The following is a 57,671-nucleotide window of genomic DNA, read 5'->3' on the forward strand; positions in this document are numbered from 1 at the left end:
ATGGCTTCATGGCCCTGCCAAGAATCGGCAACGAAGTCATCGTCAGCTTCCTGGACGGCGACCCGGACCAGCCGATCATTACTGGAAGAACCTACCACGCCACCAACACCCCGCCGTACGCGCTGCCGGAGCACAAGACACGTACCACACTAAAAACCCAGACCCACAAGGGTGAGGGCAGCAACGAACTGAGATTCGAGGACGAAGCGGATAAGCAACAGATCTACGTTCACGCCCAGAAAGACCTGGACTTGCTGACCGAGAACAACCGCACGGAAGTCATCAAAAACGACAGCCACCTCACCGTCGATAACCACCGCAAGGCCCACATCAAGGGCAATGACCACGCCACCGTGGATGGTGAGAAACGGGAGTCCATCGGCGGTGATTCCAGTCTCACCGTCAACGGCAGCCATCACAGCAAACAGGGCAAAAACCAGCTCATCGAAGCCGGCAGCGAAATCCACCACAAGGCCGGCATGAAAATCGTGATCGAAGCGGGTGCGGAAGTGACCCTGAAGGCTGGCGGTAGCTTTGTGAAGGTGGACCCCAGCGGTGTGACGGTTTCAGGGCCCATGGTGAAAATGAATTCCGGGGGTGGGCCTGGCGTGGGCACCCCTGTAGCAGCTCAAGCGCCGGGTGTGCCGAAGAGTTTAAGTGCAGAAGGATTCAACAAGGGGGAAGGGACCCTGGCGGAAACTGGACAGCGCAACAATGCTTCACCCCAACCGAGCCCGGTGTCGAAGCTCAAGGCGGTTGCTCGGGATGATATCGCTCTGAGTAGGCAATGTGGGCGACAGGAAGATGGCATCTGCACCTCCGAGCCCTGTGCATGTGCCGGGGAGGTTTGACGTGACATTTCCCGATTGTGGAGCAACTCATAGCGGTGACCTATTCCTGATTCTGGATGGGGCGCGGATCGATGCCCCCCGGTTCATTTATGAGCGTGATGACCGACCTGAAATGGATCTTTTGTACCGAAGTACGCCTCACGAGCCGGTTAAAGAAGTCAGTCCTTGTATTGTCCGCCCTTCTGAAAATAGTCGGTTGCGGGGAGACGTGAATAATTGGAGATCGGATGGCATCGCTATCGAATCAAGAGCAGATATCCATACGCTCGGAAATCATTTGCGTAGTCTGATCAGTGTACGGTTGCCGGACGGGGCTCTCGCCTATCTCCGTTTCTATTCCCCAAGCCAGATTGACCCCCTTCTGTCATCACTTTCAGATCACGAGCTGACGATATTCAGCGGGCCGGTTACGAGGTGGCACTATTTTGCACCGGTAGACGGGTGGAAAACCGTTGAGGTTCCGGGCACAAGTGAGAGCCAGGAAGCGTCGAATGAGGGATGGTTCCAGCTTAGCGAGGAACATCTCAGGGCGATTGAGGCCGGCAACGAAGCTGTGTTCCGGAAAAAGCTGGTTCATCAGGCGGGGTGGCCAATTACTCCAGAATCAATGTCTAGAATCGACCAGATCGTGTTAAGGGCCAGCTCGTTTGGCTTCCAGGCCCAAGGCGACATTGCCACCTATGCCGAGCTTGCCTGCTATTACGGTGATCGATTGGAAGAGCCGGATGCTCTGGCAGTACTACAGTCGGAAGACAAACCAGCTGGGCAGCGGCTGGAGATAATCGACAGCATGATGTCATATGGAGATGCATAATGCCTGCAAGCTATGAAGTTGTTTCTGGGGACACCCTGTCCGCTATAGCCAGACAGCACAACGCAACGGTTACTCGCTTGCTTCGTCTGAATCCTTCAATAGAAAACCCCAATCGGATAAATCCGGGCCAGAAACTCGCAGTTCCTGCCGCCGACGAGGTCATCACAGCGCGCTCGGAGCCGGGCAAAGTCGTTGAGCAGTCACCCTGTCAGGACAAGGTCGTGGAGATCTACCACGCGACCGGGTCTGATGAGCTCATCCTGCTGACAGAGGAAGAAGAGAAAGAGTTGGATGCGGAAGAGAAGGCTATTTGTCAGTTGATCGAAGCTTTCTATTCCGAGCTTGAGAGCCTTTCTGAGGGCACAGAGGACGCCGATAGCACACCTTCGGAAGGCGAGGGTCAGGTATTGACACCAGTCCAGCAACGCAAGCAGGAAATCATTGAACATCTAGCAGATTTGGGAGCGATTCCGGAAGGGGTGCAAACAACACCGAAGCTTACCGAAATCAAGCGTTTGTCTGGCAAAAAACACCGAACTTATGTGCGCTCCGACAAGATGAAAACCCACCCGCGTCGTTACAGTATCGCTGCCCGGGACAAGGCCCGCAGTGAGGGTTGGCTAACAGAGGACGGTATTGATGGCGGAAAACTTGCGGATTCACTGCAAAGCAAGCTCAAGGTGAAAGTGAATTTAGAACTAGGGAGCCTTGACCCCGATGGCGCCATCATGCAGGCGCTCAATCAGTTCTACGATGAAGCAAGCTGGTCAATCTGGGGAAAGAATCGGGCAAAACAGGTGGCTGAAACGGGCTTTGATGCCTCCGCCGCGGCACAGTTCATGCGTTTTGCCGCCGGGGCAAGCGGGCATGCGGAAGTTAACCCCGCTAACGGGAAAGTGCATCTCCAGGCCAAGGCGGAAGCTCAGTATGCGCTTGCGGAAGGGAAAGTCACCGTTGAGCAGGCATTCCCGGCGAGCAACCGAAGTGAAATTCGTGTTTATTACCGGGAAGGTGGCTGGAATGGCCCGCTAAAGTATGAATCACTGGGTCATTTCCAGGCTGCCCTCGCGATTACAGCCTCAGGTTTTGCCGGTGCGTCCGCCATTTTGGCGGGCAATATACATGTCGATAGCTCAGAGGGCATCCCGAAAATCAAAGGCATCGCAGCCCGAAAGAAAGGGCAGGGCGTAGGGATGGAAGGCAACCTTTTTGCCGGAATTCGTGGTGGATGTGAACTTGCCGGTGAGCTGCGCTGGCAGGACGTGCTCTCCGCTGACAGCAGTTGGGATACGCTCTGTAAGATTGGCCAGAAGGTCGAGGCTGCGTTGGGGGCGGCGGGTGAGTTTGAGGCGCGGCTGATGTTCAGTGATGAGACGGGTAAGTTCTACTTTAACCTTCACGCAGGATTGGTTCTGGGAGTAGGTGCTGCGGGCAGTTTTTTGCTTGAAGTCGGCGTAAACCAGATCTTTAAATTGATTCACTTTATTTACAATGCGTTGCTCGAGGTCGATTTTAGATATCTGGAATTGTTTGACTCGGATACTGACGCCTTTTTTTGGTATAAACGTTTAGCGCTTTTCTCCTTAAGTAAAGGCCTTTCTGGTGTTCAAGCTGCCTCTGAGCTTGCGAGGGGTGGAGTGCTCTATGTGTCTGGATATGTTGACGATTTTTTCTCTGGACGTGATATGGAAGAGAAAAGTTATAAACTTGCAGAAAACCTTCTGAGCGATTTGGAGCGGGGAGAGGACGCTGTCTTTATGCACTCTCCCCCTGAAGTGAAAGGCGTCATGTTAGATGCAATTCTTTACGACTGGTGGCTCACCCCAGGCTTCTTCGAGGACAAGGAAACAAAGGTCGAAGCAGTGAAAAGTGCACTTGAGAGCTTCCAGAGTTGGCGTGATTTTGAGGAAACCCTAAAACGCATGAATAGTGACGGACAGGCGAAAAGGGGAGAACTTGATCAAAACCTCGAGCGTTTATTCGAGTTTGTGGGCAGGAGCAAACCGGAAAGGAACCTGTTTATTCGCCAGCTCAAAAATCGGAAAGCTATTGCGGGCCGTCCCGTTCGGCGCGATCCGTTCGACGCTTGTCGTATCTGTGGCCTTGCTTAGGGAAACTACCATGAGTCGGAAATCCTTCTGTTGCACCGCCTCTATGCTATCGATTGCGGTGGGGATTAGTGGTTGCGAAATCTTTATCAGTGGCCCTGAGCCTGAGGCGATTGATCTGGTTGCCCGGCAGGCTGTCAACAACCAGGTGTACCTAGAGGGGGGCACATTCAAGCTAGGAGATATCGGAGACGAATCGGGGAGGCCTTACGTTACTCTGACATCGCATGCCAAGCCTGCTGTCAATGTAACTTTGGATAGTTATTCGATCTCCCGTTATGAAACTACCTGGGGAGAGTTTCGTGTCTACCTTGAGGATGTCGGGCATCTTGACCAGTACACGGAAAAAGTATCGACCAGTAAATACATACAGTCTTCGGATGACCCTCTGTCACCACATTACCATCGAAAGCCGGCTAGATCGCCAAACTATGTTGAAGCGGAAGGGTTTTGTCAGTGGTTAGCGGGCAAGACCGGATTGCCATTCGCGCTTCCGACAGAAGCTCAATGGGAATTCGCTGCTAGAAATAGAGGGCAGGACGTGCCCTATGCTACCGATTCGGGAAAAGTTAGGAAGGACCCTTACCTGCGGCGACCGGCAGAATATGTCGATCCATCTATCCCACCTTCTGGCAATACGCTAATGCACTCTTCCGCTAAATTTGAACGGCGCTCTGTGGGTAGTTATCCGCCTAACCCGCTGGGCTTATACGATATGACTGGTAACGTATCGGAATGGACGCAGGACTGGTTTCAGGCAGATTACTATGAGCATGCCCCTCATCTTAATCCAGCCGGCCCAGCAAGCCCAGTGGATCCAGATGACCCTCGGAAAACGGTCAGGGATTGGGCTGGCAGGGGAGGCCACTTCGGCGGCGGCGGCACAGTATTCGCCAGATCGGGGCGACCTTTGGATGCACCTGGCAATGGCTTCCGCTGCGTGGTCAATTCCCCCAAGCCAATCAACTAAATCGCTGTCCAGGTACGAAAGGAAGCTTCTAAGTGAAAAGAAAGTATGGAACCGACTGGTCGCTGCTTTGGACGGCCGTAAAAGACAACGCCAGTGCCTTCTTCATTCTGCTTGGAATCGGGTTGGCTTTTGGCCTAGTGGGTGGGGGCATCTTTGCTAATGGCTTTGGCGAAGTGGGAGCCATGGCTTTCGGTGGCCTGTTCGCTCTGATTGGATCGGCGACGTTTGTCACAGCTTTCGTCACTGCTCACTCCAGCGTAAGTTACTACTACGACCAAGCCTTGTTGCGAAAATATGGGGTTGAAGTTGATGGGGTCTTGACCAGCAAATCTGCTGAATGCCAGTTCCATCAAGAGTACGACCATAATAACAATCCCAGGGGTGAGGGCTATCACCTGTGCATTTTGCTCGTAGAGTATGATTTCCAGTTCAACGGAAGAAACTACAGTGGTGCTTATTATCTCAGCAAGGCCGGGCTGTTTGGTAAGTTACGAGAGGGTGATCCCCTGCCGCTGAAGGTGCTCCGCCTGGACCCCTCGGTTTATAAAGTGCTGGAGCGTCGGCTTGCCAATATGCTCAAAGGCCGGGAACCAGACGGCCCCTCCCAGATTCCGGATGGAGCCGAAATCAGCCAACTGCTCTAGCGGTTTCTGCTTTGTTTGAAATCTGTGTGCATCGTTTCACGATGAAGCCCTTGGGTCCGGACAGGACGAAGGCGCTTACCTTGTTCGAAATTACTCGACACAGTGTATTGCCCGATAAACAGTCGTGGCTTTTTTACATTGGTATTCGATGGCCCAACTGCTAGCCAGTCAAGGACACTGACAGGAACTCGCTTTTCAATGCCTTACATTTCAGCCTTTTTCCTTATCCCCTCAACAATCATTCTTCTCAGCAACCTGTTGATCATTATTTATGAGGGCTTCAGCAAGCCCTCCTTCTATTTCGAAAACTCAATTCTGGATACCGGGTTCCTGACTATCTTTTTTCTGAGCCACCTGGTCGGCTGGTTGGGCATTTTTTTCGGCGTCCCGTTCCGTGACCAGGGGGCAATAACTCTGATTGGAAAAGGTGTGATCGCTGGCCTGATAACCTTGCCATTTGCGTTTACACACTTTCTTCTCGATGGGAGGACTACGTCTGCGGTGGTTTTGTTATGTGGATGGGTTGGATTGTCGATTCAGGTGTTACCAGATTTGCGCCATTCTTGGCGGCACAGGGTGCCAAAAATGGGGTTGATCGTTGCTGCGCTGTTACTTCCAGTTCTTATTAATCCGTTGACCTGGAATAGCTCCAGATTGTTGCCGGTGCCGGAAGCTGCTTGGGGAATTTACTATCCAGACTATGATCGGGAGCAAGGCAAGGAATTTATAGAACATTACCAGCGCCATGAAGAGCAGTTTAACAAGGCTCCCAAGCTGATCATCTCAAAGGCGGGAATGTTCATGATTAATGTGCTGGGTCGGCCGCTGTCCAATACGTTCGCCCACTGCGGCCCCGACGGCTCACTCAATGTTTTTTCCAGTAATTCTGAGCAAGATTGCGGAAAAACCAGCAGCGACAACTCCTGGAGTCTACTAAAACTTGAATTCTACGAACCCGGCAGCTTGCGGTGCGTAAACTGTCGTAATTTCGGAAAGCCGAAACACTGGATACGCATCGATCAACTGCCTGAAAGTTATTGATTGCCTTTCGTGAATCTTTAAGGCCCCAGCGCTATTGGATTGCTGGGGCCTTCCTGTCTAAAAGTGGCTTCCTGAGTGAGGAGAAGGAGAGGCATTACTGCCCTTCTTCCCCCCCCCCTTCAGGGAGCTTCACGATCCCCGCAACTCCCGAGCCGCAGCCACCATCCCCCTGAGCGCCGGAATCACCTCCTCCCAGGACCGGGTTTTCAACCCACAGTCCGGGTTGATCCAGAGCCTTTCGGGGGGGATTCTTTCCGCGGCCTTGTTCATCAGCGACACGATCTGCTCGGTCCCCGGCACGTTGGGCGAGTGAATATCGTAGACACCCGGACCAATATCATTCGGATACTGAAATCCCTTGAAAGCATCCAGCAGCTCCATGTCAGACCGGGAGGTTTCGATGGTGATGACATCGGCGTCCATACGGGCGATGGCTTCGATGATGTCGTTGAATTCCGAATAACACATATGGGTGTGTATCTGGGTTTCGTCTTTCACGCCATTTGCGGTAATCCGGAACGCTTCGATGGCCCACTCCAGGTAGGTCTGCCAGTCGCTCTGGCGCAAAGGCAGGCCTTCCCGAAGGGCAGCTTCGTCGATCTGGATGATGTTCACGCCGGCCTGTTCCAGGTCCAGTACTTCCTCGCGGATGGCCAGTGCCAGTTGGTGGCAGGTGTCTTTCCGGGGTTGGTCATCGCGCACGAAGGACCAGTTCAGGATGGTGACCGGGCCGGTGAGCATCCCTTTCAGGGGCTTGTCTGTCAGCGACTGGGCGTAACGGATCCATTCCACGGTCATGGCTTTGGGCCGGGAGATATCGCCGAACAGGATGGGCGGTTTCACGCAGCGGGAACCGTAGGACTGTACCCAGCCGAAGCGGCTGAACACGTAGCCTTCCAGTTGCTCGCCGAAGTACTCCACCATGTCGTTACGTTCCGCCTCGCCGTGGACCAGCACATCCAGCCCCAACTGTTCCTGTTCCTGAACGCAGTGGCGGATTTCCGCGCGGATTCGCTCCTGGTATTCCTCGGGTGCCAGTTCGCCCTTGCGAAACATGAGCCGTGTTTGGCGGATATCCTTGGTCTGGGGGAACGAGCCGATAGTAGTTGTGGGGTAGCGCGGTAGCTTCAGGTGGCTGGCCTGGATGGCTGAGCGCTGCTGGTAGCTGCTTTTGCGCTGACCCAGTTCAGGCGTGATGGCTGCAACCGACTTGCGAACCTGAGGGTCCGTCACTCGGGTTGAGTTCCTACGGCTGAGTATGGCGTCTGCATTGTTCTTCAGTTCCTGGGCTACCGAATCCTTGCCATCGGTAAGCGCCGTTGCCAGTAAATGCAGTTCTCCCAACTTTTGCCGCGCAAAGGCCAGCCAGGAGCGTATTTCCGGGTCCATGGTGGTTTCGTTGCCCAGATCTACCGGCACATGGAGAAGTGAGCAGGACGGCGCAATCCAGAGTCGTTCACGCAGCTTCTGATAAACCGGTTCCAGCCAGTCGAGGGTAGCTTCCAGGTCGGTTTTCCAGATATTGCGACCGTCGATCACGCCCAGTGAGAGAACCTTGTGTCCCGGCAGCCAGTCAGTCACGCGAGACACTTCGTCGCAGGCGTTTGTCGCATCCAGATGCAGGCCGGCAACCGGCAGCTCACAGGCCAGTTGCAGGTTTTCTCGCAGTTGGCCGAAATAGGTGGTCAGCAGCAGCTTTACCGGGTTGGTCTTGAGGTTGTGGTAAGCCAGGTTCAGGGCATGCCGCCAGTCGCCTCCCAATTCTGTGACCAGGATTGGCTCGTCAATCTGCACCCACTCTGCGCCATTGTCGGCAAGAAGCTGTAACAGCTCCCCATAGACCGGCAGTAAGTCATCCAGCAGGCTGAGCCGGTCTGTATCGTCCTTGGATTTGCCAAGCCAGAGGTAGGTGACAGGGCCGATGATAACTGGCTTGGCATTGACGCCTACAGCCCTGGCTTCGGCCAGTTGTTCCAGTAAACGCGCTGGATTCAGACTGAACCGTGTGTCCGCGTCGAATTCCGGAACAATGTAGTGGTAGTTGGTATCGAACCACTTGGTCATTTCGCCGGCATGGACGCCACAGCAATCGTCGTCCGATGGAGAACGACCACGGGCAATGCGAAAGTAGCGATCCAGTTCGTTGTCATCAGCCTTGCCTGCGCGCTTGGGCAGGTTGCCGAGTGTGGCACTCATGTCCAGAACCTGGTCATAGATCGAGAAGTCTCCGGCCGGGGCCAGAGTGAGCGGGCGCTGGTGCCGCCAGTTGCTGGCGCGGAGCCCGGCGGCAGTTTGTTGCAGATTGTCTTCGCTGAGCTCGCCTTTCCAGTAGCCTTCAAGGGCAAACTTGAGTTCGCGATGTTCGCCAATCCTGGGGAAGCCCAGGTTATGAGTGGTTACCATGATGAATCTCCTGTCGTCATTCAGGTCATCAAGGCTAGTGCTGATCTGCCATGAAAAATAATGGTAAAATCTCATGAATTCATGAATTGTTTTCAAGTAAGGCCGGCCAATGATTGAGCGCAACCATCTGGAGATCGTCCGGGAAGTGGATCGGAGCGGCTCCCTGACAGCGGCGGCGGACGCCCTGTGTCTCACCCAGTCTGCCCTCAGTCATGCCATGAAAAAGCTGGAGCAACAGATGGAAACGCCCGTGTGGGTGCGTGAAGGCCGTAAACTGCGGCCCACTCAGTCCGGGCTGTATCTGTTGTCACTCGCGAATCGTTTGTTGCCGCAGTTCGAGCATGCCGAGGAATTGGTGGGTCAGATTGCCCGCGGACAGCGGGGCAGCCTTCGAATTGGTATGGAATGTCATCCCTGTTACCAGTGGCTGCTCAAGGTGGTTAGGCCGTATCTTGAGCAATGGCCAGGCGTGGATGTGGATGTGAAGCAACGTTTCCAGTTTGGTGGTATCGGTGCTCTGTTCGGCTACGACATCGATGTGTTGGTGACGCCGGACCCATTGCACCGCAAGGGGCTTGTGTACGAGCCGGTCTTTGATTACGAGCAGGTCCTGGTCGTGCCGAGCAGTCATGCTCTTGCCTCCAAGCCTTGGGCGGAGCCTTCTGACCTTGAAAGTGAGACCCTGATTACCTATCCGGTGGATGCCGAACGGCTGGATATCTATACCCGGTTCCTGGTGCCAGCCCACAGTAGCCCGGCCCGGCATAAGACCATCGAAACCACGGATATCATGCTGCAGATGGTGGCGGCGGGGCGTGGTGTGTCGGCCTTACCCCGCTGGCTGGTGGAGGAGTACGCACACCAGATGCCGATCAGCCCGGTACGGCTGGGGAAAGAGGGTATTGATAAGCAGATTTTCCTGGGCCTCCGTGAGCGGGATGTGGACGTGGCCTATCTTCAGTCGTTCATGGAGATGGCGCGGGGAACAACCTGGGGACTGGCCTGAAGCCGGAATCGGTCGCAACTTTGGTTGAGATGTTCGCGGGGGCGCTGTTCTTCGGTTAAAATGCGCGAAATTATTCATCGGGGAATCTGACCATGAGCGAAACACCCACGGATCTGAAATACATTGAGACTCACCAGTGGGTGCGTGTGGCCGATGACGGCACCGCAACCATTGGTATTACGGACTTTGCCCAGGATCAGCTGGGGGATATCGTTTTTATCGGTGTTCCGGATGTGGGTTCGACGGTAACTGGTGCTGAAGAGGCGGGTGTTGCCGAGTCAGTGAAGTCGGCGTCTGATGTGTTCAGTCCGGTGACCGGTGAGGTGATTGAGGTCAATGAGAGCTTGGAGGATGAGCCTGAGAAGGTGAATGAGGATCCTTATGGTGATGGCTGGTTGTTCCGGGTGCAGTTGGCGGATGCCGGTGAGCTGGATGGCCTGATGGATGCTGCGGCTTATGCGGAGCATGTTGCTGCCGAGGAGTGACCTGATTCTCGGGCGCATGGAATAAGCCGGGCGGGCCTTCAAGAAAACGCCTCGAGACGTCCCTGTGCGGCTTGGGCTCCGCCATCCATGGCTCCGCACATTTCTGGAAGGCCCGCCCGGCTTATCCCCCCAGACACCGTGCTGGCTTCGTTTATCAAAGCCTTTACTTCATCATTTCTTCAGGCGGTTGTTTATGAATTTTCCGGTTTTATACCTTCGAAAAGGCGCCGAGCGCAGGCTCAGGGCTGGTCATCTTTGGGTCTACAGCAATGAGGTGGATACCCGTCGCTCCCCGCTGACGGAGTTCGAGGCCGGTGCTCAAGCCGAGCTGCGTGCTGCCAATGACAAGCCGATGGGAACGGTGTTTGTAAACCCGCATGCGCTAATCTGTGGCCGGCTGATCAGCCGGAACGCGGCCCATGGGATGACCCCTCAGCGGCTCACCGATCGGGTGGAGACGGCGCTGGCGCTGCGGGAGCGGTTGTTTGATAAGCCGTTTTATCGCTGGGTGTTTGGGGACAGTGACGGGCTTTCGGGGCTGGTGATTGACCGGTTTGATGACGTGGTGGTGGTTCAAATTTCTACCGCCGGCATGGAGCAGTTGAAGGAATCGATTGTTCGCTCGGTGCAGCGGCTGGCGCATCCGCGGGCGATTATCCTCAAGAATGACGGCAAGATGCGAAAGGTGGAGGGGCTGGATACCTATGTTGAGCAGGCCCATGGCCCGGAGATAGATCTCTTGCCGGTCGAGGAGAATGGCGTGCGCTTCGAGGTGCCCATGGAAGGCGGACAGAAAACCGGTTGGTTCTACGATCATCGCATGAATCGGCAGCGGCTGCAGGCCTATGCGCCGGGCAAGCGGGTGTTGGATGTGTTCAGCTATGTGGGCGGCTGGGGTATCCAGGCGGCTTGCGCAGGGGCTACGCAGGTGACCTGTGTGGACAGCTCTGCTGGTGCCATCGATTCGGTTCATCACAATGCGAAGATCAATGGCCTTGATAATATTGAAACCATTGAGGGCGACGCCTTCGACGCCTTGAAAGCGCTTTGCGATGAAAAGGAAAAGTTCGATATCGTCGTACTGGACCCGCCCGCTTTGATTCCCCGGCGGCGAGACCAGAAGGCCGGGGAAGAGGCTTATGCGCGCCTGAATCAACTGGGCTTAAGGCTGCTGGGTCGGGATGGGTTGCTGGTGTCTGCTTCGTGCTCTATGCATCTGTCCCAGGATAAGCTGACTGACATTATCCGTAGCAGTGGTCGCAAGATTGACCGATTTGTGCAGTTGCTGGAGCAGGGGCACCAGGCGCCGGATCATCCGGTAGTGCCGGGGATTCCGGAGACGGATTATATTAAAAGCTGTTTTGTTCGGTCATTGACTGGGTTTCTTTGAGCTTCGGGGGAGGCCAGTCAGCGAGGGCGCTTACCTCGCTGACTGGCCCAGACAATGGCAGCTAACTTCTGAGACTTATGATCTTCCAGCCGCTTTCTTTCGCAATTTTTTCAAGTGTGGGATCGGGGTCGACCGCTACCGGATTGTCGACTTTTCGAAGTAACGGGGCGTCATTGTGGGAATCGCTGTAGAACCATGCGCCCTCAAGACTTTCTCCAGTTGACTCTAACCAGTCACTCAGGCGGGTGACCTTCCCGTCCTGAAAGCTGGGAACACCTGCAACCTCCCCCGTATAACGCTCATTGACCATCTCTGGCTCAGTGGCAATGAGGTGTTCTATGCCTAGCAGTTCCGCCACCGGCTCGGTCACAAACCGGTTGGTGGCGGTGATGATTAGCAGTGTATGGCCTTCGGCCCGGTGGCTTTCCAGCAAATCCTTAGCCTTGACGAGCATCATTGGGCGGACTTTTTTCGCCACAAACTGCTCGCGCCAGGCCAGTAGTTGTTCCGTGTCATGCTGTGCAAGAGGCTGGAGGGCGAAGCTCAGGTAGCGCATGATGTCCAGCTCGCCATTCAGATACTCCTCGTAGAAGCGGTCATTCGCCTGCCGGTATTCCTCTGCGTCCACGATGGACTCTTCCACCAGAAATTCGCCCCAGGCATGGTCACTGTCTCCGGCGAGCAGGGTGTTATCGAGATCAAAAATCGCAAGCGTCAATTTGGTTACCTCCAGAAGGAACAACGACCATTACAGGCGCCACAGTCTACCATGACATGCCGCTACCGGCTCCGTTTGCCGAAGCCTTGGGATTCTGTAAGAATGAGAGCAACTTGGATAAATCCGGCCGGTGAATTTTTAATCCGGCCAACCGACTTTTAAGAGGACTGTGCCGTGATCGATTCGGACGGTTTCAGACCCAACGTCGGAATCATTCTGGCCAATCACAGGGGGGAAGTCCTCTGGGCAAGGCGAATAGGGCAGGACTCCTGGCAGTTCCCTCAAGGTGGTATCAAGCACGACGAATCACCGGAAGAGGCTCTCTACAGGGAGCTGGCGGAGGAAATTGGTCTCGGTACAGGCGATGTGGAAATCATCAGCTGTACCCGTGGCTGGCTGAGATACCGCCTCCCTCGCAGGATGGTGCGGCACAATTCGCACCCAGTCTGCGTGGGACAAAAACAGAAATGGTTCCTGCTGAGGATGCTTTCGCCGGATGCGCAGGTGCGCGTAGACGGCACGGACTCGCCGGAATTCGACGGCTGGCAGTGGGTTAGCTACTGGTACCCGCTTGGGCAGGTCGTTTCGTTCAAACGCGAGGTCTATCGACGTGCGCTGCGAGAGCTCGCGCCGCGGCTGTTTTACAACATGGAACAGTGGCGACAGGGCGAGCCTTCCCGACGCGCGAAGGACACACAGAAATGACGGATTGAACCCGCCATGCTGAGCATACTGCGAAGTCTTGTACAAGAGGTAAACAGTGCCCGCGATTTGCAGGAGGCTCTGGATGTCATTGTTTCGCGGGTGCAGAAAGCCATGGATACCGAGGTATGCTCGGTTTATCTGCTTGATCCAGCCACAAATCGCTACATACTCATGGCCACGGAAGGTCTGTACCAGCAAGCGGTAGGGCAGGTCAGCCTTGCCTATTCCGAAGGTCTGATTGGTCTGGTTGGTTCCCGGGAAGAGCCTATCAACCTTGAAGATGCTCCGTCCCATCCCCGCTATCGTTATTTTCCTGAGACGGGCGAAGAGCGTTTCCGCTCGTTTCTGGGTGTTCCCATCATTCACCATCGCCGGGTGCTTGGCGTACTTGTTGTTCAGCAACGGGAAAGCTCTCGCTGCTTTGACGAGGGTGAAGAAGCCTTTCTGGTAACCGTTTCAGCCCAATTGGCTGGCGTTATCGCCCACAGCGAGGCAACGGGCGCGATCAGCGGCCTTTCCCTGACCGGTGAGGAGGCGACTGATGTCAGTTTCAGTGGTGTGCCAGGTGCGCCAGGCGTTGCCATTGGCAAGGGAGTGGTGGTGTACCCGGCCGCCGACCTGGACGTTGTACCTGAGAAACCCACCGATGATGTTGAGCTGGAGTTGTCGCTGTTTGAAGGTGCGGTAACTGCGGTTCGGGAAGACATTGAGCGGGTAGCGGCCCGGCTTGCTTCCCAGCTTCGCCCGGAAGAGCAGGCTCTGTTCGATGTCTATTTGCGTATGCTTGGCGATGACGCCATGCCGGGTGAGGTGGGCAACCGGATCAAGGAAGGTTTCTGGGCCCAGGGCGCACTGAAGCAGGTGGTTCAGCAGTACGTTCGTCACTTTGAAATGATGGACGACCATTACCTGCAGGAGCGGGCTGTGGATATCCGCGACCTTGGTCGGCGTTTGTTGTCCCACCTGCAGGAAGGCGAACAGAAAGACACGGTTTACCCTGAGAATACGGTCCTGGTCAGTGAAGAGCTGACACCGGCCATGCTTGGAGAAGTGCCCAAGGGACAACTGGTCGGCTTGGTGTCGGTTAAGGGCTCAAGCAACTCCCACGTTGCCATTCTGGCGCGGGCGATGGGTGTGCCTACCGTCATGGGGCTTGTGGATATTCCGGTCAACCAACTGGATGGCAAGGACCTGATTGTCGACGGCTTTGAAGGTCAGATCTTTGCTTCACCTTCCACGGACCTGAGAAATTTCTACCAGGAAATCTGTGACGAGGAAGACGAGCTGATCAAAGGGCTGGAAGCCCTTCGGGATCTGCCGTGTGAAACCACTGACAACCACCGCGTGTCGCTGTTGGTGAACACTGGCCTGATGACGGATGTGGTACGTTCTCTGAGCCATGGTGCCGAAGGCATTGGCCTGTATCGCACCGAAGTGCCGTTTATGATCAAGGACCGCTTCCCCTCGGAGCAAGAGCAGCGGGAGTATTATCGCGAGCAACTGGAAGCCTTCGCTCCCAATCCGGTCACCATGCGTACACTGGATATCGGTGGTGATAAGGCGTTGACGTATTTTCCGATCCAGGAAGAAAACCCGTTCCTGGGCTGGCGTGGTATCCGCGTAACCCTGGACCATCCGGAGATATTCCTGGTTCAGGTGCGGGCAATGCTCAAGGCGAGTGAAGGCCTGAACAACCTGCAGATCATGCTTCCTATGATCAGCAACATTTCCGAGGTGGAAGAGTCACTTCATCTAATTTACCGGGTCTATCACGAGGTTCGGGAGGAAGGTTACAACATCCATATGCCCAAGGTGGGGGTAATGGTAGAGATCCCGGCGGCGGTGTATCAGATTCGTGAACTGGCGGATCGTGTCGATTTTCTGTCCGTGGGCTCCAACGACCTGACTCAGTATCTGCTTGCGGTTGATCGCAACAACCCCAGGGTTGCGCAGCTGTACCATTCCTATCATCCCGCTGTGCTACAGGCGCTGGTGCGTGTTGCCCAGGACGCCCATTCGGTTGGCAAACCTGTTGGTATCTGCGGCGAACTGGCGGGAGACCCGGGCGGTGCGCTGCTGTTGATGGCAATGGGATACGATTCGCTGTCCATGAACGCGGCGAGCCTGCCGAAGGTCAAGTCGGTTATTCGTAGTGTGAGCCGTGAGTGGTCTGCGCAATTGCTCGAGGATGTGCTGCTCCTGGATTCTCCCCATGTCATCAAGAGTTGTGTGGATCTGGCTCTGAGGAATGCCGGGTTTGGACGCTACCTGCGCCCTGGCAAGACCAGCGCCATTGCCCATGCCGGAAAGGCCCTTTCGTGATGGCGTATAGCCAATTGGTCCTATATAGGGTGTGTACTCTAAAACTCGCTGCTAGTGTTAAAAACAATAGCCAACCGCACCCGCACGGGGATACTGAATGAAGGCAACCACAACAGCGATTAAGCCCGAACCTCGCATAGGCCTTGCCCTTGGTGGCGGTGGCCCGTTGGGAGGTATATATGAAATCGGGGCATTGCGCGCGCTGGATGAAGCGCTGGACGGCCTTGATTTCAATAACATTGATGTATACGTGGGCGTGAATGCGGGGTCTTTTGTTGCGGCGAACCTGGCAAATCAAATGACCACGGCGCAGTTATGCCGGATTTTCGTTCGCAATGAAGCGGAAGTGCACCCCTTCCACCCGGAAGTTTTCTACCGCCCCGCGTTCCGCGAGCTGGGCAGCCGCCTGCTGGCGGTTCCGGGCCTGGTGACAACGGCTTTTCGACGTTTTGTGAACAATCCCTATGACCAGAGCCTGCTCGAAGCGATGACGATTCTCGCTCAGGCTGCGCCCGCCGGGCTTTTTGATAATGAAGGCCTGCACGAATATCTGCAGCGGGCGTTCACCATGTTGGGCCGCACCAACGATTTCCGACAGCTCAAGCGCAGCTTGTACATTGTTGCGGCCGATGTAGAGAGTACCGAGGCGGTTTGTTTCGGTGCCCCTGGTTTTGATCATGTGCCCATCTCAAAGGCAATTCAGGCGAGTACATCGTCACCGGGCATCTATGTTCCCGTCACCATCGACGGGCGCTACTACGTGGATGGCACTCTGAGAAAGGGGCTGCACGCGTCCGTGGCGTTTGAAGACGGTGCGGATCTGGTCTTCGCGGTCAATCCACAGGTTCCCATTGATGCGAGTTCAGCCGTGCGGGCCGGCACTATGGGGCCGGGCGAACTGACACGGTCCGGTATGCCGAACTTGCTGTCCCAGATGTTCCGCACCATGGTGTATTCCCGTATGCAATCGGGCATCGCGCAGTATGCCCGGGATTACCCGGACAAGGATATCCTGTTGTTCGAGCCGACCCGTGACGATGCCAAGTTGTTTTTCTCCAATGTGTTCAGTTTCCAGTCACGCCGAATGGTGTGCGAGCATGCCTATCAAATGACTCGGCGTGACCTGCTAAACCGCGCGGGCGAGTTGGAGCCAAAACTGGCGAAGTATGGCATTCGCTTGCGCCGAGACCGCCTAGAGGATGAACAGCGCACCATCAGTACCAGCTTGTACGGTGAGATGCTTCCCCTCTATGTGGCGAAAGGCCGCAAGAAACGAGCTCAGAAAGGAAAGCTGGCAACCGGCTTTGATAATGTGTCGGAGTTGTTCAGTAAAGCGCTTTAGAGGGCGCGCAGAATGCGCGCCCCGATCGGTTGCATTTGGGCCTTCCGGCCCTTGCGAGTCACAAGATATAGCGGCTTAGGTCTTCGTCTTCAGCCAACTCGCCCAGTTTTTCGTCCACAAACGCGGCCGTAACCTCGAAGTCGTCAGTAACCTGGTCACCAGCCTCATAAGACAGGCTTTCCAATAGCCGCTCCAGCACGGTGTGCAGACGCCGTGCCCCGATGTTCTCGGTGGTCTCATTGACCTTGTAGGCAACCTCTGCAATACGAGCGATGGCATCTTCAGTGAAGGTCAGTTTGACGCCTTCTGTGCCCATCAGGGCTTCATACTGTTGTACCAGAGAGGCGTCTGGCTCCGTGAGGATGCGCTTGAAGTCATCAGGGGTCAGCGCCTGTAGCTCAACCCGAATGGGCAGGCGGCCCTGCAATTCGGGAATCAGGTCAGACGGTTTCGACAGGTGAAACGCGCCGGACGCGATAAACAGAATGTGATCAGTTCGTACTGAACCATACTTGGTGCTCACGGTGCTGCCTTCAATCAGCGGTAGCAGATCCCGCTGTACGCCTTCCCGGGATACGTCAGACGACGTGTTCTCGGAGCGCTTGGCCACCTTGTCGATTTCGTCGATGAAGACGATACCATTCTGCTCAACTGTCTGAATGGCTTTTTGCTTGATTTCCTCTTCATTGACCAGTTTGGCGGCTTCCTCGTCGCGAACGTGCTTCATGGCATCGGCGACCTTCATCTTGCGTGTCTTGCGTTTGTCGGAAGACATGCTCGAGAACATATTCTGGAGCTGGCTGGTCATTTCCTCCATGCCAGGAGGCGCCATGATTTCCACGCCGGCACCGCTGTTGCTCAGGTCGATTTCGATTTCCTTGTCGTCCAGCTCGCCCTCACGCAGTTTTTTTCGGAACAGTTGGCGAGTGGAGGAGTCTTCGATTTTCTGGCTGTCCTCCTTGAAATCCCGGGGTGGCGGGATGAGCGCATCCAGAATACGTTCCTCAGCTGCGTCCATGGCGTGATGCTCGTGGCGTTTCATTTCCTTCTCGCGAAGCATCTTGATGGCCATGTCCGCCAGGTCGCGGATGATGGACTCGACGTCCCGGCCCACGTAGCCCACTTCGGTGAACTTGGTGGCTTCCACTTTCAGAAAGGGAGCGTCTGCCAGTTTGGCGAGACGACGTGCGATTTCGGTTTTGCCAACACCGGTAGGGCCGATCATGAGGATGTTTTTCGGTGTAATCTCCTCGCGCAGACCGCTGTCCAGCTGGGTCCTGCGCCAGCGATTGCGTAGGGCGATGGCAACGGAACGCTTGGCCTCTTCCTGGCCCACGATGTGTTTGTTGAGCTCGTGGACAATTTCACGGGGGGTCATTGCAGACATGCTAGCTCCGGATCAGTCGTTGGCTGACAGCACTTCGAGGGTGCGATTGTGGTTGGTGTAGATGCAGATGTCGGCCGCTATATCCAAGCCTTTTTCCACAATCTCGCTGGCTTTCAGGTCGGTATTTTCCAACAGCGCTCGCGCTGAGGACTGGGCAAACGGTCCACCTGAGCCAATGGCGATCAGCCCCTGCTCAGGTTCGATGACGTCGCCATTGCCAGTAATGATGAGAGATGCGGTCTTATCCGCAACGGCCAGTAGGGCTTCCAGGCGGCGGAGCGCTCTGTCGGTTCGCCAGTCTTTGGCCAGTTCGACAGCAGCGCGCGTAAGGTTGCCCTGGTGTTTCTCCAGCTGGGCCTCAAAGCGCTCGAACAGGGTGAATGCGTCGGCGGTACCGCCTGCAAAACCGGCGAGCACCTTGTCATTATATAGTCGGCGAACCTTGCGGGCATTGCCCTTCATTACGGTATTGCCGAGGGAGACCTGGCCGTCGCCACCCATGGCAACTTCATCGTCACGCCTGACAGAAAGTATGGTAGTCATTCTGGCTCCACTTGCCTGATAGAAAACAGTATTCAGCAGTAATGGAGGCGGGTGGTGCGTTTTCAAGGGCCAGGGGAGGAGAGAATGCGGAGGGCGGTTCAGCCCTCCTTGGGGATTTTTCGGACCAGAGGCTGGATGTTCAGGTTCACCAGCTTATCGATAGCTGCGTTCATCTGGCTGCGAGAGGTGAAGGGGCCCACATTGACGCGGTACCAGATGCTGCCACTGTCGAGGTCGATGCGCTTGACCTGGGCGCGAAGGCCCTGGAACGCGATTTCGGCCCGTTGCCTCTCCGCATCTTGCTGCTGTCGGAAAGACCCTGTCTGCACCAGGTAGTCAAACGTTTGCTGTCCTGGCCCTGGGGTATATTCCTCAACCTCGGGAGGAACCACTTCCGAGTCAGGAAGCATGTCGTAAAAGCGAAAGCCGGGCTTTTCTTTGGCGGTGGTTTCCGAAGTTTTTTTCTTTACCTCAGGCGTTGCAGTTGTCGTGGCTCTTTCGCCTTGACGAGGCTCGGATGTAGGAAGTGAGTTGAGATAGGCAATAAAGCCGATAAAGCCACCCACGGCCGCCAGTGACAGGATCCACTTCAATGACAAACCGCCCCGCTGTGATTTAGCTGTAGCAGGGCGCTTGGGGGGCTGCTTTTGCTGACGCGCAGGCCTTTTGGATTTTGTTGACGTTGCCGGCTTACTGGCCGGTCTTGATTTGCGGGCATAGTCTCGGGACATGGCCGGGTTAGTTCCTGTTGCGTGCCTGAATAGTCAGATCATGAAGCCTGACTTGCTACATTTCGTCGGGTGCGCTCACGCCCAGAAGATCAAGGCCGTTGGCAATCACCTGCCTGACTGCAAGATATAGGGAAACCCGAGCGTCTCGGACAGCGGTATCTTCAATCAGAACTTTATGGGCGTTGTAGTAGGTGTGGAACTGCCCGGCAAGATCCCTGAGATAGTGCGTCAGGTGATGTGGCTCCCTCAATTTTGCTGAGCTCTCGATCAGCTCGGGGTACTTGGCCAGCTGGTTAGCGAGATCCTTTTCCTCGTCGAGTGTCAGCAAGGACAGGTCCCCCACGCATTCGTTCAGCCCGCGTTCAACGCTTTCTTCTTTCAACTTTCTAAGCACGCTGCAAATACGTGCATGGGCATACTGGATGTAATAGACCGGGTTTTCATTGGTCTGGGAGCGTGCCAGATCGATATCGAAGGTCAACTGGGAGTCAACTCTGCGGGCCGCAAGGAAGAAGCGGGTGGCGTCTCGGCCTACTTCGTCGATCAGGTCGCGGACTGTCACGTAACTGCCCGCGCGTTTGGAAATCTTCACTTCCTGGCCAGACCGAGTCACCATCACCATCTGGTGGAGCACATAGTCTGGCCAGCCCTCCGGGATATCGGCTTTGAGGGCCTGCAAGCCGGCACGAACACGGGTAACGGTAGAGTGGTGATCGGCACCTTGCTCATTGATAACCGTGGTGAAACCCCGTTGCCACTTGTCCAGGTGGTAGGCCACGTCCGGCAGGAAATAGGTATAACCGCCATCTTTCTTGCGCATCACGCGGTCTTTGTCATCACCGAATTCGGTGGTTTTCAGCCACATGGCGCCTTCGTGTTCGTAGGTATATCCATTTTGCTGCAGGCGTTCGACGGCCTCCTCCACCTTGCCATCTTGGTACAGCGATGACTCGAGGAAATACACGTCGAATTCCACGCCAAAGGCTTTCAGGTCCAGATCCTGTTCACGACGCAGGTAGGCAACCGCAAATTCCTGGATGGCTTGCTGGTTGTCCGGGTCGGCTTTACCGATGACTTCCCGGTCGTCCGCGGTAACGGTTTCGCCGGCGAGATAGGCATTGGCTACATCGATAATGTAGTCACCGCGATAACCATCGGCGGGCCAGTTTTCGTCTTCCGGTGTTAGCCCTTTTACTCGTGATTGCACTGAAAGCGCCAGATTGTTGATCTGCGCGCCCGCGTCGTTGTAGTAAAACTCGCGGGTGACTGCGTAACCATTTGCTTCCAGAAGGCGACTCAAGCAGTCACCGATGGCCGCACCTCGTCCATGGCCTACGTGCAGGGGGCCGGTAGGGTTAGCGGAGACAAACTCCACCTGGACCTTCTCACCCTTGCCGTTGTTGTTGCGGCCGTATTGCCCTGCGTTGTCAAGAATAGTGTTGACCACTTCGAAGGCGCTAGCCGTACTCATAAAAAAGTTGATGAATCCGGGGCCCGCAATCTCAACCTTCTCGACAGCGTTGCTGTCTGGTAACCGTTCCACCAGTGCCTCAGCCAGCTTTCGCGGCGGGCAGCCTGCCGCCTTAGATGCTACCAGGGCAATGTTGCAGGCGTAGTCACCGTGAGATTTGTCCTTGGTGTTGCCGACCTGAGGTGTAAAGGCCTGGTCTGCGGGCAAAGTACCTTCAGATTGCAGGGTCGCCAGCGCAGACTGGAGGAGTTCGGATACGGTCTCTTTCATGCTGTCGGATGACTCGATATACGGAGAGTGGGTTACGGGGCGGGGGCCCTCTGAAACTGAAGAGACGTATTATCAAGGAAAGGATGGAGGGACTCAAATATGATTGTGGCTCTGGGGCCCGGCCCAGCTTTCAATCAAGCCTGGGCCCCAAGAGTGGCTGTGTCTTCTTAATTGGTGAAATCGTCTACCGAACAGTCCTGTGCTACGCCATATAGGCCCTCAGTGCCGCCGGGAGGCGAAATGTCGGTGTTGCTGAGATCGCTAGCAAGGCATGAAAGGTAGAACCTGGATGTTTCAACACTTTCCGATCCGCCTACGCGAACAGTCGCCGTCAGTTCTATCTGTACCCAGTTACAATGGCTTTGTGGGTAGAGAAGAGAGAAGCTGGCGGAGCCATCACTGGCAGATGTGATTGATGATGAGCTAGTGGCTGCAGAGTTGGTGGGCTCAAGTTTTTCGCTCCCATTGACATCTTCGCCGGGGTCGAGCTGACCATTTTGATTTGTGTCCTCTGCCTCACAAAACTGTGGGTCTGAAGGGAATATAGCCCAGTCATCGTCAGTTGTGACGTCATAGTAGCCTTTTCTATAACCAACCGGCAGTGCGCTCAATTCGATACTGGCGTTTTCCACCGGAGCGCCATTGGCGTCTGTCACAATCGCAACATACTCTTTTACGTATCGAACAGAGTCAGGTTCCTCAATTTCATTGCCGGTGCCGATAGCCAGTCGAAGTGCCTGCCGGGCTACTGTCAGTGTTACAGTATCTGAAATAGATCCATCCACTACAGCTTCAATTTCTACGCCATCTCTACCGCTGGTGTTTGATCCTGCGGTGTAAATGGTTGAGGCACGGCCCTGAGAGTCAGTTACGTCGAGGCTGGAGCTCAGGTTGCCCCCGCTTCCATCTTCGAGGATACGGAAGCTGATTTCCTGGTTTTTTACCAAGTTGTTAGAAGCATCGCGAATTACGGCAATGATCTCGCTGGTTTCCCCCAGGTCAAGCTGAGTCTTCGAAGCTTGAAGATTTATCGAGTCTGGAGTGGTTGCGATAAATTCAAACGACAGATCCGCAGAAAGGCCAGAGTCTGGGTCTGTAGCCGTCACAGTCGTCGTTCCAGAGTTGGTTGAGGTAATGCCAACGCTGGCTTCTCCACCGCTGGTAGTCACGAGGCCGTTTGCTGGGTTGAGAGTGCCTCGTGTGGCAGAGAACTGCACCTGAGAACCATCAGCCACTGGGTTTCCGTCTACCTGCCACTCAACTGTAACCTGTTGTTCGACGTCTAGGTCTACTTCGGTAGCGGTATCGGGGGCTGTGAATGCGAAGCTGTCTCCCGCAATGACCACATTCTGTGTAGCAGAAACCTGACTGCTGCCGCTATAGGCAGAGGCTGTAATGTTTGCGGTGCCTCCGGTGTTGCCGCCGGACAATTGCACGTCTACTGAGCCATTGTTGGAAGATGTTAAGTTGGACGCAGACAGGGTGCCCCGATTGGTTGAAAGGGTTATCGGTTGTCCCGCGATGCCGTTGCCGTCAGCATCTGATAGCGTCACTCTATAGTTGGCTGAGCCACCAAGGGAAATAGATGAGGGGCCCGAGATTGAAATCGACGTTCCCGATATTTCGACGTTGAGTGATCGAGACACGCTTCCTGCCTGGGCGGTTACAGTCACTGTTCTGTTTCTTGGGTCACTGTCGGTCGTCAGGGTCGCGGATGCAATGCCAGCCTGATCGGTGACTTGTTGGGTTACCTCCAGAGTTCCGCCGTTATTGGCGCTGAAACTCACCGGAACATCCTGCAGAAGAATGCCGCTCGAGTCTTTGATTCGCGCGGTAATGCTTGAGCTGGCATTGGTGGATGTGTCCAAACGAACCGGGTTGGCTATCAGTTCAACGGTGCCGACGTCGGCATCATCTGAAGGTGTTGTGGGATCGCCGCTTCCGCCGCTCCCATCAGGTGAACCCGCGAGCGGGCTAGAATTATCGTCGCCACCGCAGGCCGCCAATATAAGCGCTAAAAAAACAGCGCACGCACGTGCAAGGAGTTTCCCTGACATTATCATTTTCTCCAGTTCCCGTTACAGCAAAGGCCAGTTCGAAGCACATTCCCCGCTTGAAATGCGCAAGTTTAAGTATTTTCGTAAGTTTGATTATTAGTTTGCTGAAAATCATAGCACAGGATGCGTCTATGCAATGTTGATCGGTATTCATTTTTGAAAAACTTTGTAATCTGATGCGTGGCTTCAGTAAGGGGAGGTGATCAAGTCAACCGGTTTCCTGGGGGTCTACGTCAATAGCCCATTTTAGCCCGGCAGGCGGCTTGCTTTGGTCCAGCGATTCACACAGAACGCCGAGCGTGTGATTGAGGTATTTTCGATTACTGCAAAGTAAAACCAGTTGCGCCCTAAAACGATCAGCGCGACGAGCAATCAGGGCGGGTAGGGGGCCCCAGATTTCGATTTTTTGGTAGCGGGTGTGCTGTTTTATTTGGTCCAGTAACTGCAGGCTCTTCTCCATCGTCGCAGCCTCTGCTCTGAAAATTGCTATTGCACGAAAAGGGGGGAGTTGCCCCGTTTCGCGTTCCGCGAGTAGTTGGTCAGCAACTGGGAGGTAATGTCCCTCGGCCAGAGAGTGCAGCAGAGGGTGGTCGCTATGACAAGTCTGAACCAGCACCTCGCCATGTTTTTCTCCTCGCCCGGCGCGACCGCTGACTTGTAGTAGAGTCTGAATCAATTGTTCCGGAGCCCGGAAGTCCACGCTGAACAGGCCGCCATCGGCATTGACCACAACCACCAGTGTGACGTTCGGGAAGTCGTGGCCCTTGGCCAGCATCTGTGTGCCAACGAGGATGCAGGGACGCCCGCTGTTCACTTTTTCGAGGATGCCCTGGATGCTGCCCTTGCGTTGGGTGCTGTCCCGGTCTACCCGCACGACAGGGACCTCTGGGAACTGGGACGTTAGAATGTCCTCTGTGCGCTCGGTGCCCTGGCCGACGGGCTTGAATGCCTCGCTGTCGCATTTTGGACAATGGTCCGTTGCGGCGGTCTGGAAGTCACAGTGGTGGCAGCGCATGGCCCGATCGCGGCGGTGGTAGGTCAGGCGAGTGTCGCAGTGGGGGCACTCCACCATATGGCCGCAGTCGAAACACATCATTACCGGAGCGAATCCACGCCGGTTCACGAATACTAGTGCCTGCTGTCCGTTATTGAGGCACTTCTCGATGGCTTGCAGGGTTGGACGGGAAAGACCGCCTTCCAGAGGGCGACTGCGGATATCCAGAAGTTTGATCGTTGGAGGCTTGGCGTTACCCGCTCTCTCTTCGAGTCGAACCAGGCGGTACTTGCCAGACAAGGCATTGTGGTATGACTCCATGGAGGGAGTCGCCGAGCCAAGAATAACAGGGCAATTATTAAGGTGCGCGCGATAGACCGCTGTGTCTCTGCCGGAATAGCGAAATCCTTCCCCCTGTTTATAAGAGCTGTCGTGTTCCTCATCCACGACGATGGTTTTCAGATCGGTAAAGGGGAGCAATACAGCCGAGCGGGTGCCGATCAGAATGACCGGCTCGCCATTGCGAATTCTCAACCAGGTTGAGAGTCGTTCGCTGTCTTTTAGTGCCGAGTGCCATACCGCGATGCGTGCCCCAAAATAGTATTGGAAGCGGGCTACGGTCTGCGGCGTCAGGTTGATCTCAGGTACCAGGATGAGCGCCTGGTGTCGGTCTTCCAGGTGAGTCTTCAGGTAATGAAGGTAAAGCTCGGTTTTCCCGCTGCCTGTAATGCCGAACAGGAGCGCCGTTGCGAATCCGTTGTCTGGCGATGGAAGTTGGTTGGCGGCTTCTTGTTGGGCCGGAGACAGCACGGGGATATGATTCTGGGTTTCCTCTGTTACACCATCTGGGGCGGGTGGCGTGGTCTCGCGGATCAGTTCTTTTTCCTGAAGGCTTCGGATTTGCGACTGCGTGAAACCGGCGCGCACAATCTGTTTACTGCCTGTGCCTCCGGGTTGGCGGTTTAGCCATGCCAGCAGTTCTCTCTGTCGCGTTGCGTTACCAGGCAGTAGGGCCGGATCGCCGCAGGCTTGCCAGTAAGGCTCGGCATTCTCCACGGCAGGCCTGCCGCGACGAAGCGCTGGTGGTAGTGCAGTAAAAAGGCACTCTCCAAGCGGGTGCTGATAGTAATCAGACGCCCAGCTGAGAAGGCGAAAGGTTTCCGGGGGCAGTGCCGGCCACGCCTCAGCAGCAGATCGGACTGGTTTAAGGGTAATGCCCTCCGGTGGTTTTGCGTCTGTTTCGACCACCAGCCCGGTAGCCGATTGTCGTCCGAAGGGAACCGTTACACGCTGGCCTCGCTGCAATGTAATGTGATCTGGTACCAGATAATCGAACAGCCGCCGGATAGGGCGGTTCAATGCTATACGCGCAGTTCGGGGCACATGTGGCTCCATGGCGGTGAAGGTGTCACGGTATCTGCCTATCCTTTTAAGGAGCCGCCATCCGGCGTGTCCCGTGTCAGGCGGGATGATAAGACGGTCCGGGGCTTGCCTGATACCGCATTTGCAAGTAAGATTCGCGGTCTGTTTCCGGCAGGGCATGATTGTGCCCCGTCTTGTCAATTGATTCAAACATGCGGTGCCTGACACCCGGATTGCCTGGAAAACTTGGCAGCCCCGTGATCTGGTAGCGGCATGACCGATAGAGGTTCGCCATGAAAGAAGGTATTCACCCAAAGTATGCCGAGATTACCGCTACCTGTTCCTGCGGTAACGTTCTCAAGACCCGTTCTACGTTCACTGAGGACCTGACTCTGGATGTATGCTCCCAGTGTCACCCGTTCTACACAGGCAAGCAGAAAGTGATGGATACCGGTGGCCGTATCGACCGTTTCCAGAAGCGTTTCGGTGGCCGCATCGGTGGCAAGAAAGCCTGATCCGAATGTTGATAGTGAGAAAGCGCCTTTCGAGGCGCTTTTTTTGTATCTGCTGGCTCGCCCTTGAAGGTGCGCCTATTGTGAATGTATACGCAAAAAGCCCTATTGACTGATTAACAAGTGGTCAATCTGGCCTTGTCTGATGCAGCCCTTCGAGCCATAATGTCGCGCTCCGCTGGGCAAGGCCCGGTGGCTTATTACCTCTTAAACGTGACAAACGGAACAGTGGCAATGTCTCAAGATCTGAAAGAAGCAGCCCTTGAATACCACGCCAAGCCGCGGCCTGGTAAGCTGAGTGTTGAAATCACCAAGCCCACCAAGACCTCCCGCGACCTTTCCCTGGCGTACAGCCCCGGGGTTGCCGAGCCGGTCCGCGAGATCGCGAAGGACCCCGAGAATGCATACAAATACACCGCCAAGGGCAACCTGGTGGCCGTGATTTCAGACGGCACTGCAATCCTTGGTCTGGGTAACCTCGGTCCGCTGGCGAGCAAGCCGGTTATGGAAGGCAAAGGCGTACTGTTCAAGCGCTTTGCTGGTATTGACGTGTTTGATATTGAAGTCAATTCCGAAAGCCCCCAGGCATTTATTGAAACCGTTGAGCGTATTGCAGATACGTTCGGTGGTATCAACCTTGAGGACATCAAGGCCCCTGAGTGCTTCGAAATTGAGCGCGCACTAATCGAGAAGTGCAGTGTTCCTATTTTTCATGACGACCAGCACGGCACTGCGATCGTAACGGCTGCGGGTATGATTAACGCCCTTGAATTGCAGGGTAAGAAAATCGATGAAGCCAAAGTGGTCTGTCTCGGAGCTGGCGCAGCGGCTATCGCTTGCATGAAACTGCTGATCAGCTGTGGCGTTCGGTCCGAAAACATCTACATGCTGGACCGTAAAGGCGTGATCCATTCTGGCCGCGACGACCTGAACCAGTATAAGGCGATGTTCGCCAACGAGACTGACAAGCGCACACTGGATGATGCGATGGACGGTGCGGATGTGTTCCTGGGTCTTTCTGGTCCAGACCTTCTGAGTGCGGAGCAGCTTAAATTAATGGCGCCGAACCCCATTGTATTTGCCTGCTCCAACCCAGATCCTGAGATCAGCCCTGAAGTGGCGTTGGCTACCCGTGACGACCTGATCATGGCTACGGGCCGCTCGGACTACCCGAACCAGGTGAACAACGTACTTGGCTTCCCGTTCATTTTCCGTGGTGCTCTGGACGTTAGGGCGACCGCGATCAACGAAGAAATGAAGGTTGCGGCGGTTCACGCGATTCGCGAGTTGGCTAAAGAGCCGGTTCCGCAGGAAATCTGTGAAGCCTATGACGTTGCAAGTTTCGAGTTTGGTCGGGAGTACATCATTCCCAAGCCGATGGACGTGCGCCTGCTGGAAGTTGTTCCGGCGGCAGTTGCGCGTGCAGCGGTTGATTCAGGCGTTGCCCGTAATGGCTATCCAGCCCATTACCCTCTGAAATCAATGGACGACATTGTCTGATGTAGTCCAGTCGGATTTCGGAAAATAAAAAAACCGGCGATGGTTAAGTCGCCGGTTTTTTTGTGGCCGGGAGAATATTTTCTCCCGGATTGTCGGTATCAGAATATCTGTCTCGAAAGACCATCGTTACTGCCATTGTTGCTGCCGCCCGATGACTCATCTTGCGGATCAAGCGGTGGCGGGGCGTCCTCCTCGCGGAATATTTCGAACATGGCTCCTTCTTGCCCTGGCCTTGCGCGCCTGCCCGTTTCCGGGTCGATGCGGATGTTAACTATGCCATTGGGTCTCGCCATCAATGAAGGCGGCTCGCCATTGAGTGCCACTTTCATGTAATCAATCCAGGCGGGCAGGGCGGTGCTAGCGCCGAATTCTCGACGGCCAAGAGGTTGTGGTTGATCAAACCCAACCCATACAGTGGTGGCTACGTCATGGTTGAAGCCGCCGAACCAGGTGTCTCTCTGTTCATTGGTGGTGCCGGTTTTGCCGCTGATGTCATCCCGCCCCAGGGCCTGGGCGCGTCGGCCGGTGCCCCGTCTGATTACATCCCGCATCATGGAGTGCAGTATGTATACGGAGCGTTCATCAGCCAGGCGCCTGGCAATGCGAACGTCTTTCTCGTCGTCGGAGGTGCTCTCTTGTTTCTCTGCGCAGTTGTCATCGCAGAGTTTGACGTCCGGAGCTTCAAAAATTGTTTTGTTGTTGATATCCGAAATCTGACTGATGAGGTAGGGCTCGACATCGTAGCCGCCGTTGGCGATCACCGCGAACCCTCGGGCCAGGTCCATCGGTGTTAGAAGTCCGCTGCCCAATGAGAGCGACAGGTCTTTTTGCATGTCCTCAGTCGGGATTTGTAGCTGTTCAAGATAGTCTATGGTGTTCTGGATGCCCAGGTCCCGAAGCAAGCGTACTGACACCAGGTTGCGGGACCGGTACAGGGCTTCTCTCAGGCGAGTAGGGCCGTAAAACTGTCCTGATGAATTCTGTGGGCGCCATGTGGTCTCCAGTTCGGAGTCGTCAAACACAATAGGCGCGTCGTTGTAGATGGTTGCGGGCGTCATGCCGCTTTCAAGCGCACTCAGATACAGGAATGGCTTGAAGGTTGAGCCCGGCTGCCTCCTCGCCTGGGTGGCGCGATTGTATTTGTTCTGGCTGAAGCTGTATCCACCGGCGAGTGCTTCAATGGCGCCGGTTTTTGCGTCAAGAGAGATCAGTGCGCCCTGTACTTCAGGTACCTGGGAGAGGGCAACGCGCCGGACTTCGGCGATATCCAGGGGTTGTTGTCCATCGCTTTGTTCCTGGTTGTTGGATTCCTCTGGCTGCTCAGGGGTCATCACTACCATGGGTTTTACGTAAACGATGTCACCCACAGCGACCACGTCAGACGGCTTTTCTGGTTCGGGGCCGGTCAGGTTTTCGGTTTTGTATCGTTTGGCCCAGGTCATTGTGGAGAATGCCATTACGGATTCGCCAAGCTGGCGGGCGTAAAGATCAACCTCACCGTCTTTGTCTCTTACCTGAGTTACAGCTGCGGGCACGAGTTCGGCTACATGGGGGTAATTTGCCATTAAATTGGCGAGGTTGTCGGGGTTCAGTTGTTCTTCATCTACCTGCCCAATGGGGCCGCGGAAGCCGTGGCGCCGGTCGTATGCTTCCAGGCCTGCTCTTAAGGCTCTGGTCGCCTCCTGTTGCTTCTCGCTTTCCACAGTCAGCCTGACCTCGTAGCCGTCAGTGTAGGCGGCATCGCCGAATCGCCGGACCAGCTCGGCACGGGCCATTTCCGCAACGTGGTCTGCATCAACCTCGGTGGACGGTGCGTTAAAGCTTGCAGTCAGCGGAGCGTTGGTCGCCAGTTCATAGGCATCATTGGTAATGTACTGGAGATCACGCATACGGCCGAGTATCCAATTACGACGAATCTGCGCCCGTTCGGGATTTGCCAGAGGGTTGTAGGCGGAAGGGGCCTTGGGTAGTCCGGCAAGCATGGCCATTTCTGCCAGAGAAAGTTCGGTCACAGGTTTGTCGTAATAAACCTGGGCGGCGGCGGCAATACCATAGGCGCGATTGCCCAAGTAAATCTTGTTGAGGTAGAGCTCCATGATGCGGTTTTTGTCCAGTTCACGCTCGATCTGAAGAGCCAGAAGTATCTCGTTGAACTTGCGAATAAACGTCCTATCGCGTGACAAAAAGTAATTTTTTGCAACCTGCATTGTGATGGTACTGCCCCCTGACTGGATCTCGCCGGTGGAGATCAGTTCGATGGCAGCCCGCATCAGGCCTTTAAAGTCGACCCCGAAGTGTTCGTAAAAACGGGAGTCTTCGGCCGCCATAAAGGCATGTAACTGAATTGTAGGGATCTGTTCTATTGTGACCGGTGCCCTTCTCTTTTCACCGAATTCTGCTATTAATTTGTCGTCTGCGCTGAAGACCCTCAACGGAGTCTGCAGCTTGATGTCCAGGAGTTGCTCCACAGGAGGCAAACCGGGGCGAAGATAAAGGTAGAATCCTGACGCCACGATTGTGGCGAGACTGAGTCCAGTGAGAAAGAGCCATGCAAACAGGCGAGATGTACGCAACAAATGAGACATTTTTTTCTGACAACTGTTGGATATAGGTCTATCATTTGAGAAATTGCTTTAGGAAGGGCTAGCCGCTTCCCGGGTGCAATGCTTCTCAATTAAAGAAGAACGAGCATTGTAGACGGAAAACTAAAGAAATTCTCTTAAATAAAAAACACATATGAAAGAACTCCGTCGGGAGTTTTCATAACCCGGTGCATGTAACCAGGTATAGGGTGAGCGCGTGTTCGGATTGTTAGGAAAAAAATCCAGTTCGGTGTTGGGCGTGGATATCAGTTCCAGCTCGGTCAAGCTACTGGAACTATCGAAGCAGGGCGACCGTTACAAGGTCGAGAGCTACGCAGTGGAGCCGCTACCGGCTAACGCTGTGGTAGAGAAAAACATCACGGATGTCGAGGCGGTGGGTGAAGTACTCAAACGCGTCGCGTCTAAATCACGTACGAGCGTCAAGCAAGTGGCTGTGGCCGTCTCCGGTTCCGCGGTTATTACCAAGCTGATCCAGATGGACGGTGGTCTTAACGAGTTTGAGATGGAAGACCAGATAACGCTTGAGGCCGACCAGTATATTCCCTACCCGTTGGACGAAGTTGCGATCGACTTCGAAGTTCAGGGACCGTCTGAGACTAACCCGGACCAGGTCGATGTACTTCTTGCGGCGTGCCGCAAAGAAAACGTCGATATCCGGGAAGACGCTCTGGAGATTGCGTCCTTGACCACTAAGATTGTCGACGTCGAAGCCTACGCACTTGAGCGCGCATACGCGCTCATAGAATCTCAACTTGATTCCCAGGGTGAAGAACTCGTTGTGGCGATCGTCGATATCGGCGCAACCATGACGACACTAAGCGTATTGGCGGAAGGCAAGACGGTTTACACTCGCGAGCAGATTTTCGGGGGGAAACAGCTCACCGAAGAAATTCAACGTCGTTATGGTCTGTCCCTTGAAGAGGCCGGCCTTGCAAAGAAGCAGGGTGGCCTTCCCGACGACTACGAGTCCGAAGTACTAACGCCTTTCCGCGAAGCAGTCGTGCAGCAGGTCGCAAGGGCGCTGCAGTTCTTCTTCGGCGCAAGCCAGTACAATGCGGTTGATTACGTGGTCCTGGCTGGCGGCACGGCATCTATCCAGGGGCTGACAGAAATGGTCGAGGAAAAAACAGGCACACCCACGTTGGTTGCAAATCCGTTCGCGGACATGGCGGTGGGATCAAGAGTGAATGCGTCTTCGCTGAGCAATGATGCACCTTCACTCATGATTGCCTGTGGGCTGGCAATGAGGAGCTTTGACTGATGGCAAAGATTAACCTCAGACCCTGGCGCGAAGAACTTCGGGCGGAGAAACAGAAACAGTTTGTGGTGATGATTCTTGGTGCGGCCTTTGTTGCCGTTGGCCTGACTTTTCTCTGGAAAACCGATATGGACAACCGTATCGCCTACCAGGAATCCAGGAATGCCTACATCGAGACCGCGACCAAACAGCTGGATAAGCAGATCAAGGAGATTGAAAACCTTAAGCGCAAGCGTGATGAGCTTCTTTCACGTATGCAGGTTATTCAGGATCTCCAGGGTAAACGTCCGATTATTGTGCGGGTCTTCGATGAGTTGGTTCGCACTCTGCCGGACGGGCTTTTCTACACTAGCCTTACCAAAAAGAGTGAGCGGGTGGAGATTGTCGGGATGTCCGAGTCCAACAGCCGGATATCAGCTCTAATGAGGCGTTTTGAGGAATCTGACTGGTTCACTGATCCCAACCTGTCAAATGTGTCTGCTGCCGATAATCAGCGTGCCGGGTACAGTCAGTTCAATCTTTCGGTAAAGCAGCAAACACCAGAGCCCGAAGGGGGGGATGAGTAATGAGCCTCGCGGACTCACTGAAAAACCTCAATGAATTCGATATTAACGATTTGGACGTCAACAATGCTGGCATCTGGCCTGCGCCAGTCAAGGCCATCGTGGCGATCATCATCTTTGGCCTGATTCTCGGCGGTGGTTATTGGTTCTTCATCAAGGACCAGTACGCTCAGCTGGAGCGAGTCGAAAAGACGGAGCAAGAGCTACGGAAGCGCTATGAAGACAAGGCGTACCAAGTAGCAAACCTGGAAGTGTTCAAGGCGCAAATGGAAGAGATGGAAGAAACCTTTGGGGCACTGGTGCGTCAGTTACCGAGCGAAACCGAAGTACCAGGACTTCTTGAAGATATTACCAACACAGCGCTGGGTAGCGGCCTTGAGCTTCAGGAAGTTAAGTTGCAAGGCGAACAGCGGCGCGACTTTTATGCAGAGCTACCGATCAACATTCGGGTTACTGGCTCCTATCATGAATTGGCGACGTTTGTGAGTAGTGTGGCAAGTCTGCCCCGCATCGTGACGTTGCACGATCTAACGATAACACCAACAGGCGGTGATGGAGAGCAGCTGAATATGCAGGTTCTTGCACGTACCTACCGCTACCGGGCTGGAGAGTGAGCATGGCGAGACAGCATGCAATAAAAGCCTGGATGAGTATTTGTCTGGTATCTTTCCTGACTGCGTGCTCCCAGGGAAGTGGTTTTTCCGATCTTGACAAGTTTATGGCGGACACCCGGGCTAAACCCCGGGGACATGTCGAACCCTTGCCGGAGTTCAAGGCGTATGAGGCGTTCAGTTATTCGGCGGCGGATCGCAGGGCACCTTTCGAGCCGCCAATTGATATCCAGCTCACCATGGTTGACCAGGAGCCAGAAAGTGATATCGAGCCGGATCTGGATCGGCCGAGAGAGGTTCTGGAGAATTTCGATTTGAAGGAACTCTCTATGGTAGGCACTTTGAGTGATGCATCCGGAAGCCTTTTTGCCCTGGTCAGGGATGGCACGGGGGGTATTCATAGGGTGCGCACCGGAAACTATGTAGGGCAGAATTACGGCCGGATTATTGGCGTGAATGAAACCCGGGTTGAACTGATTGAAATCGTTCCCAATGGCCGGGGCGGGTGGGTCGAGCGTCCACGCTCGCTGTCGCTGGATGAGAATGAGGGCTAAGGGGCGGCATTATGATTATTGAAAGAAACATGCATGAACAAAAAAGTTTGGGGTCGAGGCTAGCGATGTTCAGAAAACTCAATGTATACGTCGGCGTGATTGCTTTTGGGTTGTTATCCGGCCTGGCCAATGCGGTCACGCTGGAAGACGTGTCGTTTTCGTCGCTATCCGGGGATCGGGTCGAGGTGACGCTGGCGTTTGACGGCCAGCCACCGGAACCGACCGGTTACACCATCGAGCGACCTGCCAGGATCGCAGTGGACCTCCGGGACACGACCAGCGGCCTCGACAGTCGCAACATCTCGCTCGGAGGCGGTAACGCCCAGAGCATGACGGTTGTTGAAACCAAAGATCGTACACGCTTGATCTTCAATCTGGCAGAACTGGCGCCTTATGAGACGGTGCGTACCCAGAACAGCCTGGTCGTGACAATCGGCAGCCAGGGTGTTACTGCCTCAGGCTCAGCCTCGTCTTCCAAGCCTATGGCAACTTCCGGCGGGCAGTCAGGTTCATCAGCTTCGTCGTCCGGCAGCGACCTCGCGGGGGTCGATTTCAGGCGTGGACAGAACGGCGAAGGGCGCGTAATTGTGGATCTGGGCAGTGCCAGTACTTCCGTGGACTTGTCCGAGCTCGGAGGCAAGATTCGCCTGACGATGGATGGTACCAGTGTGCCTGACAATCTTCGCCGCCGCCTCGACGTTACAGACTTCGCGACACCGGTAACCCGCATTGACACCTATACGGAAGACGGCAATGCGGTTGTGGAAATCCGTCCGGAAGGTAATTACGACTACATTGCCTACCAGTCCGGTTCCCAGTTTACCGTCAGTGTGGAAAGGCTGACGGAAGAGGAAGCCGAGTCTCGTCGTGAGGAGAAGTTCCCGTACACCGGCGACAAGCTCTCTCTCAACTTTCAGGACATCGAGGTTCGTTCGGTATTGCAGCTGATTGCGGACTTTACTGGTCTGAACCTTGTTGCCAGCGATACGGTCAGTGGCAGCATCACGCTGCGTTTGCAGAATGTGCCCTGGGACCAGGCTCTGGATCTGATTCTGAAGACCAAGGGGCTGGACAAGCGCCAGATCGGTAACGTACTGCTGGTTGCGCCGGCTGACGAAATTGCTGCTCGTGAAAAGCTTGAGCTTGAAACCTCCAAGCAGATCGCTGAGCTTGCACCGGTTCGCCTGGATATCATTCAGGTGAACTACGCCAAGGCTGCGGACGTTGTTGCGTTGATCGAGGCGGATGAAGAGTTGATTTCCTCCCGGGGATTTGTGTCTTCGGATGCTCGTACCAACACCATCAGTGTTCGTGAAACCTCGGAAAAGCTTGATGAAATTCGCCGTCTGGTTTCGACCTGGGATGTTCCTGTTCGTCAGGTTTCTATTGAGGCTCGAATTGTAAGGGCGCAAACCAACGTTGCCGAAAATCTCGGTGTTCGCTGGGGCGGTGCCGCCTACGATGTCAGCGGTGATAACGTATTTTCAGTGGGTGGTTCCCAGAACGCGGTTGAGGAAGCGCGTCAAGCTGCTGGAGGAACAAACAACACCATAACGTTCCCGGATGCTCTAGCGGTAGACTTGGGTGTCACCGGCCAGGGTGCTTCCTCATTTGCCATTGGCTTGGGCAGCGATGATTTTCTTGTGGATCTGGAACTCTCTGCGTTGGAAAGTGATGGGCAGGCGGAAGTTGTTTCCCAGCCTCGCGTTGTCACTGCCGATCGCCAGACCGCCAAGATCAAATCCGGTGAAGAGATTCCTTATCAAGAGGCCTCTTCCAGTGGTGCAACGTCAGTGTCTTTCAAGGAGGCGGCGTTGGCTCTCGAAGTGACGCCCCAGATTACCCCGGATGATAAAATCATCATGGATCTGGTGGTTAATCAGGACTCCCGTGGCGAAGTAACCGCCGGTATTCCGGCGATCAACACCAATGAGGTAACCACTCAGGTGTTGGTTGGAAATGGCGAAACCGTCGTTCTTGGTGGTATTTTCCAGTCAGAGGTTACTACGACGACTACGAAGACTCCGTTCCTGGGTGATATTCCCTATCTGGGCCGTCTCTTCAAGCGCACCGAGCATATTGACGAGCGTAGCGAACTGTTAATCTTCATCACGCCGAAGATCATCAAGAGCGACCTGATTCAGTAATCCGGTTGCGTCCGACAAAAAAACCGCCGTGTTTCGCACGGCGGTTTTTTTGTCGGTTCATTTCCTGAAGCTTATGGAAAGCGTTACCCTGTGATATTCTCACGCGCCGGAATGTAGATGAGCGGAAGTTATGTCCTTGCCAAAACGAGTTGTCCTGGTCGGCCCAATGGGTGCGGGGAAAAGCACAATTGGTCGCATGCTGGCCAAGGAGCTGGGCTATCGCTTTCTTGATTCCGACCGGATTATTGAAGAGCGGTGTGGCGCCAATATTCCCTGGATATTCGACGTAGAAGGGGAGGATGGTTTTCGGCATCGTGAAACGGCCATGTTGACTGAGTTATCGGAGTACCCGCAGACAGTCTTGGCCACCGGCGGTGGTGCGGTGATGAAGGATGAGAATCACGCGCACCTCAAGCGCGATTCTGTCGTGGTATACCTGAAAACCTCCATCGAGCAGCAGGTTGAAAGAACGAGGCGGGATCGAAATCGCCCCCTGTTGCAGAACGATGACCCCGAGGCAGTCCTTAGAAGCCTGTTTGCCGTGCGGGATCCGATCTATTCGCGACTGGCCGATATCGTCATGTTTACGGATCGCAAGAGCCCGAGGCTAGTCGTAAGGCAATTGGTTAATCGAATTAATCCGAGGACGCCGCGCCACAAAAGGCAAATACGTAAGGAAGGCAGAAATCATGCGTGATTCACTGCGGGAGTTGACCGTTGAGCTGGGTGATCGCAGCTATCCGATCCTTATCGGCCAGGGGCTGCTGGGTAGCTACGATCTGAGTCCCTTTGCCACTGGCTCCCAGGTGATGATTGTCACCAACGAAACGGTTGCTCCATTGTATCTTGAGTCAGCCCGCGCTTGTTTCCCTGGCAAGCACGTGGATACGGTTGTGCTTCCAGACGGTGAAAAATACAAGGATTGGCAGACGCTGAACCTGATCTTCGACCGTTTGCTGGAAAAGCGTCATTCCCGTAAAACCACGCTTGTTGCATTGGGGGGAGGCGTGGTCGGAGATATGACCGGGTTTGCTGCTGCTTCCTACCAGCGTGGCGTCCCTTTTATTCAGATTCCGACGACGTTGTTGTCGCAGGTGGACTCCTCTGTTGGAGGAAAAACCGGCATCAATCACCCGTTGGGCAAGAATATGGTCGGTGCCTTCCACCAACCGGAAGTTGTACTGATCGATACCGACAGTCTGAGGAGTCTCTCACCAAGGGAAGTGTCCGCAGGCCTTGCTGAGGTCATCAAGTATGGCTTGATTCGAGACACCGATTTCCTGGCCTGGCTTGAGCAAGAAATTACGTCGCTCATTGATCTGGAAACAACGGCCCTGGTGGAAGCTATCTATCGCTCATGCGCCTGTAAGGCTGACGTTGTTGCGAAAGATGAAAGAGAAGGTGGGTTGCGGGCAATACTCAACCTGGGGCACACGTTCGGTCATGCCATTGAGACATTCGCTGGGTACGGGAACTGGCTGCACGGTGAAGCTGTTGGCACCGGCATGATGATGGCGGCGGATCTTTCCCTGCGCCAGGGCATGATAACGGAAGAGGATCGTATAAGAGTCGTGCGCATTATCGAGCGAGCCAAGCTCCCAGGGCTCGCACCTGCGGGCATGTCGCCCGACGATTTTTTAAGGTTGATGGCGGTCGACAAGAAGAATGTGGATGGTTCGCTACGCCTTGTTCTCCTGCGCGGGCTCGGGGATGCGGTGGTGACGGATGCCGTGGATAGGCGAGAACTGGATGCCACGCTTCGGGTATTTTGTGGCGAAGTCTGAATAGGTTTGATCGGGGATTAGACAGGGAATGACGGTGAACGACGAAGGGCTAAGCAGTCATGACGGTGGTGGCCTCTTTCCGCGACTCCAGGAGCGCTATGGGTTAAGGGCCGATCCGTTGGATATGGAAACCCCCTTTTTTCCGGATGCCTCCCGTCACCATGCCCTGGAAACGCTTCGTCACCTCTGTGGCTTTGGTGACCTTGCTCTGCTTCTCACGGGTGACGTTGGGGCCGGCAAAAGTCGGTTGCTCGCGGAACTGGTCAGAAGCGAGTCCTCTCGTCTCGATTTTCATCGGGTGTCGGCTGCTGCACTGACAAGTACGCAGGCGCTGTCGCGGGCGCTACTCGGCATTGCGCACAAAGGGTTGAATCCCGGCGAAGGCGCACGTGACGCCATTTACGGTTTTTTCAGATGGTCTGAAATCAGGGCCCGGAAGGGGCAACGAATGGTCCTGCTTATCGATGATGCGGATCGTGCCCCCGCCGAGCTGCTGATATTGTTGTTTTCTGCCTTTGAGGCCGCAGATCGCTCCGCTGCGGCGGTTCCTGTGTTCAGTGGCAGCGGGCGATTGATCGAGATGCTTGGGTTGTCAGGGGACGGTGCCGGCGTGCATCAGATTCATCTTCGCCCACTGACAAAAGACGAAGTCGCCGCTTATCTGGAGCCCAGAATTCACCGCGCTGGTGGTCATGCCAAGGAGTTGTTGTCGCCCGGGAGGTTGTCACAATTGCACAGTTTGAGTCAGGGGAGCTTTTCTCGTCTCAAGCGTGTGACGCCAGCCGTATGGTTGGATATGGCGTCGACCGAAAATGGAACCAAAAGGACGTTTTCGGTGCCGATTAACCTGCGTTGGCCGGCCCTGGCCTTGGTCATGCTTGCCGGTTCCTGGTGGCTTGTATCGCAGCAATATGACAATTCCGTCGCGAGGGAGCAGTCAGAGCCTGAGCCTGAGCCGGAAACCACACGCAAGAGTATTACCATTGGCCCTGACAATCCGGATATTGAGCCGATTGATACCGACGCAGAGTTGTCAGAACCGGTCGTCGAGCCTAAGTTGCCCATGGCGGACGAACCTGATCAGGCTGTTCCAGAGCCAGAGCCAGAGCCAGAGCCAGAGCCAGAGCCAGAGCCAGAGCCAGAGCCAGAGCCAGAGCCAGAGCCAGAGCCAGAGCCAGAGCCAGAGCCAGAGCCAGAGCCAGAGCCAGAGCCAGAGCCCGGTTTCGTCCCCTCCCGTTCGTCTGCATTTATGGATCTTGAGAACGTAAGGGCGCGTGAGGGCTGGACTGTCCAGTTGATTGCCGGGAATCAGGAACAAACGGTGCTGAACCTGATAAATCGGTACGAGTCCATTTCCGGTATACTCTATACCTATACCCAAAGGCAGGGCCAGGACTGGTTTGTTGGCTTTTACGGCGAGTTTTCCTCGCGTGATGAGGCTCGACAAGCGGTTCAGCGTCTACCTGAGGCCTTGCAGGACCAGTCTCCCTGGATCAGGCAATCACGCGATTTTTGATTGTCGGTACTTATCGATTATTTTGTTGTTTGTGTCATAAAAACAATAACCTACGCGTCTATTTCATAGTGAGTGCTGTCTGGCGCAGCGCTCATATTGAGCGTGCTTGCCCCCTAAAATAAAAACGCTTTGGTTTGAGTACGTATTTCTACGCGTGTAAAATAACCAGCCCCCATTTTCAGTGTCGAAGGGTGACTTTATTGTCGGTTTGTCAATAACCCTTTGATTGAAAAGAATTTCTACGCGAGAGAACGCTTATGATGACAGGTTTGTATCATCCCGATGAATTCAGGGACAACTGCGGCTTCGGTCTGATCGCCCATATGAAGGGCGAGACTAGCCACAAGTTGTTGCAAACTGCCATCGAGTCGCTGACCTGCATGACCCACCGTGGTGGTATCGCTGCAGACGGAAAGACCGGCGATGGTTGTGGCCTCCTGATCCAGAGCCCGGATGCCTTTTTGCGCAAGGCCGCCAAAACAGAATTTGGCAAAGAACCTGAAGAGCTATTCGCCGTGGGCCAGGTATTCCTTAACCCGGATGAGAACAAGGCAGCTGCTGGCCGTGCTGCCGTGGAAAAGCGCCTGGCAGAGCAGGGCCTGGAAATCATGGGTTGGCGCAAGGTGCCTACGGACGACAGCTGCCTTGGGCCGATGGCGCTCGACTGTCTGCCCTGGATAGAGCAAGTGTTTGTGGTCCCCGCTGGTAAAACCGAGCAGGAGTTCGCCATTGCGCTGTTTGTTGGTCGCCGTCACGCTGAGCGAGACATGGCCGATGATTCCGAATTCTATATTTGTAGCCTGTCTCACCGGACCTTGGCCTACAAGGGCCTGATGATGCCGGCGGATTTGGCGAACTTCTACAAGGACTTGGGCGATCCGGACCTGCAGACCGCCATCTGTGTCTTCCATCAGCGTTTTTCTACCAACACCATGCCGCGCTGGCCACTGGCGCAGCCGTTCCGCTATCTCGCCCACAATGGGGAGATCAATACCGTTGACGGAAACCGTAACTGGGCGATTGCCCGTGCCGCTAAATTCAGCGCACCGGAACTGCCGGACCTACAGACACTGCAGCCGCTGGTTAACCTGACTGGCTCAGACTCATCCAGCATGGACAATATGCTGGAAGTGCTGCTGGCCGGCGGTGTCGACCTGTTCCGTGCCGTGAGAATGATGATCCCGCCTGCCTGGCAGAACGTGGATACCATGGATTCGGAGCTGCGGGCATTTTATGAATACAACTCCATGCATATGGAGCCTTGGGATGGCCCCGCAGGCCTGGTTCTTTCCGACGGCCGCTATGCTGTCTGTATGCTTGACCGTAACGGCCTGCGCCCGGCCCGGTGGGTCATCACCAAAGACGATTTCATCACCCTGGCTTCTGAAATCGGAACGTACGGGTACAAGCCTGAAGATGTTGTGGCAAAGGGGCGCGTCGGTCCTGGGCAGATGCTGGCCATTGACACTGAGTCTGGTGAAGTCTTGCACACCAAGGATGTGGACGATCGACTGAAGTCGGCCCAACCCTACAAACGCTGGCTGCGAGAGAACTCGTTGCGAGTGGAAACCACGCTGAACCAGGACACGCCTGATTTCAAGCTGATGCAGTCAGATGATCTCCATATTCATCAGAAAATGTTCATGGTGTCCTATGAAGAGCGTGATCAGGTGCTGAGGCCCCTGGCGGAAAACGGCCAGGAAGCGGTCGGCTCTATGGGGGATGATACTCCGATGGCGGTTCTGTCGAGTCGGGTTCGGCACGTGGCGGACTATTTCCGTCAGAAATTTGCCCAGGTGACCAACCCGGCCATCGATCCGCTCCGCGAGTCCATTGTTATGTCGCTGGAGACATGCATTGGTGCGGAGCGCAATGTGTTTGAGGAAACGCCTGAGCACGCGAATCGAATCATCTTGACGACACCGGTGTTGTCGCCAGCGAAATACCTTAAGATCGCAAATAATGACCGGCCCGGCTTCGAAGTAGCTCATATCAATATGAGTTACAGCCCGGAAGTGGGGCTTGAGCAGGCTGTTCGCAATGTTTGTGATGAAGCTGAACAGGCTGCCCGTAATGGCAAGGTGATCCTGATTCTGACCGATAAACACCTGAAGGAAGGGGAACTGCCGGTCAATGCAATGATGGCAACCGGTGCTGTTCACCACCACTTGGTCAAGAAAGGTCTCCGGTGTGACTCCAACATTCTTGTAGAAACCGGCTGGGCCCGCGATCCCCATCAATTTGCTGTCCTATTTGGCTTTGGGGCCACGGCAGTGTACCCCTACCTTGCGTATCAGGTTCTCAACGATCTGATACGTACGGGTGAGCTGATGATGGATCCCATTGACGCGAAGAATAACTACCGCAAGGGTATCAACAAGGGGTTGTTGAAGATTCTGTCCAAAATGGGTATCTCGACCATCACCTCCTACCGGGGGGCGCAGCTGTTTGAGGCCATTGGCCTGGCGGATGACGTCGCGGACCTTTGTTTCAAAGGCGTACCCAGCAGAATTCAGGGTGCCGGCTTCTTTGATTTCCAGCAGGACCAGGAACAATTGGCGTCCGTTGCCTGGAAGCATCGCAAGCCCATATCCCAAGGGGGGCTGCTGAAATATGTTCATGGCCAGGAATATCATGCCTTCAATCCAGACGTGGTCGGTAAGCTCCAAGAGGCTGTGATCAGTGGGGATTATGGGCAGTACATGGAATACGCTGGTTTGGTGAATGAGCGCCCGGTCTCAACGTTGAGGGATCTGCTTGGCTTCCGTAAGGACGTGAAAGCAATTGACCTGTCCGACGTGGAGCCCGTGGAGAACATCTTCCCACGGTTTGATTCAGCTGCAATGTCTTTGGGCGCGCTGTCTCCGGAGGCGCACGAAGCTCTCGCAGTGGCTATGAATACACTGGGTGGTCGCTCGAATTCTGGTGAGGGTGGGGAGGACCCAGCTCGTTATGGCACCGAAAAACGTTCCAAGATCAAGCAGGTGGCTTCTGGTCGTTTCGGTGTAACTGCGGAATACTTGCGTAGCGCCGATGTTATGCAGATCAAAGTGGCTCAGGGTGCGAAGCCTGGTGAAGGCGGCCAATTGCCTGGGGGTAAGGTTAATGACCTGATTGCCCGTTTGCGCTACTCGGTACCAGGGGTAACGCTGATTTCCCCGCCACCGCACCATGATATCTACTCGATTGAAGACCTGGCGCAGCTGATCTTCGACCTCAAGCAGGTTAACCCTAGCGCCCTGGTTTCGGTAAAGCTCGTCTCTGAACCCGGTGTTGGCACCATCGCCGCTGGTGTGGCGAAGGCCTATGCTGACCTGATCACCGTCTCTGGTTATGACGGTGGTACAGCAGCCAGTCCGCTGACGTCCATCCGTTACGCCGGGTCGCCTTGGGAGCTGGGTTTGAGTGAAACCCAACAGGCTCTGAGGGCCAATGACTTGCGAGGCAAGATCCGACTGCAGACCGATGGCGGTATCAAGACCGGCCTGGATGTGGTCAAGGGCGCCATCCTGGGGGCTGAAAGCTTCGGTTTCGGCACCACACCAATGGTGGCACTGGGTTGTAAGTATCTGCGTATCTGTCACCTGAACAACTGTGCCACCGGCGTCGCGACCCAGAACGAGCACCTCAGGGAGGAGCACTTCAAGGGCACGGTAGAAATGGCCATGAATTTCTTCCGGTTCGTTGCGACCGAGACCCGAGAGTGGATGGCCAAACTGGGTGTTCGCAACCTGGAGGAGCTGGTAGGCCGTGTTGACCTGCTGGAGCGCCTACCCGGCGACACCCCGCGCCAGAAGAAGCTGGATCTGACGCGCCTGTTGTCGAATGACCACATCCCGGCGGATAAGCCCAACACCTGCCAAGTGGAGCGCAATCATCCGTTTGACGAAGGCAAGCTTGCCGAGCAGATGGTGAAAGACACTGCGGATGCGATAGCCGACAAAGCTGGTGGTACCTGGTCCTACAGGGTTACCAACTGTGACCGGTCGATTGGCGCTCGCCTGTCCGGAGAGATTGCCCAGTTGCATGGCAACCAGGGCATGGTCTCGGCGCCTATCACTCTGGATCTGACTGGCACCGCCGGCCAGAGCTTCGGTGTCTGGAACGTGGGCGGTCTCAACCTGCTTCTGGAAGGCGATGCCAACGACTATGTCGGCAAAGGCATGACCGGTGGCAAATTGGTGATTCGGCCGCCGGCCGGTAGCGATTTCAAAACCCAGGACACCTCGATCGTAGGTAACACCTGCCTCTACGGCGCAACCGGTGGCAAGCTGTTTGCCGCTGGCACCGCCGGTGAGCGTTTCGGTGTTCGTAACTCCGGCGCCCATGCGGTGGTAGAAGGTGTGGGCGATCACTGCTGCGAATACATGACGGGGGGCCTGATCACGGTTCTTGGTAGTACCGGCCACAACTTTGGCGCCGGTATGACCGGCGGTTTTGCTTACGTGCTGGACTTGAACAACACCTTCGTGGACAAGTACAACCATGAACTCGTGGAGATTCAGCGGATATCCAGCGAGGAAATGGAGTCATACCGTAATCACCTGCGCGGTGTGGTCCGCGAGCATATTTCTGAAACCGCGAGCGAGTGGGCAGAGCATATTCTTGACAATTTCGATGACTACATTGGCCGCTTCTGGCTGGTGAAACCCAAGGCGGCGAACCTTCGCAGCCTGCTGGCTAGCACCCGGGCACGCCCCGAGTAAAGGCGGTTGAAACAGGTTGGGGGCGTTGCTGGTGAGGCAGCGCCCGCGTCGAAATTGAGTCTGATGAGAGCGTCATAATGAAAGAACGACTGAGTAACGACTTCCAGTTTGTCGAAGTAGGGCGTGTCGACCCGAAAAAAGTACCGGCAAAGAAGCGCAAAAAAGAGTTTGGTGAAATCTATCACCCATTCACCCAGGATAATGCCGCGTCGCAGTCGCATCGCTGCCTGGAGTGCGGTAATCCGTATTGTGAGTGGAAGTGCCCGGTACACAACTATATCCCCAACTGGCTGAAGCTGGTGTCGGAAGGCAATATCATGAGGGCTGTGGAGCTCTGTCACCAGACCAACTCCCTGCCGGAGGTCTGTGGCCGGGTCTGCCCCCAGGATCGTCTGTGTGAAGGCGCTTGTACCCTGAACGATGGCTATGGAGCAGTCACCATCGGGTCGGTGGAAAAGTACATTACCGATACGGCCTTTGCTTTGGGCTGGAAGCCCGACATGTCCGCCGTTAAATGGACCGACAAAAAAGTGGCCGTAATCGGTGCCGGCCCTGCAGGCCTTGGCTGTGCCGACGTTTTGGTGCGCAATGGCGTAAAGCCGGTGGTATTTGATATTTACCCGGAAATTGGCGGACTACTGACCTTCGGGATTCCTGAGTTCAAACTTGAGAAATCGGTGATGAGCCGCCGCCGCAAGATATTCGAGGAAATGGGTGTAGAGTTCCGTCTGTCCACGGAAGTGGGCAAGGATGTGATGATGGCCGATATTCTCGAAGAGTACGACGCTGTCTTTATGGGCATGGGAACCTACACATACATGAAAGGGGGCTTCCCGGGCGAGGATCTGCCAGGCGTTCATGATGCACTGCCATTCCTGGTCTCAAACGTGAATCGTCGTCTTGGGTTCGAGAAAGACGAAGACGATTTTATCGACATGAAAGGCAAACGCGTGGTCGTGCTCGGCGGTGGTGATACCGCCATGGACTGCAATCGCACCTCGATTCGCCAGCAGGCGACCAGCGTTACCTGCGCCTATCGCCGTGATGAGCAGAACATGCCGGGCTCACGCCGGGAAGTGTCTAACGCCAAGGAAGAGGGCGTTAAGTTCATGTTTAACCGCCAACCGATCGCCATTATTGGCGAAGACCGGGTTGAGGGGGTCAAAGTGGTTCAGACTCGCCTCGGCGAGCCCGATGAAAACGGCCGTCGTCGTCCGGAAGTGGTCGCTGGCAGTGAGGAAGTGATTCCGGCCGATGCAGTTCTGGTGGCCTTCGGATTCCGCCCGAGCCCGGCCGACTGGTTTGACGAGTTGAAGGTAAACACTGACGACTCTGGCCGTGTCAGCGCTCCGGAGGAAGTGGAGTTCGGCTTCCAGACCAGCAATCCCAAGATATTTGCCGGTGGCGATATGGTCCGTGGTTCGGATCTGGTCGTAACGGCTATCTGGGAGGGTCGCCAGGCGGCGGAAGGTATCATGGATTACCTGGATATCTGACAGCCCCCGGTTTCATCCGGGTTGGAAGGGCGGCTTGCAGACGGCGGGCCGCCCTTTTTTATTGCCACAAACCGGGTATCATTGCCCTCCAAACTTTTGACAGACAGCAGACTGGGAATGCTATGACCGAGCTGAAAAATGACCGTTTCCTGCGTGCGCTGATGCGTCAGCCCGTTGATCGCACACCAGTGTGGATGATGCGCCAGGCAGGTCGATACCTGCCGGAATACCGAGCGACTCGGGCCAAAGCCGGAGACTTTCTCAGTCTGTGCAAAAACACACCGCTGGCCTGTGAAGTGACGTTACAGCCGCTGGAGCGGTTCCCGCTTGACGCTGCCATCCTGTTTTCAGACATCCTTACCATCCCTGATGCCCTGGGGCTGGGCCTGTACTTCGAAACCGGCGAGGGCCCGAAATTCCGTAACACGATCCGCTCCGCCGCAGACGTAGCGGCGTTGCCCAAGATCAATGCGGAAACAGACCTGGACTACGTGATGAATGCCGTGTCCACCATCCGTGGCGCGCTCAATGGCAGCGTCCCGCTGATCGGCTTCTCTGGCAGCCCCTGGACACTCGCCACCTACATGATTGAAGGCGGTTCCTCCAAGGATTTCCGCGAGGCCAAGAAGCTGATGTACGGCCAGCCGGAGGTGATGCATCAGTTGCTGGATCATCTGGCGGACTCGGTCATTGATTACCTGAACGGCCAGATTCGTGCCGGTGCCCAGGCGGTCCAGATCTTCGATACCTGGGGCGGCGTGCTGAGTAGTTGGGCGTATCAGGAGTTTTCCCTGAACTACATGAAGAAAATTGTCGCCGGTCTGATTCGGGAGAATGACGGTCGCCGTGTGCCAGTGATCCTGTTCACCAAGAATGGTGGCCAGTGGCTGGAGTCGATAGCGGAATCCGGTGCTGACGCGGTCGGTCTGGACTGGACAACGGATATCGGCAACGCTCGTGCTCGCATTGGCGATCAGGTGGCCCTGCAGGGCAATATGGACCCGACTATGCTGTATGCACCGCCTGAGCGGATTCGCCAGGAAGTGGCCGATATCCTGTCCCGCTACGGCACCGGGCCAGGGCACATCTTCAACCTCGGGCATGGCATCACCCCGGACGTTGATCCGGAGCACGCCGGGGCGTTTATCCGTGCGGTGACTGAGCTGAGTCCGGAGTATCACCTGCAAGACTGATGGTTGGGAGTAGCGGGTGGTTGTTGGGGCTTTCCAAAACACGCCCGTAAATACGTCCATGTAGGGCTCGGTCGCGCCATCCCTGGCGCTCCACGGTTTTGGAAAGCCCCAAAACCGCCCTCTGTCCGACTTCTGCGTTAACGCTCCACAGAGCTTCTGTTTGGTGTTAGCGCTAGATAGAAGCTCCTGTGCGGTCTATAGTCATAACAGACGAGACCGGTCAACAGGAGTAACCCTTGCCAACCAAAGCCCCCGAAAAACGCCGCTTCCACAGAATCTCCTTCGATGCCGAATGCGAACTGCATTGGCAGGAGGAAGTGTGGGTGAGTGAAGTGCTGGATATTTCACTGAAGGGCGTGCTGGTAAAGCGGCCGGAGAAGTGGAACGTACCGCTGAAACAGCCCTGCGAGGTGATTATCCACCTCGACGACCACGAAACAGGGATTGTGATGGCAGTGGAGTTGAGGCATATCGAAGAGCAGCGGTTGGGGTTCAAGTGCCAGTATATTGACCTTGAAAGTGCGACTCATCTAAAACGCTTGGTGGAGTTGAACCTGGGGGATCAGGCGTTGTTGGAGAGGGAGTTTGCGCATTTGATTGATTGAGATTTTTTGGGGTGGTTTTCAGGTTAGTTGTCGGATTACGGCTTTGCCTAATCCGACCTACGGATAGGGAGTTCGTGAGGACACTGCGAAGTTGGCAGGCGGGATTGGAAGGGCCTTTCCAAAAATGTGCGGAGCCATGGATGGCGGAGCCCAAGCGCACAGGGATGTGCTTGAAGCGTTTTTTGGAAAGGCCCTTCCAATCCCGCCAAGCACCAAACAAGCAGGCTACAAACCGAGCCTTAAAGCTCCTCCAAAGCCGACAACGCATCGCTCAGTTTGGTAACGGGAATCACCTTCATCCCCTCAATAGCCTTACGAGGCGCATTAGACTTAGGCACCAAAGCGCGGGTAAACCCATGCTTGGCAGCTTCGTAAATGCGTTCTTGACCACTGGGTACCGGCCGAATCTCGCCAGAAAGGCCGACCTCGCCGAAGATCACCAGATCCTGGGGCAGGGCGCGGTCGCGAAAGGAGGACACAATGGCCGCCAGCAGCGCCAGATCCGCACTGGTCTCATTAACCTTCACACCACCCACCACATTCACAAACACATCCTGATCCGACACATGCATGCCGCCATGTCGATGCAGCACCGCCAGAAGCATTGCCAGCCGATTCTGATCCAGCCCCACTGCAACGCGCCTTGGGTAGCCGCCCTGGGCCATATCCACCAGCGCCTGAATCTCCACCAGCATCGGACGTGTGCCTTCCCAGACCACCATCACAACGCTGCCAGGAGCGGCCTCCTCGCCACGATTCAGGAAGATGGCACTGGGATTTTTCACTTCTTTTAGACCCTGTTCCAGCATCGCAAACACGCCGAGCTCATTGACCGCACCAAAACGGTTCTTGATGCCTCGTAACGTGCGATAGCGACTGTCACTGGAGCCTTCCAGCAGGATGGAGCAGTCGATCATATGCTCCAGCACTTTCGGCCCGGCCAGGCTGCCGTCCTTCGTGACGTGTCCCACCAGGAACAGAATTGTGCCGGTCTGTTTGGCGAAACGGGTTAGGTAAGCTGCACTTTCACGGACTTGGGAAACACTACCCGGTGCGGATTCTGACTCGGCCACATGCATCACCTGGATACTGTCCACCACCAGAATGCGGGGTTTTTCGGCTTCGGCTACCTGCATTACTCGTTCAACGCTGGTTTCCGATAGCATCTTAAGGTCTTTTGTGGGCAGCCCCAGGCGTTTGGCGCGCATAGCGACCTGTTGCAATGATTCCTCGCCGGTGACGTAAAGCGCGGGAACGCTGGACGCCAGATGACACACAGCCTGCAGAAGCAGGGTGCTCTTGCCGGCGCCTGGATGGCCCCCCATCAGTATGGCGGAACCCGACACCAGGCCTCCACCCAGCACGCGGTCAAACTCCTGCATGCCGGAGCTGATGCGGGGCTGCTCAGCAAGACTGACGTCGTCCAGGCTTTTCACTTCCGAGAGACTACCTGCAAAGCCCTCAAAGCGACTCCCGCGGGCACCCTTGGCGTTGCCGCCACTGACGCCACGAACCTCACTGATCGTGTTCCAGGCCTGGCAGGCGGTACATTGCCCCTGCCACTTGGAATAGTCTGCACCGCATTCGGTGCAGACGTAGGCAGTTTTCGCTTTTGCCATCAGGCCAGCTTCTTGTACTTCATGCGCTGGGGCACCATGGCGGAGTCTCCCTTGCGCTTCTTGTGGTCCTCATCGTATTCGCTGAAGTTGCCTTCGAAGTAGACCACTTCACCGTCGTCCTCAAACGCCAGGATGTGAGTGGCTACACGGTCCAGGAACCAGCGGTCGTGCGAGATCACCAAAGCGGAGCCAGGGAAGTTGAGCAGGGCTTCCTCCAGGGCGCGCAGCGTTTCCACGTCCAGATCGTTGGTCGGTTCGTCCAGCAGCAGCACGTTGCCACCTTCTTTCAACAACTTGGCCAGGTGCAAGCGATTGCGTTCACCGCCCGACAGATCGGCAACCCGCTTTTGCTGGTCAGAGCCCTTGAAGTTGAAGCGGCCCACGTAGGCCCGCGACGGTGTCTCGTAATTGCCGATCTTGATGATGTCGTTACCGTCACTGAGCTCTTCCCAGACGGTATTGTCGCCGTTAAGGTCCCGCATCTGGTCCACATAGGCCAGTTTTACGGTTTCACCCACGGTGATGGTGCCGGAATCGGGTTTGTCGTAGTCACCGATCATGCGGAACAGCGTGGACTTGCCCGCGCCGTTGCCGCCGATGATGCCAACAATCGCGCCGGGAGGAACGCTGAGTGACACGTCTTCGTATAGCAGGCGGTCATCGAAGGACTTGCTGATGCCCTCGATCTCAATCACCTTGTCGCCCAGGCGAGGGCCGGGTGGAATGTAAAGTTCGTTGGTCTCGTTGCGCTTCTGGAATTCCTGGGAGCTCATTTCCTCAAAGCGGGCTAGGCGGGCCTTGCTCTTGGACTGGCGGCCCTTGGCATTACTACGCACCCATTCCAGCTCGTGCTTGATGGTCTTCTGGCGGGAGGCTTCCTGCTTAGCTTCAACCTCCAGGCGTTTTTCCTTGTTCTCCAGCCACTGGCTGTAGTTACCCTCAAACGGAATGCCCTGGCCGCGGTCCAGCTCCAGAATCCAGCCAGCAACGTTGTCCAGGAAGTAGCGATCGTGGGTGATGGCTACCACGGTGCCGGTGTAGTCATGAAGGAAGCGCTCCAACCAGGCCACGGATTCCGCATCCAGATGGTTGGTTGGCTCGTCTAGCAGCAGCATGTCCGGGCTTGAAAGCAGCAGGCGGCAAAGTGCTACGCGGCGGCGCTCACCACCGGACAGGTTCTTTACCATGGCATCCCATGCCGGAAGACGAAGGGCGTCGGCGGCCACTTCCATCTTGCGCTCGATATCATGACCGTCGGAAGCCTGGATGAACGCTTCCAGCTCGCCCTGCTTCTTGGCCAGGGCATCAAAGTCGGCGTCTGGTTCAGCGTAGGCAGTGTATACCTGATCCAGCTCGGCCAGGGCATCGTGAATGCCAGAGACCGACTCATCAACAATCTCCTTGACGGTCTTGCTGTCATCCAGTTCTGGTTCCTGAGGCAGGTAGCCCACGTTAATGCCCGGCTGAGGACGGGCCTCACCAATGTAATCCTGATCGATACCCGCCATAATACGTAGCAACGTGGATTTACCGGCGCCGTTAAGACCTAGTACGCCAATCTTCGCGCCCGGGAAAAAACTCAGGGAAATGTCTTTGAGGATTTCACGCTTGGGCGGAACCACCTTGCCCACGCTTTTCATATCGTATACGTATTGGGCCATGTGTCGGAATCCTTCTTGCGTATGTAAGTGTCGGAACGACTATAAATGGTGTCTGACTAAGGCCATCGGGCAGGGTGATCCGGGATCGTCAAAATCAGGGATGATTTTGTCGAGCGTACAGGGACGTATTTACAGCGTATCCCGGATCGCCCTGCCCGATGGCCGTAACGCCAATAGCCAGTAGCCGCAACCAATGAATATTGACCGAGTAAGGTATCGAAACCAACCGGGGATAGCAATTGAGCAAAAAGCGCAGGTGGCGGCGTGTCGGTATCTGCGGACGGCATAAAGGGTGATTTTTTACCCATTTGTAAGATAGAATAGCGGCCCATTTTTTCGGGCAGCTAAGCACATAGGGGCAGCGCATCCATGTTTAATCGTGATATGAAAATCGCCGGCTTTGACGACGAGCTCTGGAACGCCATTCAGGCCGAAGAGAAACGCCAGGAGGCTCATATCGAGCTGATCGCGTCTGAGAACTATACCAGTCCCAGGGTGATGGAAGCCCAGGGTAGCGCGCTGACCAATAAGTACGCGGAAGGCTACCCCGGTAAGCGTTATTACGGCGGCTGCGAATTTGTAGACATCGCAGAAGATCTGGCCATCAGCCGTGCCAAGGAACTGTTTGGCGCTGCTTATGCCAACGTCCAGCCCCACTCAGGCTCTCAGGCCAATTCAGCCGTTTTCATGGCGTTGCTCAAGCCCGGCGATACTGTGCTTGGCATGAGCCTGGCCCATGGCGGCCATCTGACCCACGGTGCCAGTGTCAATTTCTCCGGCAAGATCTACAACGCCGTGCAGTATGGGCTGAATCCGGAGTCCGGCCTGATTGATTACGATGAAGTGGAAAACCTTGCCGTCGAGCACAAACCGAAGATGATCATTGCTGGTTTTTCCGCCTACTCCCAGGAACTGGACTTCGCCCGTTTCCGTGAGATTGCCGATAAGGTTGGTGCCTATCTGTTCGTGGATATGGCACACGTAGCAGGCCTGGTGGCAGCTGGTGTTTATCCGGATCCGGTGCCGCATGCCCATGTGGTTGCGACGACTACCCACAAGACCCTGCGCGGTCCTCGTGGCGGCCTGATTCTGGCCTGCGACGATGCCGATCTGCAGAAGAAGCTGAACTCTGCGGTATTCCCTGGTGGCCAGGGTGGTCCGTTGATGCATGTGATCGCTGCCAAGGCGGTCTGCTTCAAGGAAGCCATGAGCGACGAGTTCAAAGCGTATCAGAAACAAGTTGTTAAAAACGCCAAGGCCATGGCTGAAGTGTTTGTCTCCCGCGGCTTCGATGTCATTTCCGGTGGCACTGAGAATCACCTGTTCCTGGTCAGTTTGATCAAGCAGGACATTACCGGTAAGGATGCAGACGCAGCTCTGGGGCGAGCGCACATTACCGTGAACAAGAACGCCGTACCTAACGATCCGCGCTCTCCGTTCGTGACATCTGGCTTGCGCATTGGTACCCCCGCGGTCACCACGCGTGGATTCGGAGAGTCTGAGTGTCGCGATCTCGCGGGTTGGATGTGTGACATTCTCGATAGTCTGGAAGACGAAGCTGTCAACGGCCGGGTTCGGGAGCAGGTTGAAGGCCTGTGCTCGCGGTTCCCGGTTTACACCGGCTAAACAGCCTGATTGCGCCGTCGGGCAGGTTTTGACGCCTGGCCCGATGGTTTGCGGGAGTTTCTGAATATGCATTGTCCTTTCTGTGGTGAAGCGGATACCAAGGTAATCGACTCCCGGCTGGTGGCCGAGGGTGATCAGGTGCGTCGCCGCAGGGAATGCCTGTCCTGCCGTGAGCGTTTCACCACCTTTGAGTCAGCGGAGCTGGTTATGCCTCGTGTCGTCAAGCAGGACGGCACGCGCCAGCCCTTTGACGAGGACAAGCTCCGGTCGGGCCTGATGAAGGCACTTGAAAAGCGCCCGGTAAGCATTGAAGAGATCGAGGCAGCGCTGAATCGCATCCGGTTCCGGTTGCGGGCTACTGGCGAGCGGGAAGTAAAGTCCATGCAGCTTGGTGAGGAAGTGATGACCGAGCTGCGCCAACTGGACAAAGTAGCCTACGTGCGTTTTGCCTCTGTGTACCGCAGCTTCCAGGACGTTAACGAGTTCAAGGAGGAGATTGAGCGCCTTTCGGCGACCTCGGGCGAAGACCCGGTGGATGTGGCCAAGGCATTGGCGGATAACCATTCCTCCGAAGGACAGGCATGATCGACGCTCAGGACACGGCTTTTATGGCTCGTGCGGTGCAGCTTGCCTGGCGTGGCTGCTATTCGACGCACCCCAACCCGCGAGTGGGGTGCGTCATCGCCCGTGGCAGCGAGATTCTCGGCGAAGGCTGGCATGAACGTGCGGGCGAAGCCCATGCAGAAACCCGCGCACTCAGTCAGGCTGGGCCAGATGCCCGTGGTGCAACGGCCTACGTCACGCTAGAGCCCTGCAGTCATTTTGGCCGCACTCCTCCTTGTGCCAAGGCGCTGATCGAAGCGGGTATCGCCCACGTGTTTGCGGCGACCAAGGACCCCAACCCTTCGGTATCCGGTCGCGGCCTGGATATGCTCCGAGAGGCGGGCGTTCGCGTAACAGAAGGCCTGCTGGCGGAAGAGGCTGTCCGATTGAATCCTGGCTTCATGAAGCGGATGAACATAGGCAGACCCTATGTCCGGCTTAAAATGGCTGCGAGCCTTGATGGCAGGACGGCCATGGCCTCCGGCGAGAGCCAGTGGATTACCGGCTCGGAATCGCGCCGTGATGTCCAGCGGCTTAGGGCTATCAGCGATGCCATTCTGACAGGGGTGGGCACGGTGCTGGCCGACAACCCTTCACTGACAGTTCGTCGGACTGAATTGGGTGACATTGGCGATGCCACGGAACCGTCTCGTCAGCCCTTGCGGGTTATCGCGGACCGGGACGCGCGTACCCCCCCAGGCGCCACGATACTACAGGGAGGCAATGTCCAGGTGTATTGCGCCTCCCCAACACTGGCAACGGCGCCGGCACAGGACCTTGCTGCGTTGGGCGTGGGCCTGACGGGTGTGGCCTGGAAGGACAATGGCATTGATGTTCGCGAGTTGCTCGACTCATTGGGGGAGCTGGGCATCAACGAATTGTTGGTGGAGGCTGGTCCAACGCTGGCAGGCACGTTTATCAGTGAGCGGTTGGTGGATGAGCTATGGCTCTACCAGGCGCCGGTGTTCCTGGGTAGTACCGGCCGGCCCACGGCCAATCTGCCACTGGAATCCATGGCGGACAAGGTGCAATGGAAAGTGCTGGATCGCCGTCAGCTGGGCGAGGATCAACGATTGATCCTGGCGCCGGGATAACGGTTACTAAATTCATGGCTGCCGGCACCGACACTCGGGCGGGCAGACCAACAGGATGCAAATACGGTATGGCACTGAACAGCATTAAAGACATTATCGACGATATCCGTCAGGGTAAGATGGTTATCCTGATGGACGATGAGGATCGGGAAAACGAAGGTGACCTGGTGATGGCCGCAGAGCATTGTACGCCAGAGGCTATCAACTTCATGGCCCGCTTCGGTCGTGGACTGATTTGCATGCCGATGACGCGCCATCGTTGCGAACAGCTTGGCCTGCCGTTGATGGTTCAGCAGAATGCATCGGGTTTTGGGACCAAGTTCACTCTTTCCATTGAAGCGACTGAGGGCGTAACGACGGGTATCTCTGCCGCCGACCGTGCGCGAACTGTCCAGGCCGCTGTTGCCCGCGATGCAAAAGCGTCTGACCTGGTTCAGCCGGGCCATATTTTCCCGCTGATGTCGGACCCGGGCGGGGTGCTCAGCCGAGCCGGCCATACCGAGGCATCCTGCGATCTGGCAGCCCTCGCTGGTTGCGAGCCCGCTGGCGTGATCTGCGAAATCATGAACGACGATGGGTCCATGGCCCGCCGTGAAGATCTGGAAAAATTTGCCGAAACTCACGAACTGAAGATCGGCACGATTGCGGATCTGATCCACTATCGGACATTGAACGAGCGCACCATTGAGTGCGTTGAGCAGTACGACTTGGATACCGAGTACGGTGTATTCAACTTGCGCACCTATCGCGACAATATCCAGGGTTCAACCCATCTGGCCATGGTGATGGGGGATATTGCGGCCGAGGACCCGGTGCTGGTGCGTGTGCACATCACCGATACTCTGCGTGACCTGCTCGGTGCCCGTCGCGCCGATTCCCGTAGCTGGCCATTGCATCATGCTCTGGAGAAGGTGGCGAGTGAAGGTCGCGGCGTCGTTGTCCTGCTCAACAGCGCCGAAGACAGCTACAATCTTGAGGATCGTATCCACGAATTTTTCGAGCAGGATAAAAAGTCCGCGGGTAAGGGCAGCTCCGGTGTTTATTTTACCGTTGGTACCGGCTCACAGATTCTTAGGGATCTTGGTGTTGGCAAGATGCGCCTGCTGAGCCCGCCCATCAAGTTTTCTGCCATTTCCGGATTCGAGCTGGAAGTCGTGGAATACGTGCCCTATACACCCGAATAATGAACCCCGGCAGTCCCGTATCGTAACGGCGGGGGTGCCAATGAAGGAGCCATGCATGGCAGATATTAAAGTAATAGAAGGCGATTTCACTCACTGCAGCGGTAAATACGCGCTGGTCGTCGGCCGTTTCAACGGTTTTGTGGTTGAGAGCCTGGTGGAGGGCGCTGTTGATACCCTGCGTCGCCATGGTATCGCCGATTCCGATATCACGATTGTGCGGGTTCCCGGCGCCTATGAGATGCCGCTTGCGGTCAAGCGTGTGGCGGAAACCGGTAATCACGATGCGATCATTGCACTGGGAGCGGTGATTCGGGGTGGCACGCCACATTTCGACTATGTGGCAGGCGAAGCCTCCAGTGGTTTGGGTGCAGTTAGCCTTGAGACCGACGTGCCGGTGACATTCGGCGTGCTGACGGTCGATTCCATCGAACAGGCCATCGAGCGTGCCGGCACCAAGGCTGGCAACAAGGGCGCCGAAGCGGCGATCACGGCCCTGGAAATGGTCAGCCTCTTTAAAAAGCTGGGTGAATAATGAGCGCATCGGAAGACAGTGCCGCGCAACCGGCCCCCGCGGGCCAACCTAAGGCAGGTGACAGGCGCCGGGCCCGGGCCCTTGCGATGCAAGGCCTCTACCAGCGCCACTTCAGCAAGAGCTCGATCACCGATATCGAATCCGAATTCATCGTCGACAATGATATGTCGAAAGTGGATGCGGCCTATTTCCGCGATCTCCTCAGGGGCGTTCATCGGGAGCAGGCTGAGCTAGATCGACTGTTGGAGCCATTCCTCGATCGCCCGATCCATGAGGTGGATGCCATCGAACTGGCGATCGTGCGCCTGGGTGCGTACGAACTCAAACATCGACTGGACGTTCCATACAAAGTGGTGATCAACGAAGGAATCGAAATGGCCAAGAAGTTTGGTGGCACCGAAGGCCATAAGTTTGTTAACAGCCTTCTGGACAAACTCAGTCACCGCCTGCGGCTGGCCGAGACCCGTCCCCGCTGAGTGATGGGTGAATTCGAGCTGATCCGCCGTTATTTCTTCCCGATCGCCGAGGTCGGCAACGCCTCGGCGGTTCTGCTGGGGCCCGGTGATGACTGTGCCATTCAGCGTATTGGGTCAGACCTGGATCTGGTCTTTTCTGTGGACGCCCTGGTCGAGGGCGTGCATTTTCCCCATCACTACGATCCCGAAAAGCTGGGTTGGCGAAGCCTTGCCGTGGCCGCGAGTGACCTTGCCGCCATGGGGGCCGATCCGGTTTGTTTTACCCTCGCGTTAACGCTTCCTGATGCAGATCCAGACTGGCTGAGCGCCTATGCTTGCGGACTGGCAAGCGCTGCCAGGCGCTTTGGCCTGGCGTTGGCTGGCGGCGACACCACGCGAGGCCCGTTGACCCTGAGCATGCAGGTTCATGGTACGGTACCGAAAGGTGAGGCCATCCTGAGGTCTGGTGCCCAGGCGGGGGACTACATTTGTGTTTCAGGAACACTGGGAGAGTCTGGGGCGGCATTGGACCACCTTGAAGATGATGATCCCGGGCAGGACGTACAGGCGGTCCTTCGTAGGTATCATTTTCCGGAGCCCAGACTTGTTCTTGGCAGGGCTCTGCGCGGGCATGCCACTGCAGCGGTGGATGTATCTGACGGCCTGGTGGCAGACCTGGGGCATATTCTCGAGGCCTCTGGCGTTGCGGCCAGTATTGATGCGAGTCGTCTGCCGCTGTCGCAACATCTGAAACGCCTTGTGGGCCAGTCCGCTGCTGGCCTGGCGTTGAACGCAGGAGACGATTACGAGTTATGCGTTACCCTGCCTCCACAGGTTTGGTCTATTCTCCCTGAGGATGTCCGGCGTGAGCTGACGGTTATTGGCGAGATTACTGCCGGGGAGGGTGTAACCATTGACTGGGGTGATCATATCGAGAACCTGTCAGCGGGAGGATACGACCATTTCAGGAACTGATTCATGAGCAGCGACGACAACCTCCAGGAACCCGAGCTCACTGAAGCACTGCTGCCGCCAGGGTTTCTCCGTAATCCGGTCCACCTGTTGGCGTTTGGGTTTGGCAGCGGTACAGCGGCCAGGGCGCCTGGAACCTGGGGCAGTCTTGCGGCGATTCCCGCCTGGTTCTGTTTTGCCTGGTTGCCACCCGTGGCTTACTGGGGAATTGTCCTGCTGGCCTTCGTGATTGGGATCTGGTTGTGTGGCAAGACGGCAGCCGATCTCAAGGTCCACGATCATGGGGGGATCGTTTGGGACGAGTTTGTGGGCATGTGGATCGCGCTGGGACTCATCCCGGACAACATTTACGGCATTCTGATGGCTTTCACGTTGTTTCGGCTTTTCGATGTGCTCAAACCCTGGCCGATTAGTTGGTTGGATGAGTACTTGCCGGGCGGGCTGGGTATCATGGTGGACGATGTCGTGGCGGGTTTCATGGCGTTACTGTGCCTGCTCGCCATTGACCGGTGGTTGATGCCGATCATTGTCTGAGCATCGTTATGAGACTGGAGGACAGTCCCTATCAGTGGACCTGTTGCTCTTCCGGAAGAAGTCGCACAACATGCAGGAAACGCCTGAGGCCGGTTTCTGCGCGTTGCCGGGAGGCAAAAGGACCGCTGTCGAAGCCCTCCCGGGTGGTGAAATACCACTTGCTCCCGACGCAGAAGAACCGACTGCTTCGGAACGGTGCGGGGCCGTTTTCTCCGGACCGACGTTGGGTATCCATGTTGTCTCCTGAGCCCTTCAGTGCATTTGTGACACGTGTGGGCGCTATTTCAATTCTATGACTGTTTAAAATTAAATCAATTCCTGCCGAATTCAACATTTTTTTACATTTTTTGGGTAGACTTGATGCCTTCCCCGTAACCGGAGTGTCATCGGGTTACTGTAAACAGGCTGCATGTCTTGCCCTTGGCTCGGCCACTCTTCAAAATGCCTTTCAACCACAAGTGATTATCCGCCGGTGAAAGCTGGCGAACAGCACAAGGATATAGCATGAGTATCTATCACGTTTTAGTCTTTTTCAAGAAAGTACGATTCAGTGCAATGGCCCTTGTTGCCATGGTTTTGCTGGCGGGATGCAGCTCTACCATGAGCAACGTCCAAACCTGGGAGGGGGACGCCGTGGATTCCTCGCAGGCCGCCGTCCTCGAGTCCCCGGGTGAAATCCGGGTGCAGCAGGTGAATGGTCGCAAACTCGGTAACTTTCTAATGGATGAC

General features: G+C 55.7%; 47 protein-coding genes (1 of these 47 running past the window's edge). 35 read left to right on the forward strand and 12 right to left on the reverse strand.

The annotated features are described in order from the left end of the window. The 6 genes from AC0B60_RS18540 to AC0B60_RS18565 form a co-directional block, all read left to right on the forward strand. Positions 1-851: type VI secretion system Vgr family protein (locus AC0B60_RS18540; RefSeq protein ID WP_465087349.1), on the forward strand; the 851-nt coding region annotated here is incomplete at its 5' end. Between the two features lies 1 nt (position 852). Next, positions 853-1,665 carry a DUF4123 domain-containing protein gene (locus tag AC0B60_RS18545; RefSeq protein ID WP_465087350.1) on the forward strand — a complete coding sequence of 271 codons (813 nt, stop codon included), beginning with the start codon at positions 853-855 and terminating at the stop codon, positions 1,663-1,665. After that, positions 1,665-3,776 (forward strand): LysM peptidoglycan-binding domain-containing protein, encoded by a 2,112-nt coding sequence (locus AC0B60_RS18550; RefSeq protein WP_465087351.1) that lies wholly within the window; start codon positions 1,665-1,667, stop codon positions 3,774-3,776. Before AC0B60_RS18545 ends, AC0B60_RS18550 begins: the two co-directional genes overlap by 1 nt. Positions 3,777-3,786: 10 nt before the next feature. Next, a complete protein-coding gene (locus AC0B60_RS18555) occupies positions 3,787-4,743 on the forward strand; it encodes a formylglycine-generating enzyme family protein (protein ID WP_465087352.1) in 957 nt (318 codons plus the stop codon). A 32-nt stretch (positions 4,744-4,775) separates the two neighbouring features. Then, the gene (locus AC0B60_RS18560) at positions 4,776-5,387 is read left to right on the forward strand and encodes a DUF3592 domain-containing protein (RefSeq protein ID WP_465087353.1); all 612 of its coding nucleotides are present in this window, start codon (positions 4,776-4,778) and stop codon (positions 5,385-5,387) included. Positions 5,388-5,585: 198 nt separating this feature from the next. After that, positions 5,586-6,428 carry a hypothetical protein gene (locus AC0B60_RS18565; protein ID WP_465087354.1) on the forward strand — a complete coding sequence of 281 codons (843 nt, stop codon included), beginning with the start codon at positions 5,586-5,588 and terminating at the stop codon, positions 6,426-6,428. A gap of 129 nt (positions 6,429-6,557) precedes the next feature. Here the strand turns inward: AC0B60_RS18565 and metE are convergent, their stop codons facing one another. Next, positions 6,558-8,831: a 5-methyltetrahydropteroyltriglutamate--homocysteine S-methyltransferase gene (metE, locus tag AC0B60_RS18570; RefSeq protein ID WP_465087355.1), complete on the reverse strand. Its 2,274-nt coding sequence runs from the start codon at positions 8,829-8,831 to the stop codon at positions 6,558-6,560. A gap of 109 nt (positions 8,832-8,940) precedes the next feature. Between metE and AC0B60_RS18575 the strand changes: the two genes are divergently transcribed. From AC0B60_RS18575 to AC0B60_RS18585, 3 genes are all read left to right on the forward strand, one after another. Further along, positions 8,941-9,837 carry a LysR family transcriptional regulator gene (locus tag AC0B60_RS18575; RefSeq protein ID WP_465087356.1) on the forward strand — a complete coding sequence of 299 codons (897 nt, stop codon included), beginning with the start codon at positions 8,941-8,943 and terminating at the stop codon, positions 9,835-9,837. Between the two features lie 92 nt (positions 9,838-9,929). Further along, positions 9,930-10,322 carry a glycine cleavage system protein GcvH gene (gcvH, locus tag AC0B60_RS18580; RefSeq protein ID WP_465087357.1) on the forward strand — a complete coding sequence of 131 codons (393 nt, stop codon included), beginning with the start codon at positions 9,930-9,932 and terminating at the stop codon, positions 10,320-10,322. A 193-nt stretch (positions 10,323-10,515) separates the two neighbouring features. Next, positions 10,516-11,712, forward strand: coding sequence for a class I SAM-dependent rRNA methyltransferase (locus AC0B60_RS18585; RefSeq protein ID WP_465087358.1), 1,197 nt, complete (start codon positions 10,516-10,518; stop codon positions 11,710-11,712). Between the two features lie 61 nt (positions 11,713-11,773). Here AC0B60_RS18585 and AC0B60_RS18590 read toward each other — a convergent pair whose 3' ends face one another. After that, entirely contained in the window at positions 11,774-12,430 is a 657-nt protein-coding gene (locus tag AC0B60_RS18590; RefSeq protein ID WP_465087359.1) for a histidinol-phosphatase, read from the reverse strand. A gap of 174 nt (positions 12,431-12,604) precedes the next feature. Between AC0B60_RS18590 and AC0B60_RS18595 the strand changes: the two genes are divergently transcribed. The 3 genes from AC0B60_RS18595 to AC0B60_RS18605 all read left to right on the forward strand — a co-directional run bounded on the left by AC0B60_RS18595 (position 12,605) and on the right by AC0B60_RS18605 (position 16,799). Beyond that, positions 12,605-13,135, forward strand: coding sequence for an RNA pyrophosphohydrolase (locus tag AC0B60_RS18595; protein ID WP_465087360.1), 531 nt, complete (start codon positions 12,605-12,607; stop codon positions 13,133-13,135). Between the two features lie 15 nt (positions 13,136-13,150). Beyond that, a complete protein-coding gene (gene ptsP, locus AC0B60_RS18600) occupies positions 13,151-15,457 on the forward strand; it encodes a phosphoenolpyruvate--protein phosphotransferase (protein WP_465087361.1) in 2,307 nt (768 codons plus the stop codon). 97 nt (positions 15,458-15,554) lie between these two features. Beyond that, positions 15,555-16,799: a patatin-like phospholipase family protein gene (locus AC0B60_RS18605; RefSeq protein ID WP_465087362.1), complete on the forward strand. Its 1,245-nt coding sequence runs from the start codon at positions 15,555-15,557 to the stop codon at positions 16,797-16,799. A 58-nt stretch (positions 16,800-16,857) separates the two neighbouring features. Here the strand turns inward: AC0B60_RS18605 and hslU are convergent, their stop codons facing one another. The 6 genes from hslU to AC0B60_RS18635 form a co-directional block, all read right to left on the reverse strand. Next, positions 16,858-18,186 (reverse strand): ATP-dependent protease ATPase subunit HslU, encoded by a 1,329-nt coding sequence (gene hslU / locus AC0B60_RS18610; protein WP_465087363.1) that lies wholly within the window; start codon positions 18,184-18,186, stop codon positions 16,858-16,860. 12 nt (positions 18,187-18,198) lie between these two features. Then, positions 18,199-18,729 (reverse strand): ATP-dependent protease subunit HslV, encoded by a 531-nt coding sequence (gene hslV, locus AC0B60_RS18615; RefSeq protein WP_465087364.1) that lies wholly within the window; start codon positions 18,727-18,729, stop codon positions 18,199-18,201. Positions 18,730-18,827: 98 nt separating this feature from the next. Next, positions 18,828-19,460, reverse strand: coding sequence for an SPOR domain-containing protein (locus AC0B60_RS18620; RefSeq protein WP_465087365.1), 633 nt, complete (start codon positions 19,458-19,460; stop codon positions 18,828-18,830). A 55-nt stretch (positions 19,461-19,515) separates the two neighbouring features. Then, the gene (argS, locus tag AC0B60_RS18625) at positions 19,516-21,201 is read right to left on the reverse strand and encodes an arginine--tRNA ligase (protein ID WP_465087366.1); all 1,686 of its coding nucleotides are present in this window, start codon (positions 21,199-21,201) and stop codon (positions 19,516-19,518) included. A 167-nt stretch (positions 21,202-21,368) separates the two neighbouring features. After that, positions 21,369-23,258 (reverse strand): Ig-like domain-containing protein, encoded by a 1,890-nt coding sequence (locus AC0B60_RS18630; RefSeq protein WP_465087367.1) that lies wholly within the window; start codon positions 23,256-23,258, stop codon positions 21,369-21,371. A gap of 208 nt (positions 23,259-23,466) precedes the next feature. Then, positions 23,467-25,647 carry a primosomal protein N' gene (locus AC0B60_RS18635; RefSeq protein ID WP_465087368.1) on the reverse strand — a complete coding sequence of 727 codons (2,181 nt, stop codon included), beginning with the start codon at positions 25,645-25,647 and terminating at the stop codon, positions 23,467-23,469. Positions 25,648-25,907: 260 nt separating this feature from the next. Here AC0B60_RS18635 and rpmE point away from each other — a divergent pair, with 260 nt between their 5' ends. Beyond that, positions 25,908-26,129, forward strand: a complete 222-nt coding sequence (gene rpmE, locus AC0B60_RS18640; RefSeq protein WP_465087369.1) for a 50S ribosomal protein L31 — start codon at positions 25,908-25,910, stop codon at positions 26,127-26,129. Positions 26,130-26,360: 231 nt separating this feature from the next. After that, positions 26,361-27,626, forward strand: a complete 1,266-nt coding sequence (locus tag AC0B60_RS18645; RefSeq protein ID WP_465087370.1) for a malic enzyme-like NAD(P)-binding protein — start codon at positions 26,361-26,363, stop codon at positions 27,624-27,626. Positions 27,627-27,724: 98 nt separating this feature from the next. On the opposite strand, the gene AC0B60_RS18650 is transcribed toward AC0B60_RS18645, so the two are convergent. Continuing rightward, complete coding sequence (locus AC0B60_RS18650; RefSeq protein WP_465087371.1) at positions 27,725-30,211, reverse strand: penicillin-binding protein 1A; 2,487 nt, start codon at positions 30,209-30,211, stop codon at positions 27,725-27,727. 214 nt (positions 30,212-30,425) lie between these two features. On the opposite strand from AC0B60_RS18650, the gene AC0B60_RS18655 reads away from it, so the two are divergent. From AC0B60_RS18655 to AC0B60_RS18710, 12 genes are all read left to right on the forward strand, one after another. After that, positions 30,426-31,490, forward strand: a complete 1,065-nt coding sequence (locus AC0B60_RS18655; RefSeq protein WP_465087372.1) for a pilus assembly protein PilM — start codon at positions 30,426-30,428, stop codon at positions 31,488-31,490. Next, on the forward strand, positions 31,490-32,053 hold the full coding sequence (locus AC0B60_RS18660; protein ID WP_465087373.1) for a PilN domain-containing protein: 564 nt from the start codon (positions 31,490-31,492) through the stop codon (positions 32,051-32,053). The genes AC0B60_RS18655 and AC0B60_RS18660 overlap by 1 nt, the downstream gene beginning before the upstream one ends. Beyond that, the gene (locus AC0B60_RS18665) at positions 32,053-32,664 is read left to right on the forward strand and encodes a type IV pilus inner membrane component PilO (protein WP_041335800.1); all 612 of its coding nucleotides are present in this window, start codon (positions 32,053-32,055) and stop codon (positions 32,662-32,664) included. Before AC0B60_RS18660 ends, AC0B60_RS18665 begins: the two co-directional genes overlap by 1 nt. A 2-nt stretch (positions 32,665-32,666) precedes the next feature. Beyond that, on the forward strand, positions 32,667-33,215 hold the full coding sequence (locus AC0B60_RS18670) for a pilus assembly protein PilP (RefSeq protein WP_465087374.1): 549 nt from the start codon (positions 32,667-32,669) through the stop codon (positions 33,213-33,215). Positions 33,216-33,280: 65 nt separating this feature from the next. Continuing rightward, the gene (gene pilQ / locus AC0B60_RS18675; protein ID WP_465087375.1) at positions 33,281-35,362 is read left to right on the forward strand and encodes a type IV pilus secretin PilQ; all 2,082 of its coding nucleotides are present in this window, start codon (positions 33,281-33,283) and stop codon (positions 35,360-35,362) included. Positions 35,363-35,492: 130 nt separating this feature from the next. Beyond that, positions 35,493-36,059, forward strand: a complete 567-nt coding sequence (gene aroK, locus AC0B60_RS18680; protein ID WP_465087376.1) for a shikimate kinase AroK — start codon at positions 35,493-35,495, stop codon at positions 36,057-36,059. Beyond that, positions 36,052-37,146 (forward strand): 3-dehydroquinate synthase, encoded by a 1,095-nt coding sequence (gene aroB / locus AC0B60_RS18685; RefSeq protein WP_465087377.1) that lies wholly within the window; start codon positions 36,052-36,054, stop codon positions 37,144-37,146. Before aroK ends, aroB begins: the two co-directional genes overlap by 8 nt. Positions 37,147-37,174: 28 nt before the next feature. After that, positions 37,175-38,662, forward strand: coding sequence for an SPOR domain-containing protein (locus tag AC0B60_RS18690; protein ID WP_465087378.1), 1,488 nt, complete (start codon positions 37,175-37,177; stop codon positions 38,660-38,662). Positions 38,663-38,919: 257 nt separating this feature from the next. Then, positions 38,920-43,368: a glutamate synthase large subunit gene (gene gltB / locus AC0B60_RS18695; protein WP_465087379.1), complete on the forward strand. Its 4,449-nt coding sequence runs from the start codon at positions 38,920-38,922 to the stop codon at positions 43,366-43,368. A 77-nt stretch (positions 43,369-43,445) separates the two neighbouring features. Next, complete coding sequence (locus AC0B60_RS18700) at positions 43,446-44,864, forward strand: FAD-dependent oxidoreductase (RefSeq protein WP_465087380.1); 1,419 nt, start codon at positions 43,446-43,448, stop codon at positions 44,862-44,864. Between the two features lie 122 nt (positions 44,865-44,986). Continuing rightward, the gene (gene hemE, locus AC0B60_RS18705) at positions 44,987-46,057 is read left to right on the forward strand and encodes a uroporphyrinogen decarboxylase (protein ID WP_465087381.1); all 1,071 of its coding nucleotides are present in this window, start codon (positions 44,987-44,989) and stop codon (positions 46,055-46,057) included. Between the two features lie 236 nt (positions 46,058-46,293). Then, the gene (locus AC0B60_RS18710) at positions 46,294-46,662 is read left to right on the forward strand and encodes a PilZ domain-containing protein (protein ID WP_465087382.1); all 369 of its coding nucleotides are present in this window, start codon (positions 46,294-46,296) and stop codon (positions 46,660-46,662) included. Positions 46,663-46,901: 239 nt separating this feature from the next. On the opposite strand, the gene radA is transcribed toward AC0B60_RS18710, so the two are convergent. Both radA and ettA read right to left on the reverse strand, forming a co-directional pair. Further along, on the reverse strand, positions 46,902-48,281 hold the full coding sequence (gene radA, locus AC0B60_RS18715; RefSeq protein WP_465087383.1) for a DNA repair protein RadA: 1,380 nt from the start codon (positions 48,279-48,281) through the stop codon (positions 46,902-46,904). Then, entirely contained in the window at positions 48,281-49,942 is a 1,662-nt protein-coding gene (gene ettA / locus AC0B60_RS18720) for an energy-dependent translational throttle protein EttA (RefSeq protein ID WP_465087384.1), read from the reverse strand. The genes radA and ettA overlap by 1 nt, the downstream gene beginning before the upstream one ends. Positions 49,943-50,311: 369 nt before the next feature. On the opposite strand from ettA, the gene glyA reads away from it, so the two are divergent. The 8 genes from glyA to AC0B60_RS18760 all read left to right on the forward strand — a co-directional run bounded on the left by glyA (position 50,312) and on the right by AC0B60_RS18760 (position 56,942). Then, complete coding sequence (glyA, locus tag AC0B60_RS18725) at positions 50,312-51,568, forward strand: serine hydroxymethyltransferase (RefSeq protein ID WP_465087385.1); 1,257 nt, start codon at positions 50,312-50,314, stop codon at positions 51,566-51,568. A 66-nt stretch (positions 51,569-51,634) separates the two neighbouring features. Next, the gene (nrdR, locus tag AC0B60_RS18730; RefSeq protein ID WP_465087386.1) at positions 51,635-52,153 is read left to right on the forward strand and encodes a transcriptional regulator NrdR; all 519 of its coding nucleotides are present in this window, start codon (positions 51,635-51,637) and stop codon (positions 52,151-52,153) included. Continuing rightward, on the forward strand, positions 52,150-53,265 hold the full coding sequence (gene ribD, locus AC0B60_RS18735) for a bifunctional diaminohydroxyphosphoribosylaminopyrimidine deaminase/5-amino-6-(5-phosphoribosylamino)uracil reductase RibD (RefSeq protein ID WP_465087387.1): 1,116 nt from the start codon (positions 52,150-52,152) through the stop codon (positions 53,263-53,265). Before nrdR ends, ribD begins: the two co-directional genes overlap by 4 nt. A gap of 68 nt (positions 53,266-53,333) precedes the next feature. Next, entirely contained in the window at positions 53,334-54,449 is a 1,116-nt protein-coding gene (gene ribBA, locus AC0B60_RS18740; RefSeq protein ID WP_465087388.1) for a bifunctional 3,4-dihydroxy-2-butanone-4-phosphate synthase/GTP cyclohydrolase II, read from the forward strand. Positions 54,450-54,504: 55 nt separating this feature from the next. Further along, positions 54,505-54,981 (forward strand): 6,7-dimethyl-8-ribityllumazine synthase, encoded by a 477-nt coding sequence (gene ribH / locus AC0B60_RS18745; protein ID WP_286750035.1) that lies wholly within the window; start codon positions 54,505-54,507, stop codon positions 54,979-54,981. Next, positions 54,981-55,457 (forward strand): transcription antitermination factor NusB, encoded by a 477-nt coding sequence (gene nusB / locus AC0B60_RS18750; RefSeq protein WP_465087389.1) that lies wholly within the window; start codon positions 54,981-54,983, stop codon positions 55,455-55,457. Before ribH ends, nusB begins: the two co-directional genes overlap by 1 nt. A 3-nt stretch (positions 55,458-55,460) precedes the next feature. Continuing rightward, positions 55,461-56,411: a thiamine-phosphate kinase gene (gene thiL, locus AC0B60_RS18755; protein ID WP_465087390.1), complete on the forward strand. Its 951-nt coding sequence runs from the start codon at positions 55,461-55,463 to the stop codon at positions 56,409-56,411. A gap of 3 nt (positions 56,412-56,414) precedes the next feature. Beyond that, positions 56,415-56,942, forward strand: coding sequence for a phosphatidylglycerophosphatase A family protein (locus tag AC0B60_RS18760; RefSeq protein ID WP_036203625.1), 528 nt, complete (start codon positions 56,415-56,417; stop codon positions 56,940-56,942). A gap of 31 nt (positions 56,943-56,973) precedes the next feature. On the opposite strand, the gene AC0B60_RS18765 is transcribed toward AC0B60_RS18760, so the two are convergent. Beyond that, positions 56,974-57,177, reverse strand: coding sequence for a DUF6316 family protein (locus AC0B60_RS18765; protein WP_027830997.1), 204 nt, complete (start codon positions 57,175-57,177; stop codon positions 56,974-56,976). Between the two features lie 269 nt (positions 57,178-57,446). Here AC0B60_RS18765 and AC0B60_RS18770 point away from each other — a divergent pair, with 269 nt between their 5' ends. Beyond that, on the forward strand, positions 57,447-57,671 hold the beginning of the coding sequence (locus tag AC0B60_RS18770; RefSeq protein WP_465087391.1) for a DUF2057 family protein. It continues 459 nt past the right edge of the window; 225 of the gene's 684 nt are visible here — the first part of the coding sequence; its start codon is at positions 57,447-57,449; the stop codon falls past the right edge of the window.

It is taken from the genome of Marinobacter sp. V34 (assembly GCF_055524115.1).

Excerpts from the sequence above, each read along its gene's own strand:
- AC0B60_RS18650 (WP_465087371.1), bottom strand. The coding sequence starts at position 30,211 with ATGTCTCATTTGTTGCGTACATCTCGCCTGTTTGCATGGCTCTTTCTC.
- rpmE (WP_465087369.1), top strand. The coding sequence starts at position 25,908 with ATGAAAGAAGGTATTCACCCAAAGTATGCCGAGATTACCGCTACCTGT.
- pilQ (WP_465087375.1), top strand. The coding sequence starts at position 33,281 with ATGTTCAGAAAACTCAATGTATACGTCGGCGTGATTGCTTTTGGGTTG.
- AC0B60_RS18670 (WP_465087374.1), top strand. The coding sequence starts at position 32,667 with ATGGCGAGACAGCATGCAATAAAAGCCTGGATGAGTATTTGTCTGGTA.
- AC0B60_RS18700 (WP_465087380.1), top strand. The coding sequence starts at position 43,446 with ATGAAAGAACGACTGAGTAACGACTTCCAGTTTGTCGAAGTAGGGCGT.
- AC0B60_RS18665 (WP_041335800.1), top strand. The coding sequence starts at position 32,053 with ATGAGCCTCGCGGACTCACTGAAAAACCTCAATGAATTCGATATTAAC.
- AC0B60_RS18630 (WP_465087367.1), bottom strand. The coding sequence starts at position 23,258 with ATGTCAGGGAAACTCCTTGCACGTGCGTGCGCTGTTTTTTTAGCGCTT.
- ribD (WP_465087387.1), top strand. The coding sequence starts at position 52,150 with ATGATCGACGCTCAGGACACGGCTTTTATGGCTCGTGCGGTGCAGCTT.
- AC0B60_RS18605 (WP_465087362.1), top strand. The coding sequence starts at position 15,555 with ATGAAGGCAACCACAACAGCGATTAAGCCCGAACCTCGCATAGGCCTT.
- hslV (WP_465087364.1), bottom strand. The coding sequence starts at position 18,729 with ATGACTACCATACTTTCTGTCAGGCGTGACGATGAAGTTGCCATGGGT.
- metE (WP_465087355.1), bottom strand. The coding sequence starts at position 8,831 with ATGGTAACCACTCATAACCTGGGCTTCCCCAGGATTGGCGAACATCGC.
- AC0B60_RS18620 (WP_465087365.1), bottom strand. The coding sequence starts at position 19,460 with ATGTCCCGAGACTATGCCCGCAAATCAAGACCGGCCAGTAAGCCGGCA.
- gltB (WP_465087379.1), top strand. The coding sequence starts at position 38,920 with ATGATGACAGGTTTGTATCATCCCGATGAATTCAGGGACAACTGCGGC.
- AC0B60_RS18635 (WP_465087368.1), bottom strand. The coding sequence starts at position 25,647 with ATGGAGCCACATGTGCCCCGAACTGCGCGTATAGCATTGAACCGCCCT.
- aroB (WP_465087377.1), top strand. The coding sequence starts at position 36,052 with ATGCGTGATTCACTGCGGGAGTTGACCGTTGAGCTGGGTGATCGCAGC.
- nrdR (WP_465087386.1), top strand. The coding sequence starts at position 51,635 with ATGCATTGTCCTTTCTGTGGTGAAGCGGATACCAAGGTAATCGACTCC.
- AC0B60_RS18760 (WP_036203625.1), top strand. The coding sequence starts at position 56,415 with ATGAGCAGCGACGACAACCTCCAGGAACCCGAGCTCACTGAAGCACTG.
- hslU (WP_465087363.1), bottom strand. The coding sequence starts at position 18,186 with ATGTCTGCAATGACCCCCCGTGAAATTGTCCACGAGCTCAACAAACAC.
- AC0B60_RS18690 (WP_465087378.1), top strand. The coding sequence starts at position 37,175 with ATGACGGTGAACGACGAAGGGCTAAGCAGTCATGACGGTGGTGGCCTC.
- AC0B60_RS18550 (WP_465087351.1), top strand. The coding sequence starts at position 1,665 with ATGCCTGCAAGCTATGAAGTTGTTTCTGGGGACACCCTGTCCGCTATA.
- AC0B60_RS18575 (WP_465087356.1), top strand. The coding sequence starts at position 8,941 with ATGATTGAGCGCAACCATCTGGAGATCGTCCGGGAAGTGGATCGGAGC.
- gcvH (WP_465087357.1), top strand. The coding sequence starts at position 9,930 with ATGAGCGAAACACCCACGGATCTGAAATACATTGAGACTCACCAGTGG.
- thiL (WP_465087390.1), top strand. The coding sequence starts at position 55,461 with ATGGGTGAATTCGAGCTGATCCGCCGTTATTTCTTCCCGATCGCCGAG.
- AC0B60_RS18565 (WP_465087354.1), top strand. The coding sequence starts at position 5,586 with ATGCCTTACATTTCAGCCTTTTTCCTTATCCCCTCAACAATCATTCTT.
- ptsP (WP_465087361.1), top strand. The coding sequence starts at position 13,151 with ATGCTGAGCATACTGCGAAGTCTTGTACAAGAGGTAAACAGTGCCCGC.
- aroK (WP_465087376.1), top strand. The coding sequence starts at position 35,493 with ATGTCCTTGCCAAAACGAGTTGTCCTGGTCGGCCCAATGGGTGCGGGG.
- hemE (WP_465087381.1), top strand. The coding sequence starts at position 44,987 with ATGACCGAGCTGAAAAATGACCGTTTCCTGCGTGCGCTGATGCGTCAG.
- ribH (WP_286750035.1), top strand. The coding sequence starts at position 54,505 with ATGGCAGATATTAAAGTAATAGAAGGCGATTTCACTCACTGCAGCGGT.
- AC0B60_RS18555 (WP_465087352.1), top strand. The coding sequence starts at position 3,787 with ATGAGTCGGAAATCCTTCTGTTGCACCGCCTCTATGCTATCGATTGCG.
- ettA (WP_465087384.1), bottom strand. The coding sequence starts at position 49,942 with ATGGCCCAATACGTATACGATATGAAAAGCGTGGGCAAGGTGGTTCCG.
- ribBA (WP_465087388.1), top strand. The coding sequence starts at position 53,334 with ATGGCACTGAACAGCATTAAAGACATTATCGACGATATCCGTCAGGGT.
- AC0B60_RS18645 (WP_465087370.1), top strand. The coding sequence starts at position 26,361 with ATGTCTCAAGATCTGAAAGAAGCAGCCCTTGAATACCACGCCAAGCCG.
- AC0B60_RS18585 (WP_465087358.1), top strand. The coding sequence starts at position 10,516 with ATGAATTTTCCGGTTTTATACCTTCGAAAAGGCGCCGAGCGCAGGCTC.
- AC0B60_RS18660 (WP_465087373.1), top strand. The coding sequence starts at position 31,490 with ATGGCAAAGATTAACCTCAGACCCTGGCGCGAAGAACTTCGGGCGGAG.
- nusB (WP_465087389.1), top strand. The coding sequence starts at position 54,981 with ATGAGCGCATCGGAAGACAGTGCCGCGCAACCGGCCCCCGCGGGCCAA.
- AC0B60_RS18765 (WP_027830997.1), bottom strand. The coding sequence starts at position 57,177 with ATGGATACCCAACGTCGGTCCGGAGAAAACGGCCCCGCACCGTTCCGA.
- argS (WP_465087366.1), bottom strand. The coding sequence starts at position 21,201 with ATGAAAGAGACCGTATCCGAACTCCTCCAGTCTGCGCTGGCGACCCTG.
- glyA (WP_465087385.1), top strand. The coding sequence starts at position 50,312 with ATGTTTAATCGTGATATGAAAATCGCCGGCTTTGACGACGAGCTCTGG.
- radA (WP_465087383.1), bottom strand. The coding sequence starts at position 48,281 with ATGGCAAAAGCGAAAACTGCCTACGTCTGCACCGAATGCGGTGCAGAC.